At 38.8% G+C, this 57,671-nt stretch carries 57 protein-coding genes and 1 pseudogene (1 of these 58 running past the window's edge); 9 read left to right on the forward strand and 49 right to left on the reverse strand.

The window, feature by feature from the left end:
- Positions 1-183 precede the first annotated feature (183 nt).
- From ftsH to ACOEN1_RS08385, 5 genes are all read right to left on the reverse strand, one after another.
- The gene (gene ftsH, locus ACOEN1_RS08365) at positions 184-2,007 is read right to left on the reverse strand and encodes an ATP-dependent zinc metalloprotease FtsH (protein WP_422486416.1); all 1,824 of its coding nucleotides are present in this window, start codon (positions 2,005-2,007) and stop codon (positions 184-186) included.
- Positions 2,008-2,068: 61 nt separating this feature from the next.
- Complete coding sequence (locus tag ACOEN1_RS08370) at positions 2,069-2,590, reverse strand: ECF transporter S component (protein ID WP_422486418.1); 522 nt, start codon at positions 2,588-2,590, stop codon at positions 2,069-2,071.
- A 58-nt stretch (positions 2,591-2,648) separates the two neighbouring features.
- A complete protein-coding gene (locus tag ACOEN1_RS08375; protein WP_422486420.1) occupies positions 2,649-3,473 on the reverse strand; it encodes a P-loop NTPase in 825 nt (274 codons plus the stop codon).
- Between the two features lie 56 nt (positions 3,474-3,529).
- On the reverse strand, positions 3,530-3,895 hold the full coding sequence (locus ACOEN1_RS08380; RefSeq protein WP_422486422.1) for a DUF134 domain-containing protein: 366 nt from the start codon (positions 3,893-3,895) through the stop codon (positions 3,530-3,532).
- An 85-nt stretch (positions 3,896-3,980) separates the two neighbouring features.
- Positions 3,981-4,634, reverse strand: a complete 654-nt coding sequence (locus ACOEN1_RS08385) for a Crp/Fnr family transcriptional regulator (RefSeq protein ID WP_422486424.1) — start codon at positions 4,632-4,634, stop codon at positions 3,981-3,983.
- 176 nt (positions 4,635-4,810) lie between these two features.
- Between ACOEN1_RS08385 and ACOEN1_RS08390 the strand changes: the two genes are divergently transcribed.
- Entirely contained in the window at positions 4,811-5,338 is a 528-nt protein-coding gene (locus ACOEN1_RS08390; protein ID WP_422486492.1) for a 4Fe-4S binding protein, read from the forward strand.
- 32 nt (positions 5,339-5,370) lie between these two features.
- On the opposite strand, the pseudogene ACOEN1_RS08395 reads toward ACOEN1_RS08390, so the two are convergent.
- The 9 genes and pseudogenes from ACOEN1_RS08395 to ACOEN1_RS08435 form a co-directional block, all read right to left on the reverse strand.
- Positions 5,371-5,556 (reverse strand): annotated as a pseudogene (locus ACOEN1_RS08395) (glutaredoxin family protein); the annotation flags it as partial.
- A 203-nt stretch (positions 5,557-5,759) separates the two neighbouring features.
- On the reverse strand, positions 5,760-6,212 hold the full coding sequence (locus ACOEN1_RS08400; RefSeq protein ID WP_422486426.1) for an Hsp20/alpha crystallin family protein: 453 nt from the start codon (positions 6,210-6,212) through the stop codon (positions 5,760-5,762).
- Positions 6,213-6,334: 122 nt separating this feature from the next.
- Entirely contained in the window at positions 6,335-6,919 is a 585-nt protein-coding gene (locus tag ACOEN1_RS08405; RefSeq protein ID WP_422486428.1) for a class I SAM-dependent methyltransferase, read from the reverse strand.
- Between the two features lie 12 nt (positions 6,920-6,931).
- Positions 6,932-8,185, reverse strand: a complete 1,254-nt coding sequence (gene uvsE / locus ACOEN1_RS08410; protein WP_422486430.1) for a UV DNA damage repair endonuclease UvsE — start codon at positions 8,183-8,185, stop codon at positions 6,932-6,934.
- 38 nt (positions 8,186-8,223) lie between these two features.
- Complete coding sequence (locus ACOEN1_RS08415; RefSeq protein WP_422486432.1) at positions 8,224-10,314, reverse strand: stalk domain-containing protein; 2,091 nt, start codon at positions 10,312-10,314, stop codon at positions 8,224-8,226.
- A gap of 34 nt (positions 10,315-10,348) precedes the next feature.
- On the reverse strand, positions 10,349-11,533 hold the full coding sequence (locus tag ACOEN1_RS08420) for a DUF438 domain-containing protein (protein WP_422486434.1): 1,185 nt from the start codon (positions 11,531-11,533) through the stop codon (positions 10,349-10,351).
- A 73-nt stretch (positions 11,534-11,606) separates the two neighbouring features.
- A complete protein-coding gene (locus ACOEN1_RS08425) occupies positions 11,607-12,158 on the reverse strand; it encodes a GNAT family N-acetyltransferase (RefSeq protein ID WP_422486436.1) in 552 nt (183 codons plus the stop codon).
- Positions 12,159-12,250: 92 nt separating this feature from the next.
- On the reverse strand, positions 12,251-13,060 hold the full coding sequence (zupT, locus tag ACOEN1_RS08430; RefSeq protein ID WP_422486438.1) for a zinc transporter ZupT: 810 nt from the start codon (positions 13,058-13,060) through the stop codon (positions 12,251-12,253).
- A gap of 107 nt (positions 13,061-13,167) precedes the next feature.
- The gene (locus ACOEN1_RS08435) at positions 13,168-14,934 is read right to left on the reverse strand and encodes a diguanylate cyclase (protein WP_422486440.1); all 1,767 of its coding nucleotides are present in this window, start codon (positions 14,932-14,934) and stop codon (positions 13,168-13,170) included.
- Between the two features lie 194 nt (positions 14,935-15,128).
- On the opposite strand from ACOEN1_RS08435, the gene ACOEN1_RS08440 reads away from it, so the two are divergent.
- Positions 15,129-16,034 carry a peptidylprolyl isomerase gene (locus tag ACOEN1_RS08440; protein ID WP_422486442.1) on the forward strand — a complete coding sequence of 302 codons (906 nt, stop codon included), beginning with the start codon at positions 15,129-15,131 and terminating at the stop codon, positions 16,032-16,034.
- Positions 16,035-16,071: 37 nt separating this feature from the next.
- Here ACOEN1_RS08440 and ACOEN1_RS08445 read toward each other — a convergent pair whose 3' ends face one another.
- Positions 16,072-16,626 (reverse strand): GNAT family N-acetyltransferase, encoded by a 555-nt coding sequence (locus tag ACOEN1_RS08445; protein ID WP_422486444.1) that lies wholly within the window; start codon positions 16,624-16,626, stop codon positions 16,072-16,074.
- 165 nt (positions 16,627-16,791) lie between these two features.
- Between ACOEN1_RS08445 and ACOEN1_RS08450 the strand changes: the two genes are divergently transcribed.
- From ACOEN1_RS08450 to pdo, 3 genes are all read left to right on the forward strand, one after another.
- Positions 16,792-18,300: a helix-turn-helix domain-containing protein gene (locus tag ACOEN1_RS08450; protein WP_422486446.1), complete on the forward strand. Its 1,509-nt coding sequence runs from the start codon at positions 16,792-16,794 to the stop codon at positions 18,298-18,300.
- A gap of 188 nt (positions 18,301-18,488) precedes the next feature.
- Positions 18,489-19,475 carry an NAD(P)/FAD-dependent oxidoreductase gene (locus ACOEN1_RS08455; RefSeq protein WP_422486493.1) on the forward strand — a complete coding sequence of 329 codons (987 nt, stop codon included), beginning with the start codon at positions 18,489-18,491 and terminating at the stop codon, positions 19,473-19,475.
- A gap of 15 nt (positions 19,476-19,490) precedes the next feature.
- On the forward strand, positions 19,491-20,141 hold the full coding sequence (gene pdo / locus ACOEN1_RS08460; RefSeq protein ID WP_422486448.1) for a protein disulfide oxidoreductase: 651 nt from the start codon (positions 19,491-19,493) through the stop codon (positions 20,139-20,141).
- 65 nt (positions 20,142-20,206) lie between these two features.
- Here pdo and ACOEN1_RS08465 read toward each other — a convergent pair whose 3' ends face one another.
- The 9 genes from ACOEN1_RS08465 to ACOEN1_RS08505 form a co-directional block, all read right to left on the reverse strand.
- Positions 20,207-21,616: a sodium-dependent transporter gene (locus ACOEN1_RS08465; protein ID WP_422486450.1), complete on the reverse strand. Its 1,410-nt coding sequence runs from the start codon at positions 21,614-21,616 to the stop codon at positions 20,207-20,209.
- A 177-nt stretch (positions 21,617-21,793) separates the two neighbouring features.
- Positions 21,794-22,567, reverse strand: coding sequence for a GNAT family N-acetyltransferase (locus tag ACOEN1_RS08470; RefSeq protein ID WP_422486452.1), 774 nt, complete (start codon positions 22,565-22,567; stop codon positions 21,794-21,796).
- Positions 22,568-22,581: 14 nt separating this feature from the next.
- Positions 22,582-23,544 carry a DUF697 domain-containing protein gene (locus ACOEN1_RS08475; protein WP_422486454.1) on the reverse strand — a complete coding sequence of 321 codons (963 nt, stop codon included), beginning with the start codon at positions 23,542-23,544 and terminating at the stop codon, positions 22,582-22,584.
- A gap of 13 nt (positions 23,545-23,557) precedes the next feature.
- Positions 23,558-24,415, reverse strand: a complete 858-nt coding sequence (locus ACOEN1_RS08480; protein ID WP_422486455.1) for an NYN domain-containing protein — start codon at positions 24,413-24,415, stop codon at positions 23,558-23,560.
- Positions 24,415-26,004: an NAD(P)/FAD-dependent oxidoreductase gene (locus tag ACOEN1_RS08485; RefSeq protein WP_422486456.1), complete on the reverse strand. Its 1,590-nt coding sequence runs from the start codon at positions 26,002-26,004 to the stop codon at positions 24,415-24,417. The genes ACOEN1_RS08480 and ACOEN1_RS08485 overlap by 1 nt, the downstream gene beginning before the upstream one ends.
- Before the next feature lie 124 nt (positions 26,005-26,128).
- On the reverse strand, positions 26,129-27,436 hold the full coding sequence (locus ACOEN1_RS08490) for a hemolysin family protein (protein WP_422486457.1): 1,308 nt from the start codon (positions 27,434-27,436) through the stop codon (positions 26,129-26,131).
- A gap of 149 nt (positions 27,437-27,585) precedes the next feature.
- A complete protein-coding gene (locus ACOEN1_RS08495; RefSeq protein WP_422486458.1) occupies positions 27,586-28,059 on the reverse strand; it encodes a ferritin family protein in 474 nt (157 codons plus the stop codon).
- An 88-nt stretch (positions 28,060-28,147) separates the two neighbouring features.
- Complete coding sequence (locus ACOEN1_RS08500) at positions 28,148-29,440, reverse strand: DUF2254 domain-containing protein (protein ID WP_422486459.1); 1,293 nt, start codon at positions 29,438-29,440, stop codon at positions 28,148-28,150.
- Between the two features lie 22 nt (positions 29,441-29,462).
- Positions 29,463-30,164, reverse strand: coding sequence for an FAD-dependent oxidoreductase (locus tag ACOEN1_RS08505; RefSeq protein ID WP_422486460.1), 702 nt, complete (start codon positions 30,162-30,164; stop codon positions 29,463-29,465).
- A 224-nt stretch (positions 30,165-30,388) separates the two neighbouring features.
- On the opposite strand from ACOEN1_RS08505, the gene ACOEN1_RS08510 reads away from it, so the two are divergent.
- Positions 30,389-31,621 (forward strand): MerR family transcriptional regulator, encoded by a 1,233-nt coding sequence (locus tag ACOEN1_RS08510; protein WP_422486461.1) that lies wholly within the window; start codon positions 30,389-30,391, stop codon positions 31,619-31,621.
- A 120-nt stretch (positions 31,622-31,741) separates the two neighbouring features.
- Positions 31,742-32,992 carry an MFS transporter gene (locus ACOEN1_RS08515; RefSeq protein ID WP_422486462.1) on the forward strand — a complete coding sequence of 417 codons (1,251 nt, stop codon included), beginning with the start codon at positions 31,742-31,744 and terminating at the stop codon, positions 32,990-32,992.
- Between the two features lie 24 nt (positions 32,993-33,016).
- Here ACOEN1_RS08515 and ACOEN1_RS08520 read toward each other — a convergent pair whose 3' ends face one another.
- Complete coding sequence (locus tag ACOEN1_RS08520; RefSeq protein ID WP_422486463.1) at positions 33,017-34,333, reverse strand: pyridoxal phosphate-dependent aminotransferase; 1,317 nt, start codon at positions 34,331-34,333, stop codon at positions 33,017-33,019.
- A gap of 229 nt (positions 34,334-34,562) precedes the next feature.
- Between ACOEN1_RS08520 and ACOEN1_RS08525 the strand changes: the two genes are divergently transcribed.
- Entirely contained in the window at positions 34,563-35,180 is a 618-nt protein-coding gene (locus tag ACOEN1_RS08525) for a metallophosphoesterase (protein WP_422486464.1), read from the forward strand.
- Positions 35,181-35,201: 21 nt separating this feature from the next.
- Positions 35,202-36,209: a hypothetical protein gene (locus ACOEN1_RS08530; RefSeq protein ID WP_422486465.1), complete on the forward strand. Its 1,008-nt coding sequence runs from the start codon at positions 35,202-35,204 to the stop codon at positions 36,207-36,209.
- A gap of 33 nt (positions 36,210-36,242) precedes the next feature.
- Here ACOEN1_RS08530 and ACOEN1_RS08535 read toward each other — a convergent pair whose 3' ends face one another.
- The 24 genes from ACOEN1_RS08535 to ACOEN1_RS08650 form a co-directional block, all read right to left on the reverse strand.
- Positions 36,243-36,440 carry a hypothetical protein gene (locus ACOEN1_RS08535; protein WP_422486466.1) on the reverse strand — a complete coding sequence of 66 codons (198 nt, stop codon included), beginning with the start codon at positions 36,438-36,440 and terminating at the stop codon, positions 36,243-36,245.
- Positions 36,441-36,490: 50 nt separating this feature from the next.
- Positions 36,491-37,495: an ABC transporter permease gene (locus ACOEN1_RS08540; RefSeq protein ID WP_422486467.1), complete on the reverse strand. Its 1,005-nt coding sequence runs from the start codon at positions 37,493-37,495 to the stop codon at positions 36,491-36,493.
- 13 nt (positions 37,496-37,508) lie between these two features.
- Positions 37,509-38,624, reverse strand: a complete 1,116-nt coding sequence (locus ACOEN1_RS08545; protein WP_422486468.1) for an ABC transporter permease — start codon at positions 38,622-38,624, stop codon at positions 37,509-37,511.
- Positions 38,625-39,479 (reverse strand): ATP-binding cassette domain-containing protein, encoded by an 855-nt coding sequence (locus ACOEN1_RS08550; protein WP_422486469.1) that lies wholly within the window; start codon positions 39,477-39,479, stop codon positions 38,625-38,627. It abuts the gene before it with no gap.
- 31 nt (positions 39,480-39,510) lie between these two features.
- On the reverse strand, positions 39,511-40,713 hold the full coding sequence (locus tag ACOEN1_RS08555) for an efflux RND transporter periplasmic adaptor subunit (protein WP_422486470.1): 1,203 nt from the start codon (positions 40,711-40,713) through the stop codon (positions 39,511-39,513).
- 52 nt (positions 40,714-40,765) lie between these two features.
- Positions 40,766-41,383, reverse strand: a complete 618-nt coding sequence (locus ACOEN1_RS08560; protein WP_422486471.1) for a TetR/AcrR family transcriptional regulator — start codon at positions 41,381-41,383, stop codon at positions 40,766-40,768.
- 177 nt (positions 41,384-41,560) lie between these two features.
- Complete coding sequence (locus tag ACOEN1_RS08565) at positions 41,561-42,130, reverse strand: chromate transporter (RefSeq protein ID WP_422486472.1); 570 nt, start codon at positions 42,128-42,130, stop codon at positions 41,561-41,563.
- Positions 42,127-42,672 (reverse strand): chromate transporter, encoded by a 546-nt coding sequence (locus ACOEN1_RS08570; protein WP_422486473.1) that lies wholly within the window; start codon positions 42,670-42,672, stop codon positions 42,127-42,129. Before ACOEN1_RS08570 ends, ACOEN1_RS08565 begins: the two co-directional genes overlap by 4 nt.
- A 199-nt stretch (positions 42,673-42,871) precedes the next feature.
- Entirely contained in the window at positions 42,872-43,345 is a 474-nt protein-coding gene (locus tag ACOEN1_RS08575; RefSeq protein WP_422486474.1) for an ASCH domain-containing protein, read from the reverse strand.
- Positions 43,346-43,463: 118 nt separating this feature from the next.
- On the reverse strand, positions 43,464-44,276 hold the full coding sequence (locus ACOEN1_RS08580) for a MetQ/NlpA family ABC transporter substrate-binding protein (protein WP_422486475.1): 813 nt from the start codon (positions 44,274-44,276) through the stop codon (positions 43,464-43,466).
- A 14-nt stretch (positions 44,277-44,290) separates the two neighbouring features.
- On the reverse strand, positions 44,291-44,965 hold the full coding sequence (locus ACOEN1_RS08585; RefSeq protein ID WP_422486476.1) for a methionine ABC transporter permease: 675 nt from the start codon (positions 44,963-44,965) through the stop codon (positions 44,291-44,293).
- A complete protein-coding gene (locus tag ACOEN1_RS08590) occupies positions 44,958-45,758 on the reverse strand; it encodes an ATP-binding cassette domain-containing protein (protein WP_422486477.1) in 801 nt (266 codons plus the stop codon). Before ACOEN1_RS08590 ends, ACOEN1_RS08585 begins: the two co-directional genes overlap by 8 nt.
- Positions 45,759-45,964: 206 nt before the next feature.
- Positions 45,965-46,177: a helix-turn-helix transcriptional regulator gene (locus ACOEN1_RS08595; protein ID WP_422486478.1), complete on the reverse strand. Its 213-nt coding sequence runs from the start codon at positions 46,175-46,177 to the stop codon at positions 45,965-45,967.
- Complete coding sequence (locus tag ACOEN1_RS08600; RefSeq protein ID WP_422486479.1) at positions 46,178-46,513, reverse strand: DUF3796 domain-containing protein; 336 nt, start codon at positions 46,511-46,513, stop codon at positions 46,178-46,180.
- A 490-nt stretch (positions 46,514-47,003) separates the two neighbouring features.
- Positions 47,004-47,315 carry a hypothetical protein gene (locus ACOEN1_RS08605; protein WP_422486480.1) on the reverse strand — a complete coding sequence of 104 codons (312 nt, stop codon included), beginning with the start codon at positions 47,313-47,315 and terminating at the stop codon, positions 47,004-47,006.
- A 68-nt stretch (positions 47,316-47,383) separates the two neighbouring features.
- Positions 47,384-48,430 (reverse strand): SAM-dependent methyltransferase, encoded by a 1,047-nt coding sequence (locus tag ACOEN1_RS08610; protein ID WP_422486481.1) that lies wholly within the window; start codon positions 48,428-48,430, stop codon positions 47,384-47,386.
- A gap of 85 nt (positions 48,431-48,515) precedes the next feature.
- The gene (locus ACOEN1_RS08615) at positions 48,516-49,232 is read right to left on the reverse strand and encodes a glycerol-3-phosphate acyltransferase (protein ID WP_422486482.1); all 717 of its coding nucleotides are present in this window, start codon (positions 49,230-49,232) and stop codon (positions 48,516-48,518) included.
- Complete coding sequence (locus tag ACOEN1_RS08620) at positions 49,232-50,107, reverse strand: PEP-utilizing enzyme (RefSeq protein ID WP_422486483.1); 876 nt, start codon at positions 50,105-50,107, stop codon at positions 49,232-49,234. Before ACOEN1_RS08620 ends, ACOEN1_RS08615 begins: the two co-directional genes overlap by 1 nt.
- 43 nt (positions 50,108-50,150) lie before the next feature.
- Positions 50,151-51,581 carry a PEP/pyruvate-binding domain-containing protein gene (locus ACOEN1_RS08625; protein ID WP_422486484.1) on the reverse strand — a complete coding sequence of 477 codons (1,431 nt, stop codon included), beginning with the start codon at positions 51,579-51,581 and terminating at the stop codon, positions 50,151-50,153.
- A 186-nt stretch (positions 51,582-51,767) separates the two neighbouring features.
- On the reverse strand, positions 51,768-54,467 hold the full coding sequence (locus ACOEN1_RS08630; protein WP_422486485.1) for a cation-translocating P-type ATPase: 2,700 nt from the start codon (positions 54,465-54,467) through the stop codon (positions 51,768-51,770).
- Between the two features lie 18 nt (positions 54,468-54,485).
- Positions 54,486-55,565: an AI-2E family transporter gene (locus ACOEN1_RS08635; RefSeq protein ID WP_422486486.1), complete on the reverse strand. Its 1,080-nt coding sequence runs from the start codon at positions 55,563-55,565 to the stop codon at positions 54,486-54,488.
- A gap of 290 nt (positions 55,566-55,855) precedes the next feature.
- Positions 55,856-56,569 carry an alpha/beta fold hydrolase gene (locus ACOEN1_RS08640; RefSeq protein ID WP_422486487.1) on the reverse strand — a complete coding sequence of 238 codons (714 nt, stop codon included), beginning with the start codon at positions 56,567-56,569 and terminating at the stop codon, positions 55,856-55,858.
- Between the two features lie 14 nt (positions 56,570-56,583).
- The gene (locus ACOEN1_RS08645; protein ID WP_422486488.1) at positions 56,584-57,027 is read right to left on the reverse strand and encodes a hypothetical protein; all 444 of its coding nucleotides are present in this window, start codon (positions 57,025-57,027) and stop codon (positions 56,584-56,586) included.
- A 22-nt stretch (positions 57,028-57,049) separates the two neighbouring features.
- Positions 57,050-57,671: the final stretch of a sigma-54 interaction domain-containing protein gene (locus tag ACOEN1_RS08650; RefSeq protein WP_422486489.1), read on the reverse strand. Its footprint extends 1,055 nt past the window's final position; the window shows 622 of its 1,677 coding nt (coding positions 1,056-1,677); its start codon lies beyond the right edge, outside the window — the gene reads right to left on this strand; the stop codon is at positions 57,050-57,052.

Raw genomic sequence — 57,671 nt, forward strand, 5'->3', positions numbered from 1 at the left:
AGAGCATAAAAGCTTACCGGAAAAGTCTTGGAATTGTCTAAAAAGAGTCCAAAAAAACATCCGCACCCCCATTTTGGATATTTCTATCACTGGGCACTTATGACAACCACTTAAGAAATTCGCTGGGCACTTATTACAGATGACAAAATTAAAGCCAGCAGATAATTATCTGCTGGCATCCTCTTATTCCTCTTCAACTTTGTTCAATATATCCATAAACTGCTCTCCTGAAATTGTTTCCATCTCTAGCAGATAATTGGAAAGCTCCCTTAGCTTATCCATATTTTCCTCAAGAATCTTCTTGGCCTTATCATGTGCATCCTTGATTATCTTAAGCACCTCGGCATCAATCCTTGAAGAGGTTTCTCCTGAGCATGCCAGGGATGAATCTCCACCAAGATACATGTTGGTCTGTGTCTCCAAAGCCATCATGTCAAAATCTTCGCTCATTCCATAGCGAGTAACCATTGCCCGTGCAATCTTTGTAACCTGCTCAATGTCATTGGAAGCGCCAGTTGTTACTGAGCCAAATACAAGCTCCTCTGCCGCCCTTCCTCCTGTGATTGTAACAATCTTGTTGAAGAGCTCCTCCTTGCTCATAAGAACGCTATCCTGCTCTGCTATCTGCATGGTATAGCCCAAAGCACCTGATGTCCTTGGAATTATCGTTATCTTGTGAACCGGATCTGAGTCTGTCTGCTTTGCTGCAACAAGAGCATGACCGATTTCGTGGTAGGCAATAATCCTTTTTTCCTTAGTGGAAATAACGGAATTCTTTCTCTGGTATCCGGCAATTACAATCTCAACGGATTCCTCAAGGTCTGGCTGGGTAACCCGCTCCCTTCCCTGTCTTACAGCTCTTAGTGCAGCTTCATTTACCATATTTGCAAGGTCTGCTCCAGATGCTCCGGCAGTTGCCCTGGCAATTGCGTTGTAGTCCAGGTCAGGGTCAACCTTGACTTCCTTGGCGTGAACCTTCAGAATGGCCTCTCTGCCGTTTAGGTCGGGCAGTTCTACCGGAACCCTCCTGTCAAACCTTCCAGGCCTTAAAAGCGCCTTGTCGAGGGCCTCAGGTCTGTTTGTCGCTGCAAGGATAACCACTCCCTCCTTGCCGTCAAAACCATCCATCTCGCTTAGAAGCTGATTAAGGGTCTGCTCCCTTTCATCGTTGCCTCCAATGCCTCCACCATCACGTTTCTTGCCGATGGTGTCGATCTCGTCTATAAATACTATGCAGGGCGCCTTTTCCTGTGCCTGCTTGAAAAGATCCCTTACCTTTGCTGCTCCCATTCCTACAAACATCTGAACGAATTCAGAACCTGAAATCGAGAAGAAGGGTACCTTGGCCTCTCCTGCCACTGCTCTTGCAAGAAGGGTCTTACCTGTTCCCGGAGGGCCTACAAGCAGTGCTCCCTTTGGAAGGTTTGCACCGATCTCCTTGTACTTGCCTGGATTGTGAAGATAGTCAACTATCTCCTCCAGGGCTTCCTTTGCCTCATCCTGTCCAGCAACATCCTCGAAGGTCTTGCCGGTTTGTGACTCAACATATATCTTTGCATTGCTCTTTCCAAAGGAAAGAACATCGTTTCCCCCACCCATCCTCTTCTGCATTGATCGGGCAAAAAGCTGACCAATTGCAACAAATATGGCTATTGTTATAATCCAGGAAAAGATTGTGCTGAACAGAGAAGGTGTCGTGTCAGATATCTCCCTTGAGAACTTTACATCCGAATTTGTCAGCTTTTGAACAAGTTCAGGATCATCCATGGTTCCTGTAACGAATACCGTATCAGTTCCCTTCTCCTGTATAAATATGTCGTTGTCCTTGATTTCCACAACATCTATTTCTCCGTTTTCAAGCATCTGAAGGAATGTTCCGTAATCAATCTGCTCTATGTCGGACTCCATCATCCTTGGAAATACAAACATATTGAGTATTATTATTATGATCATGGCGATTACATAATAATAAAGTATTGGTTTTTTTGGTCTTTTGAAATTATTCACTTTATCACCGTTCCTATTCTAATGACTGCTGTCTGCAGCCATAAATGCTCATAGCAATGAGCTATGTTCTATTAGCCTGTAAACCTGTTGATCCCCTTATGGCCTTTACCAAAGGAGGAATTATTACAAGCTGTATCAGTATTCCAGGTACTCCTGTCACAATGGCACCTTTAATAAATGTCCACGGAGAGATATCTACCCCAAAGAATGTAGCTAAAACAAATACCACTATGGCTGCTGCAACCCTTCCATCTATCATCCCTGCTATCAATGGGAAAAATATCTTGCCCGGGTATTCCCTGGCGATAAATCCTGATGTCAAACCATAGACTCCCAGCTCAAAAATCATAATTGGAAGCATTGGAAACATTGGAGGCATGCCGGTCAAAACACTGCTTAGTATCGGAGTTATCATTCCTGTAAAAAGTCCTGCCAATGGTCCAAGGGTCAAGCCTGCCATCAAAACAGGTATATGCATTGGAAGGAAAACCGGTCCTCCCATGTTGAAACTATGAAACGCAATGGGAAGAACTATTCCCAGAGCTATAAACATTCCTGTCATAACTATTTTTCTCGTGTTCATCATTTCCTCCTGTATTAAAAATTAAAGGAGACCAGGCTGTCCCGATCTCCTTTTCACATTACTTGAATGTATCAATCAGCTCATCCAGAATGCTTACGTCATATTGCTCAATGGATCCGCTATCAACCAGAGTAGAAATGCTTGGGTCAATAGGTACTCTTGCAAAATGTTCAATACCTTGATCAGCAGCAACCTGCTCTACCTTGCTTTCTCCAAATACGTTTATCCTTTTGCCGCAATCCGGGCAATTTAAGTATGACATGTTCTCAACGATTCCAAGTATTGGTATATTCATCATCTTTGCCATGTTTGAAGCCTTGGCAACAATCATTGATACAAGCTCCTGTGGAGATGTTACAACGATTAGACCATCCACTGGAAGCGACTGGAATACAGTCAATGGTACATCACCTGTTCCAGGTGGCATATCAACAAACATATAGTCAATTTCTCCCCACTCAACATCTGACCAGAACTGCTTTACAACACCTGAAACAATTGGACCTCTCCAAATTACCGGATCCGTCACATTTTCAAGAATCAGGTTGACAGACATTATGCTTATGCCGGTGTCACTAATTTTAGGCATCAGCGACTTTCCGTCGGAAACAGCTTTTCCATGAATGCCGAATGCCTTGGGAATTGATGGTCCCGTTATATCTGCATCCATTATTGCTGTCTTGAAGCCCTTCCTGTTCATGTTGACTGCCATCATCGATGTAACCAGTGATTTTCCTACTCCACCCTTGCCACTTACAATTCCAATTACTTTCTTGACAGAACTCTTTTCGTTTAAAGCCACTGCAAACTCATTTTTTGGCTCTGTTCTGTCATTACAGTCTACACTGCATGTACTGCAGCTGTCATTACAAGTTTCACTCATTAACAATACGCCTTCTTTCTTATTTTTTGATATTTAAAAATTTAATATCCTGCTGATTATATTCTGTTCCTGTGTTGTCTTTGACGACGTCTTCTTCCACAATGGAAGTATTCGTGATCACAATCTCCGTCGCACAGTTTGTATGACCCACCCTCAATCTTAAGGGTAAGACCGTCCACTACTGCATCCGCTAGCTTCTTTCTTGCAGATATATAAATTCTTTGTACAGTTGTCCTGGCTACATCCATTCTCTCTGCACATTCTTCCTGCATTAACCCTTCTTTATCAATAAGTCTGATTGTCTCGTACTCCTCTACAGTCATCAGAATTTGACTACCATCGAATGGTCTTCTATTCAGGGGACCGAAAAGATTAGTCTCTGGGAGACAACATACTCGTCTTGTTTTTGTTGGCCTTGCCAATCAAATCACCTCCATACCCTAGTATTATACCACGAATTATTCTGGGTTGCCAGAAAATTTGAAGATAGATTTATTCGGCTTATTTCTAACGCTTGAGCAGTGTTATTGAGTCCCTGTCATACTTGAGAATTCCATCCTCTTTCATTTTTTGCAGTTCCCTGCTTAAGGATGTTCTCTGTACTCCGAGTCTTTCAGCAATCTCTTTCTTTGTTGCAGTTAATACTATTCTGTCATTGCTTTGCTTTCTTCTTTCAAGCTCCAGGAAATCAAGAATTTTCTCTCTCAATGGCTTCATGGAAATATGAGTTATCCAGTTGGCAAGAGAAAGTGCCTTATCAGAGACTATTCTAAGAAGTGATTCAGTAAATTTTGGATTATCCCTGGAGAGCTCCAGTAGAATATCCTTTGTAATCTCGAGAATTTCTGTATCCTCAACTGCTATAACTGAAAAAGGATAGCTATTGTTACTTGAAAACAAGAGATTTATACCAACAATATCATCCTTTGTAAATCTTGCAAGAGTTACCATGTTTCCTTCCTGATCCATGCTGTGTATGTCAATTGCACCCTCAATTACAATATCCATGGAATTACAGTTCTCTCCTTGAAGATAAATCATTTGATTTCTATTGAACTTTCTTAATTTCATGTTTTCCACCAATGATATTTTATTTAGTCTTTCAGGTTCGATTTGGTTGAAAGGTTCAATTGATGAAATCATGTTTATAATATAATTCATTTTATCCTCCATTTGTGTTTCATAGGTAACTCCCATTTTTTTATTTCACAAGTATACTAAAAGTAGCACAAATTTGAAAGGAGCTACATATGAAAAAAAGTTTTAGAAAAACTGTACAATTTATTTTCCTGGCGATTTTTATCTTTCTCGTCGTCACCAACAAGCCGCAACTATGGATGGGATTACTTCTCCTGGGGGTTGCAGCCTCCTTTTTCCTAGGTCGTTTATACTGTGGGTGGATCTGTTCAATCAATACCCTTATGGAAATGATAACTGCATTAAAGAAAAAGTACAATATCAAGAATAGGAAAATACCCGAGGTGCTTAAAAAGCCAATTATCCGTTGGGGACTACTTGTCCTATTCTTTGTGATGTTCCTTCTAGTAATAATAACAGGTGAACCGCTTCCGATTCTACCGGTATTGTTCCTTGTTGGAGTAGTTCTTACTTTCTTTTTCCACGAAGAGCTCTGGCACAGATTCCTCTGTCCATATGGAAGTATCCTGAGCAAAAGCTCCAAGAATTCAAAGCATGGTATGAAGGTGGATTCTGATCTCTGTATTAATTGCGGCAAATGTGTTAAGGTATGTCCTGCTTTAGCAATTGAAAAAGACAGCATATCTCATTTTATAAACAAAAATGATTGTCTTGTCTGCATGAAATGTTCTGATATATGTACTCCAAATGCAATCACCTATGAGTAGACACTGAAAAGCTCCCAAAAGGGAGCTTCTGTTTAAAGTCCTAAAATCTTGTCTATTCCTGACTTATCAAAACCTACAATTATCTGTCCATTGATATCAAGAACTGGTACGCCTCTTTGTCCTGATTTCTGGACCATCTCTACTGCCTTTTCATGGTCCTTTGAAACATCATAGTCAGTGTAAGCAACATTCTTTGAGTTTAGGTAATCCTTTACCTTAGTACACCATGGTCAAGATGGGGTTGAATAAATTAGTACGCTCATCGTATTACCTCCTTATTATTTTCGATTACTATACCTATACCATAAATAGCTAGTTTTAATCATATAACCGATAATCAAATGTCAAATCTATCTTATATGGAAAATAACCCTATTAATAAAGGCAGGAATCACGAGGATTCCTGCCTTATGATAGCTGCTTATTCAATTTCAATCTTGTTGGTTTCCTTTTCAGGTTTTTGAAGCTTCGGTACTCTTACTGTCAGTACCCCATCATCCAGCTTAGCCTTTATGTTTTCAGAGTCTGCATCAGCCAGATATACGCTTCTACTCATTGAACTATACCTTCTTTCCTTGTGGATATAGTTCTTTTTCTCTTCATCCACTCTCTCTTCCCTCTGGATTCCAATTATAAGTTGGCCATCATGAATCTCCAGAGATATCTCTTCTTTCTTTACTCCTGGTAACTCGGCTTCTATCAGGTACTCCTTTTCCTTATCCTGCACATCAACTTTAAATGTGTCTCTTGATAGACTTCTTTGTGGCAAGAAAAATTCGTCACTAAAAAAGTCATCAAGCATGCCATAAAAGTCACCAAAGCCTTTTCCAACTGGTTTGTTACTACTTCTGTTGAAAGGTACCAATCCTGCCATGTTTAACAACTCCTTTTCTAAATATTTTTTAATAACTAGCACTCTCTAGCTTTGAGTGCTAACTTTTTACAACTATATTTTAGGATATCTTTCGACTTTTGTCAATAGCTTTTTAGATATTTTTAAAGATCAACTAGATACCAGGCTGCTCTTTCGTCAACATCCCTTTTGACAACATTACCGAATTCTTCCATAAGTTCATCCTGAACAACTTGGATGAAATTAAAGTAATCTCCTCCCTCAAGCCATTCCACAAAATCATTTGCCCATCTTCTCTCTTGGTTGTAATCGTATATGATCATCTTCCTGCCAGTAACCCTTGCCATTTCCCTGTACATTTTCATTCTGTCTTCCTTTTTCATGCCGTGGGCTACATATGATGAAATTGAAACATCAAAAGTGTTGTCTTCAAAAGGCAAGCCATGGAGAACATCTGCCATTACACAATCTGCATCAATATCTGCGTTTTTCTTCTTTGCAATCCTGATCATCTTTTCAACTGGTTCAATACCTGTTACTGATAATCCATTCTCAGCCAATACCCTGCAAAGGGCTCCTGTTCCAAATCCGATATCAACAACTGAGGAGTATTCGCTAAAATCAAAAAAATCCTTGTTTTCCTTTAAAATTTTACGATAGTACCTTACCTGATGATCATAAAAGAGGCCATAAATCGGTGCAATTTTGTGAAATACTCCCTTGCTCATGGTTCTCACTCCTTAAATGTGAAAATAGTAAGACTTTGAAAGATAGGCTTCCCCGTACCTTTCAGTCAGTCTCCAGAGACTGTTTTTAAGAGCCTGAAGTGACAACTTGCCCTCCTTGAATCTTTCAAGCTCCTTGCGAAAACGCAAGATCTCTTTTTCTGTTGCAATATCCTTGAAATAACCCCATACATGCTCGATTCCGTTTATCACAGTTCCCTGGGATGGTTCGGCATTGTACATGGCACTATCCAGAAGACTGTAGAATTCCCTGACCGGGTATGAGTTCTTGTCCTTTAGTAACGTCCTGATTTCCTGATAGCATTCCGGTGACCTTTCAAGAACATTGTACTTGTACCTGCTCCATTCCTTTTCAAGGTTTTCAATCTTCCCAGTATCCAGTATTGCATTGACACCTTTTTTTGCTGAAAGATTTTTATCCTTTACCTCAAGCATTATGTCAAGATCATGGTGAATATTCTTATCAATATAATCCATCAAAGCACTGATATCAATGGTTTCTGAATGTGCACCTGGGTTTCTTTCCGGGTTTTGCTGGGAATAATGAATCTTCTGTAGACCGTCCCTTTCCTTCCAGGTCTTTCCTGCTTCCTCAATCCACTTTGAGTCGTCCTCTCCTCCTCCGTTTACAAGGTGATGAAGATTGTCAAACACCACAGGTATCCCCATATGGACTCCAATATCCAGAACCTCTTCAATCCTGTATGACCTGTCGTCATTTTCAATGATCAAGCGATTTTTTATGCTATCCGGAAGCTTAAGATAATTTTCCTTGAATCTATCCATGGCAGACTTTTTATCTCCATAGACTCCACCTATATGAATGATTATCTTTGCAGAATTATCAGCTCCAAGGCTATCCAGTACAAGATTATGGTATACAAGATCATCCACTGCACGGCTTACAACATCTTCATCAGGTGAGTTCAGGACGGTATATTGGCCTGGGTGCATTGAAACCCTGATTTCATTGTCTTTTATTATTCTACCCAGGTTTTCCCATTGGGGCCTTAAGTCATCCCACCATTTTGTCTTGTTGACAGGGCTGGACCCAAAGGGGATAAGGTCTGAGGACAGCCTGAACATCTTCAGGCCATCCTCAACATTGTATCTCAGTATATTTTCCAGAGTCTGCAGGTTGTGGGTTGTTATTTCAATCAACCTGTCTGGTGTTGCATTTTTCTGTATGGTTCCCTTGAAATCCGTATAGGGGATCGCTTTTGTTAGACATGCATATCCTATTTTCATTATCTTTTCCTTTGTTTTGACTTATTATCTCTTCTGTATTAGAAGCTAACCTTGTCGTATTCCATAAGGTTGTTCTGCTTGATTATATTCATCAGCTTGATTGGGTATTGTGGGTCAGTTGCATAACCTGCCCGTCTGATGGCCCATGCACCCATTGTAGAGTTGTACATAACATCTCTGAAGATTCCGTAGCGATCCTTCTCTAAAAGAACCTTGTGGTCATTCCAGCTCTCCTTTACATCCATATATGCTCTGAACTCTGCATCTATTCTGTAGGTCACTCCATTGTATACTTCCCATGTATTGGAGATAACTGATCCGTTGCTGGCACTACCCTTTATTCCAAACAAGTTATTGGATGGTTTTCCAGTGTACTTGTCCCTTGGAACAGATTGTCCCCATCCTGTTTCAAGAATTGCCTGAGCTGTTTGAATTGCTGCTGACATTCCTGTCTTCCTATATGATTCGATTGCCATTCTGGAAGCAAATAACTGGAACTGATCCTTGGGAACTATGCTTACTGGTCCAAAGGTCTCCTTTGTATAAACCTCAAAATCAACGGTTTCACTGGTTATTGTATTTCCCTTGTAGCTTCCACGTGCAAGTATTCTCCAGTCAGCTGTATCCTGAGGCTGTGGCGTATAGATTCCCTTGCCTGTATCAGGATCGGCCGCTATCGTCCTGCTTGCTCCGGTCGCCCTGTTTGTAAGAACAAACTGAACATTGGATAATTCTACATTGCTTCTGTAGGTAAGATCGGTGTTGCCTGTTACAACCTGCTTTGGTCCAATACCCTGAAGCTGAAGCTTTGGTGTTCCGTCAACATTTACTCTTACAGGTTCGCTGGTTACGGTTGTACCTTGCGAATCCACAACCCTTACCATCAGCTCCTTGGAGCCTGATACCTCAGGTCCTGGGAACCATGTATATGTCCCGTATGGTATTGTCTTCAATACAGTCTCAATGCCTGTAGCCGGGTCTCTCATTACAAACTGGGTTTCCCTTACATCAAAGTTCCTGTTTGCCATCAGGGTTACAGGATTTCTTATGGTGGCGCCTTCAGTAACACCTGAGAGTGTCATTCTTCTTGGAACCTGAACATTTACTGTATATTGTTTTCCTGGATATTCATTCAGACTGTGATCCAGGGCAATGATCTGGATGGTATTTAGCCCACTGTCATATGACATTGGATTCCAGGTAAAAGTACCATATGGGTCCCTGTTCTCCTCAACCTTTACCTTGCCTGTGGTCAGGTTTGTGATTACATATTTAACCGAATATGGTGCGAAATTTGTCTTTGGGGTCAGTTCCCGTGCGGATGAAACTACCATATTATTAACAAGACCGTTGATATCAGCCTCTGGAATAACCCTTACGGAAACTGGAATGCTGTCTCCAGCAAGAAATTTCCCGTTGGAGTCGTAAATACCTGCAACAAGAAGCTTGTCTCCTGTATTATCCACCTCAGGGATATACTCAACTGATCTACCAGCTGCATCTGCCATTCCAACGATAAAACCTGTATGGTCCTTTTTGTCCAGAAGCAAGAGTCTCAGCTGGTTTCCCTGCTTTAGCAAAGCTGAATCACCAGTCACTGTAATATTGCTACTTCCAGTAATGTAGCTTCCTGGAGCGTGTGAGGTTATGTCCAGATTGTAGAATGGTTCAACTGTAGCTGACTTGTCTGAATTTACAGTAACAGTCCTGCTTGAGTTATCCCACTGGACTTCAATACCAAGTCCGTTGCTTATAAGTCTTAAAGGTACAAAGGTTCTGCTGTCTATAATCCTCGGTGCAACATCACTGACAACAGCTTCCTGTCCATTTCCTATTTCAACTGCTCTGCTTCCGATTACCATTCTAAGGGACTTGTCTCCCTTCCAAGCCTTGACAGTCCTGGTGGAATTGTCCCAACTTACCTCTCCACCGATTTCTTCTGTTACAAATCGTATTGGAACTAGTGTCCTTCCATTCTCAATTACCGGTTCAGTCAAATGGGTTATGTCCTTTCCATCCACAACCAGCTTGATATCATCCGTAGCAGCTGCTTCAGTATCACAACCTGAAGATACCGTCAATATTGTTGCCATTAATCCTATTGCAAAGTATTTTCCTAAATTCTTCATTGAACACCTCTCCTGTTTTGTCTAGTTATTCGTATCAGTTCCACTCCAGCAGTCTTCTTTCTCCTTGGAGGGCCTGAATTTCTGTTATGTCCTGACTTACTTCAAGAACTCCCTTATAATCACCATTGTCATTTCTCATTGCAAAATACTGTATAAGAATCATCCTGTCCTTTATTCTTATCCAGAATGTTGCAGTATCCCTTTCCCCTTTTCTGAAAGCTTCAACAATCTCTTCAACTATGTGTACACTGTCTGGTGGATGGCATTTGTTTACATCTCGGCCAATTATTGCAGGGGATCTTGGAAATATCCTGTCCTTTGGTCTTGTAAAAAATCTTACCTTGTTGTTCTCATCCACAAAGGTCATATCCACCGGCAGAGAATCAAATATCAGCTCCATTTGAATGAAATCAAGCTCACCTGTTTCAGTCCTGAACTTGCCATCTATTCTTGTATCTTCATTTATTTCATTTGCTTCCAGGAATTCTTCATCCCATGTCTTCTCAATAAATGGAAAGCTGTACTCGTAGCTTTGTCTGTGCATTTCATGCCATTCCTGCTCGCTGAGCACTTCGCAGGCTGCAGGGAAAAGTATTATTTCCTCCTTCTTTATGATACCCAATATTCCAAAGAATAGTTCAGCCACCGCTACATTCACCTGGTGATCATCACTATTCGAGTCTCTCAGCTTATCCAATGCATTCTGGACCTGATTCTTAACCATGTCATGCAGCGCCCACATAATTGCAAGCCCCTCGAATCTTGGCATTTTTTTCTCCATATAAGGAAAAAGAATGTTCTCCTTCTTGGTGTAATGCGGATAGAATTCCTTTAGCTCCTCAATAAGCGGTATCAGTTTTTCTCTTCTAATCTGTGATCTTGGTTCCCTGACAATGGTCTTCATATAGTCTGTTTTCTTCCTGAGAGCTTCATTTTCCATCTGGAGGTCAGTGAGGAAATTGTCATTTTCAGGTCGTTTCCATCTATGATTTGCCAAGCTTTCATGAAATACATTTATTGTTTTATCCAGGAACTGGAGTATTTCCTTTTCAGTCATTCCATCCTGCAGCAGTCCATGGAATACTCTAAATGCATCCTGCGGTTTTATTGATGATATCTCATCCTTGTACTCAAAATACAGCTTCCTGCCGTCTTCTTTGTTGTTTAGTCGCTGTATGTACTCTTTTAGTTTCTCAATTTTTATATTATCCCCATTCATCCTATCGCCCCCTTGTTAGTGATGCTTCAATTATACATTAGAACTGAGATAGAGGCAAAAAAACAGGAGTAATTCAACTCCTGTTCTCCGCATGTCTATTCAAATATTCATCTTTTGTAATTGAGTAGCAAAGCTCATCATAGACCTTGCCATCATAGGTTACCGTTGCACACTTGAGTGTGCCTTCATAACTAAAGCCACATTTGATGATTACGGCCTTGGACCTTTCATTATGGGGGTAATGATAAGCTGATATTATGTCCACCTTCAAAACATCAAATGCATACCTGACCAATCTCTTTGATGCCTCAGTTGCGTATCCCTGACCCCAATATTTTGCATTTATAACATAGCCCATCATTCTCGCTGATTTATTTTCCCTTTTTTTGTCCCTGTGTAGCCCGATTGAGCCAATCACCTTTGAATTTTCCTTCAGCTCAATTGCCCATATATCATTGCTCTTTGAAAACTTGTGCAATATAAAAAGAGACTCGTCCTTGGAACGGTGGTAATCCCATCCTGCATCCGGTCCAACGGCAGGATCTCTTGCATACTCGTAAAAGTCATTGAGGTCACTTAGTTTAAACCTTCTTATTATCAACCTATCTGTTTCTAGTAACGGCATTATTTCACCTCTTATACAATATTGCTTTCTTTTAAATATTGTACCATATATTTGAACTTCTCGTGATATCATTTGCACTCTTAATCAGTCCCTTAAAGGAGAATCAGACTGGTCGCCATTAATGCCATTCCTGAAATAAGTCCCCATATTGCAATATGGTGTTCTCCATACTTATGGGCTGTCGGCAGCAATTCATCCAAGGATATGTAGACCATGATACCTGCAACACTGGCGAAGATAATCCCAAACATTCTTTCGTCAAATATTCGCATCAATAAGAAGTATCCAGCAATCGCTCCCAAAGGCTCGGATAGACCTGAGAGAAATGAATACTTGAATGCCTTCTTCTTGCTGCCGGTTGCATAATAAATCGGTACTGAAACCGCAATACCCTCCGGGATGTTGTGTATTGCAATAGCTATTGCAATTGAAATACCAAGGGCTGGATCCTGCAGGGCACTTATAAAGGTAGCTAGTCCTTCAGGAAAGTTATGAATTGCGATTGCAAGTGCCGAGAAAAGTCCCATTCTCATCAGTTCACCATTCTCTTCATCCCCAACTTCCATTTCGTCCACATCTCTTATTTCGTGGGGATTTTCACCCTTGGGTACAAATTTATCTATAAGTCCGATTAGTGCTATTCCAGCAAAGAATGCCAATGTAGTTACCAGAAGTCCACCCTGGTCCCCATAGATCACTGACAGTGATTCCCTTGCCTTGGGAAATATCTCCACAAAGGATACATATATCATTACACCTGCAGAAAACCCCAGGGCTGCCGAGAGAAATTTCTTGTTTGTCTGTTTTGTATAGAAAGCCAATGCACTACCTATTCCTGTTGACAATCCGGCAAATACTGTTAGTCCAAAGGCAAATAAAACTGTTTCAAAGCTTGCATCCATAAATGTCTCCTTCCATTATGTTATTTTTCTGTAATATTTAATATATTAGCACAAATCCAGCAAATATGAAAATCCAATATTCAAAAACCAGTTGCAATGAAATGTAACTAAGCAGAAAAGTCACTTATAATTTTAATAAAGATCTCTGCCAGTTCAGGATCAAACTGTGTACCGGCATTCCTTCTGATTTCTTCAAGCGCTTCCTCTATTGAAAGTTTCTCCTTGTATGGCCTTTCTGTTATCATGGCATCATATGAATCCATAATGCTAACTATCCTCGAAAGAGTAGGTATTTCATCATATTTCAGCCCATCTGGGTAACCTGAACCATCCCACCGCTCGTGATGTGAGAGGATATAGTCTGCTATTGCTGAAAGCTCAATTGATGCCATTGCTATCCTGTATCCCATCTCAGGGTGTTTTCTTATTAATTCCCATTCATCCTTTGATAGAGGCTCCTCTTTATTTAAAAGCTCTGTGTCAATTGCAATTTTTCCAATATCATGGATTGACACAAGTGTTTTCAATTTTTCAGTCATATCCTCGTTGAATCCTATTCTATTGGCCATTTCCTTGGCTACCTTCTCCATGTTGGTCAAATTCTCTTCATTTTCTTCTCCCCGTCTTAGTAGAGAATTTCTTATTGATTTGATTATTGTGCTATGGGTGCTCTTATGATCAAACAGCTTGTTTCTGTACATGTGATCTTCTGCAAGCTTTATGATTTCATCCAAATCCTCTTTCATGGTTTCCCTTGTTGCATAACCCAATGAAATACTGATTTTTACGGGCGAATCACTGTTAAGCTCATTAAGTATGTCACCTTCCTCCATAATCCTCTTAACGATTTTCTTCACTATTTCGAATGTTGTATTTGGAAGCATTATAACGAATTCATCCCCACCTGTTCTGGCCAAAACGTCCGTACTTCTTATTGACTCCTTCAGAAGCTCTGCTGTCTTTATTATAAGCTCATCGCCATAATCATGACCGAAGGCATCGTTTATAAGCTTCAAGCCATTGATATCTCCAACTATGACCGATAGTGGTAGGGATTCTTCCGAATCCATATCCTTTATTGTGTTGTTGTAAAATCTTCTGTTGTATACTCCCGTCATGTCATCATAATAAGTAAGATAATTAATTTTTTCTTCCCTTTCCTTTTGTTGTGTTATATCAACGATGATCCCCTCAAGCATTAGGAGTTTTCCTTCTTGGTCGAAAACTGGCTGACCCTGTTCATAAACCCACTTCTTTTCTCCAGCAGCGGTCAATATTTCATATTCTGTTCTTACCATACCCTTGTTCCTTACAGCCAATTCCCACAAATTCCTTAGACTCTCCCTGTATTCTTCAACTATAATTTCATTAAAAGATATTTCATTGTTTTCAAGAAGACTGACTACATCATAGCCTGTAAGGTCCTTGCAGCCTTCTGATACATATTCCATGGTCCAGTCTTTATCAAATCGACATCTGTAAATCATTCCCGGCAAAGTCTCCATCAATTTCAACCTGGTTCTTTCAGTTTTTCTATAGTGCTCCAGATAGCCTGCCCTTTCAGTAAATGTAACAGCCAATAAATCATCTTCCAGTTTCATACCTTTAATATTATAATAATATGAGTTGCTGAAGATTACACCTTCAACTTCTCCCTCTTCCAAAATACTTTGCACTATGTCATTTAACTGCTCAATCAAAAATTCATTAAAGGCATCACTAATCTTCTTCCCCTTGATATCATCATTAATAAAAAGATAATCAATGAGAAGCTTATTGTAATCCTGCACAATCATATCCTGCAGGTTCTCCTTCCTAAGAATCAAATATGCAATCGGAGCATTGTTTAATAATTTATGATATATGCTGTTCATAGCGCACCTCTTTTTCCCAATTCCCTTATTTTTACTATATACCCCTTTAAAGAATCAATTATTGCATTAATATGTAATGAGTGTAGCTTGACCAGTGTTTTCACATTATTTTCACCTGAGTGTAACAATTTTGCAATGAATTGAATAATAATTTGTGGTATACTTACATAGATATGAAAGGGAGGAGACCTACAATGAATTTATTATCAACGAAAAAACACAGCAGAAAAATTATATTATTACTGCTAGTATTGGTTATCGGTGTGTTTGCTGGTGCCTGTGAAAAGGCTCAGGAGCCTGGAGAGGTTGAAGTTGTTGCCAAGATCAATGATGAAGAGATTACCAAAGATGAGTTTTACAACTACTTAATTCAGCAAAATGGGCAAGAGGTGCTGGAAGCTCTGATTTTGGAGAAAATGGTAATGATGGAAGTGGAAAGCAATGATGTGGAAATTTCCGATGAGGCTATCCAGGAAGAAATGGATGTAATGATTGAGTCCTATGGCGGAGAAGATGCATTCCAGGAAGCACTTGTATATTATGGATTCACTGAGGAGTCAGTGAAGAAGAATATCCGATTGAACCTTGGGATTGAAGCATTGATGGAACCATACATTGAGTTGACTGATGAGGAAGTTTTGGAATACTTCATTCAAAACAAGTCAGAGTTCGACACTTCTGAACAAGTAAATGCAAGTCATATACTTGTCGACACGGAAGAGGAAGCAAATGATATAATCACAAAACTAAATGATGGCGAAGATTTTGCAGATCTTGCTGCTGAATACTCCAAGGATGTATCAAATGCATCACAGGGTGGCTCACTTGGTTTCTTTGGAAGGGGTCAGATGGTTGGACCATTTGAAGAAGCTGCATTCAGTATGGAGCCTGGTGATATAAGCGAACCCGTCCAAACTGACTTTGGTTTCCATATTATCAAGGTTGAGGATAAGACAACAACTGAAGAAGCAAAACTTGAAGATGTTTCTGAAGAAATCGAAGATATCCTAAAGGACCAAAAAATGAGTTCAGCTTACTCTGTCTGGTACGAGGATATTCAAGAGAAGTATGAAGTTGAAAACTATATTCTAAATGACTAAGTAAAAAACTGGATGCTCAAGTGAGCATCCAGTTTTTTTATCTACTTTTTTTGTTTCTTTCAAGGAATCCTGCAAGGTCAAGTTCCATGTTGAATCGGTCTTCTCCTTTTCCGTACTCATCCTTTGAATATAGAATTGACTTAAATCCAATTTTATCCCTGTATAGTCTGATCGCCGGTTCATTGTCTACATCCACAGTAAGACTCATCTTGTCAAATCCCTGTTCCAGAAGATCTTCTGCGATAATCTTTAAGAACTCAAATCCAAGTCCCATGCTCTGGTAGTCTTCTGAGATTGCGTAATCAAAAAGGTAAGCCTTGTAGAAGTCTTCCCAGTCTCTCATAAGTATCGCCAAGCCTACAACCTGATGCTTTCCTTCTTCCGTCATTATATAGACGTTCCCATGCCTAATCTGTGGTACAAGTCCCCATTGATCCATTCCCAGATCGCCGAAAATATCCAGTCCAAATTCAACCATATTTCGTAGGAGCTTAAGGTTAAAGTCCTGAACCAGATAAACCTTGAGATTATCAATTCCTTCAATATTCTTTACAACCTTGTGTGGTAATCCTTTTACTTCTTGTAATTGCATAGTTCATCTCCTTTTCCTTTTATGTATTTATCTATACCCTAAAACTTTGAAATCCAACGACTTTTTTGACTTCTTCCACTACTAGGCATATGTTCACCTATCACTATATTGCACAAAAGTCACTGAAAGTATATAATTATTAAAGAAACCGGAAGGAGCGTGAAAATGAAATTCAAAGATAAAATTACCAAAATGATGCAGATACTAAAAATTACAAATTCCCAGCTAGCAGAAAGATTGGATGTTGATATGTCCCTTGTTAGCCGTTGGAGAACCGGCAATAGACTGCCTTCTGAAAGAGGTACCCATATGGAACAGATTGCTGATTTCCTGATTGAATGTGCACAGGAAAGAGATCTTTTAGATGAATTTACAGAAATCTTGGGATTATCTGCAGATAGTCATAGAAGTGATCATGCATACCTTAGGTCACACTTGATTCAATGGTTAAAGGATGACAATTTCAAAGATAATTCTCCAGCTATCAGAGACTTTATAAACAAGGTTGAGTTTTTTACCCAGAATTCCGGATTTGATTCGCGCACCCAGGAGAAACATAATATTCCCGACTATGAAATTAAGGATGTATATGTAGGTACTGAGGGAAAACGTGAAGCTATGAAGAGATTTCTTCATCAACTATCTCAATCTGAAGAACTTCTGGATGTCTATTTCTACAGCGATGAGTCTCTTGAATGGATAACAGATGATATAGACTTTTATTTTATGATCATGGAAATGCTATCCGATGCGCTGACAAAAGGTCATAGATTGAAAATCATTCAACCCTATCATCAAGACTTCAAAAGTATGATGGGATCTATTGAAAGATGGCTTCCTGTTTACCTGTCAGGTCAGATTCAGACATACTACTATCCTCATGAGATGAAAAGTATTTTTGGAAATACCATCAATGTAGCCGGGGATATTGCAGCTCTTAAATCAGATTCAATTAGAACAAACTCTCACAACAGCATAAATTTTTACATAACTGATAAAAATGTTGTGGCTTCAATCAGAAAAAATCTTATAACTTTTATCGACAAGTGTGATTCATTAATGCATGTATTCGGTTTTCATGATGTAAAACAACTGACAAGCTATCTTCTGAAGCAAGGAGACAATCCAGGAGATTTAATAGCACTGCACCAAACCCTTAGTACGATGACCATGCCAATGGGTTTCCTTTATGATCTTTTCGACTCGAAGGAATTGCACCAGGCACATCTAAAAAGAACGAGTCTGTTGAAAAGCAACCTTGAGACCTACAAGTATATCGAAATATTTTCCCTTCCATCGCTGGAAGATCTGGATAAAGGTAATTTGCAGATTGAATTATCAAATCACATTTCACCGGAGCCAATATATTATGATAGGAATACATTCAGGATCCACCTAGAGAATGTTATAGATTGGCTTGAAACTTATCCAAATTACAGTGTGATAGTTCTTGATAAACTATTCTTGAATGATGTAAAAATAACAGTCAAGAAAGACAAGACAGCAATATTGTATAAAGTCACACCTTATCCAATTGCTCTTGCTTTCGACAACAAGGACATTATTGATGCATTCTATTCATATATAGTTGCTGTTATCAATGATTCAGATGAAAAGACCTTGGACAGAAATTTTGCTATGGAAAGACTAAAGGATTACTTAAAAAATCTCTAGGGATTACAGAGCCTGCATATCATCTGTGTATATTAAATATATCCATGGAATGTATGCAGGCTTTTAGCATTTGACATAGTATACCCCCCTGGTGTATAATTGCATTTGTAGGCAAGAAAACTACTTGATCCTTGAAATATATAGGAAGCCTGATAAGATATACTAACAAACGGAGGTGCATTTTGAATATGGATGTTAATTTAAACCTAAGCAACAACTCGAGCAAAGAAAAATTAACACTGGATCAGGAAATGATTTATGATCTGATTGTGGTCGGCGGTGGTCCTGCAGGTCTTAATACAGCCCTTTATGCAAAAAGAAAAGGACTTAATGTCGGAATTATTGCCAGGGACATCGGCGGGCAGGTAATGGACACATCATCAGTTGAAAACTACCTTGGATTCGTTTCCCTGTCAGGTGAAGAACTGATGAAAAACTTTATAAACCATGTCAATGAGTTAAAGGTTCCGATTCTGGAATATGAAGAAGTGGAAGCAATCGGACTTAAAAACGACTCAAGACTTAGAGAAATAGTTTTAAAAAATGGATTAGTCTTCAATACTTACTCAGTTGTTATTGCAACAGGAAGCAAGCCCAGAAGACTTGGAGTTCCTGGGGAAAAGGAATATTCAGGAAAAGGAGTATGCTATTGTGCAATTTGTGATGGCCCTTTATTTGCAGGCGAGGAAGTTATTGTCTCCGGTGGAGGCAACTCAGCAGTAGAAGCAGCGATAGACTTGGCGAAAATCGTGAAGAAAGTGACCATAATTCACAGATCACAATTCAGAGCCGACCAAATTCTGATTGATCAGCTTTCAAAGCTTGACAACGTGGAAGTAAGGCTTCAGACTCAGATTCTTGAAATACAAGGTGAAAAGTTTATGACCGGTGTCAAAGTACTTGACAAGAAATCAAGCTCAGAAGAGATAATTGAAAGCGCGGGATTATTCGTTGAGATAGGCTATCTTCCAAACAGTGAGATTTTTTCTGATTTGCTGGAGCTTAATGAAAGAAATGAGATTATTGTGGATAGATATGGCAAGACAAGTGTTGAGGGAATTTATGCAGCTGGAGATGTTACAGATATACCATACAAGCAGATAATAATGTCTGCAGGCGATGGAGCAAAATGTGCCTTGGCTGTGAACGACTATTTGAATACGATTAACAAGTAAATTTGGGAGGTAATTATGAAATTTTTAAATGAAGAAGTAGCAAAGCAGCTTGAAGAAATATTCAAGGGAATGAAAGATGATGTTACGGTGGCTCTATTCACCAAAGAAGATGACTGTGAAACCTGTGAAGATACAAATGACTTTATTTCAGAGCTCCTTTCTGTATCATCAAAGCTACACCTGGAGAATCACGACATCGATAAGGACTCAGATAAGGCGAATGAATTTGGCGTACTAATGGCACCAAGCATCGTATTGCTGGATAAGGACAAAAATTACAAAAGAATCAAGTTCAACGGAGTTCCATCAGGACATGAGATAAATTCATTTATCAGCAGTGTTATGGAAGTTTCGGGAAATTCTGAAAGACTATCTGATAAAATCCAAGCAAGGATTGAAAAAATCAACAAACCTGTAAATATAAAAGTATTTGTAACCCTTGCATGTCCTCATTGTGCAGGAGCAGTTCAAAAGGCACACAAACTTGCATTGGAGAACACAAATATTCAGGCTGATATGATTGAAGCACAGACATTCTTTGATATGTCTGAAGAATACAATGTATCAAGTGTCCCAAAAATTGTAATAAACGACGAATTTGAATTTGTAGGAAATCAACCTCTGGAAGTATTCCTGGATGAGATTGAAAAGACTCAAGTAGCTTAATCAAAATTTATTAAAAAAAAGCTCATGCTTCCCAAACGGGAAGCATGAGCTTGATTTTTTTCTTATTATAGTTTCTTTGAGAATATTGCAAGTACTACAATAACTGCAAGACCGAATAGCATAAGTCCAGTCTGCTCTATTGACATAATACCCATTACAGCAACAATTGCTATTGCTACTGGTATTACATACTTGACAAGATTGTACCAAACATTGAAAAGACCAAACTTAACTGTTCCACCGTTTGTAATCTCATCTTCAAGATCCTTCTTATCCATAAACCAACCAACGAATACCGCAAGCAACAAACCACCTATTGCAAGGAATATCTTGTCAGTAAGAATATCAAAGAAGTCGAATATTCCAACTCCGAACAAAGTGAATCCAGACATAAGTCCCAATGAAAGTGATGAAAGAATTCCTGTTACAACCATGATTCCTCCGGCTGTGTAAACTGATTTCTTTCTTTCCCATCCTCTTTGGTCTATTAGGTATGCTGTTACAACTTCAAGAAGTGATACTGATGAAGTCAAGGCTGCAACTGCAAGTGCAAGGAAGAATATTACTGAGAATAGAGCTCCTATTCCACCCATTGCTGCAAATATCTGTGGTACAACTACGAATACAAGTCCTGCTCCTACAGCTGGCTCCATGCCAAATGCAAACAATGCTGGGAAGATTGCAATACCTGCTAGCAAAGCTACACTTGTGTCCATAACTGTTACTATCAATGCATTGCTTGGAAGATTCTCTGACTTGCCAAGGTAACTACCGTAGGTGATCATACAGCCCATACCAAGTGAAAGTGAGAAGAAAGCCTGACCAAGTGCTGCAAGGTAAGTTGCTCCTGTAACCTTACTGAAATCTGGCTTGAAGAGGAAGTCAAGACCCGCTCCTGCACCAGGAAGTGTTACACTTCTTGCTGCAATTAGAATCAATAGTACGAACAGTGTAGGCATTAGTACCTTACCAGCCTTCTCTATTCCACCAGCGATTCCTTTTGCTACGATAGCAATGTTCATAGCCAGGAATACAAGCATCCATATTAGTGGCTCTATAGGATTTGTGATAAACGCTCCGAAAGCATCTCCTATTGCTGCTGGATCTGAAAGAAGACCTGTAACTGACTTAAGTATATAAGCCAACGCCCATCCACCAACTACTGGGTAGAAGCCCATTATAAAGAATGCACTTAGCACTCCAAGAACTCCTGCAAATGTCCAGTTTCTATTAATGGATTGGTAAGCTCCAACTGCTGATAGCTCAGTTCTACGTCCAACGGCGAACTCTGAAATCATGATACTGATTCCGATTATTAACGCGAATGCCAAATAAATTAGAATGAATGCACTACCACCGTTTTCTCCAGCCATGTACGGAAATCTCCAGATGTTACCTAGACCTACCGCTGAACCGGCCGCTGCCATCAAGAATCCAATTCGGGATCCCCAATTTTCTCTTTGTTTGTTTTCCATCAAATATTCCCTCCTTTAGTACGTTAATGATGCGCGTATTTCACATCTTAATAATTATAATAATACAAAAGGAGTAATTTGTCTAGTTTGAATTTACAGATAATTAAGAAATATTAGTTAATTCTTTAACAATGTGCATTGCAAAACCTCCATTATTTGATAATGGAGGTAGATTATTTAATGTTTCAAGTATTCCATTATGGTCTCAAACTCTTTAAATCCAAGCCTTTTGTATAGGTTTCCAGCATCAGGTGATTCGTATTCAAGATACAGAGTCTTTCCTTCTGCCTGTAACTGTTCAATTGAATAACTCAATATTTTTGTTCCATATCCATGATTCTGTTGATTAAGTCTTGTAGCTACGCCTACTATAAGGGCACTATCCTCCTGTTCGAAATCAGTTTGAACTACAGATACAAGTCTGTTTTCTTCAAAAAGCCCAAACGCTCTCCCTCTACCTGTTTTCAATTTGTTTTCCATCACTTCTTCTGATGCAAAGGACTTGAATACTTCAAGATAGATTTCTACAACCTGGCTCAGATCATCTATCTCCAGTCTTCGTAATCCAGAGGTGTCTGTCTTTACTGTTTGAATGGGATAAACAAGCTCACACAGATATGTAAGGGGGCTTCTCTCCCTGAAAATGTTTTTCTGCTCAAGCATTTTTGTAGATGTGAGAGGCCCTATCAGCTTATTAAATTGAAGTTTTTGTATAAAATCCGCCATTTCATCTATATCATAGTCCCCTTCAGAGAAAAATTTTACGGTACCTGATAATCTATGAAAAAGATAGCTTGAAATAGTCCCTTTCCCGTTTCTTTGGACATAAATATCCTTATAGACAGGTTTTCTTGTTAACAATCCCAGAAGATTGAAGTAGTTTTCAGGAGTGTGCTTCATTAGCTCAGGTATTAAAGACTGCCATTTTTCCTTCTCCAGTTTTTCAATCATTTAATCACTCCTGCCTAGAATTTAAAGGTGCTTTTCATTGTATTCCTGGCTGCTCTTGTTGCACCTTTGCTAAAAGCCTTCAATATTATCACTGTGTTATCCTTCATAACTGAACCAAGCATTGATAATGCCTCAATTGTTGCACTTCTTCTAAGACTTTTCCTGTCTGGCTTTGTTAGTGTGCTAAGATATCTTTGTGTTATGCATCCAACTCTCAAGGTCAAGAGTGCGTTTACTGACCCCTCAGTAATTGAATTAACGACAATAGTTGTCACGGTAACAGCTCCAGGTACCAGTGTTGCCATTCCTCCACCCAGTATCGAAGCTACCAGGGGTTCAATCTGTTCATCAAGCAGATCCAGGTCTTCTACTCCTCTTGCCATAAGAACAGTTGCAGCCACATTTCCATACAAGACAAGCATTCTATTGAGTGATGGTCTTGTTTCGTACAATGTTGCCAGTTCCCATACCATTTTGGTAAGTGCACCCAGTACAAAGAAACCATCAAGTACTCCATTTTGGGAAATAGCTGTAGTCAGGAATACACCAGTGGATTTCTCCTTTATGGATGTTCTTGCTTTTTCATCCAGTATTCCATAAGCCCTGAGAATTTCTTCCTTTAAATCCTTCTCGCCGTCAAATTCAAAATTCTCTTGCTTAAGGTACTTGTTCCTGGTCAAACTCTTTCTGGTCCGCTGCAGGTATTCCTTAAACTCTTCAGACTCCTCATCCTCCGGTAGTTCCATCCCCTTGTTATACCTTAAAAATCCCAACAAGGGCATCAGAAGCAAGGAAGCAAAAAGTACGATTAACAATACCAGTGTTATATTTCCAAGCATGGGGTTGATTGAACTCATAAAATTAACTATTTGAACAGTCTGATTAAAGATTATTACCAGTAATAATATGAGAAGTCCGACTCCGATCTTGACCCCTATTTTTGCTATCCCCTTTAAAAAATCCTGATTGTTTTCCATGGCTTATCTCCTACTATGTTTTCTTTCTTTTTTTATAGCTTCTCTTGCTTTTTTCCTGGGTGATTTCGGGCTTTTCTTCCTCATTATCACTTTTTAATGCCACCCACATTGCTGTTCCGCCTTCCTTGTCCTTTTCAATTTGTAGAAAATCCATCTTCTTCAGGAATTTTGATAGCTTTGTATCTCCATAATTTCTTACATCAAAATCTGGATATCTCTTTGCCAGTCTATTCCCGATTTCACCCATATTCATTCTCTGATCCGTTGCATCAGCTTCATTGAGCATCTTCTTTATAGCCAATTTTATTACATTTATATCAGTCATACCCTTCTCAGTTTCATCGAAGGCGCTACTCTGCTCTTTCTTTTTTTGCTGACCATTGACTTTCTTTGCACCAATTTCTCCATAATCCTGCATTCCCATTGTCTGCTTTTCAGATTCAGCCAACACATCCAGATACTTGAACAGATTACAAGATGCAATAAATGGTTTGGGGGTTTTTCTCTCTCCCATACCAATTACCATCATTCCAGATTCCCTTAGTCTTGATGAAAGCTTTGTAAAATCACTGTCGCTGGATACAATGCAATATCCATCAACATAACCAGAATATAAAATATCCATGGCATCTATTATCATTGCCGCATCTGTTGCATTTTTGCCCACAGTATAACTGTATTGCTGAACAGGTGTCACTGAATTCTCCAGAAGCACTTCCTTCCATGCAACTGTATTTGGCTTGGTCCAATCCCCATATATTCTCTTGTAGGTTGCCACACCATAGTTGGCCGTCTCATCAAGAATATACTTGATGTACTTTGACGACACATTATCGGCATCAATTAATACTGCAAATCTTTTTTCTTCCATTATCCAATCTCCTCTTCTTCCTCAATTGATTCAGCTATTCTGATCCCATCTACTGCTGCGGAAATTATCCCTCCCGCATAGCCAGCTCCTTCTCCCGTTGGATAGATTCCACTTATATTTGATTGATGCTCTTCTCCCCGAACTATCCTGATTGGAGATGAGCTTCTGGTTTCAACTCCTGTCATCAAAGCATCCGGATCAGCGAAGCCTTTAAGTTTCTTGTCAAAATCCAGAATCGCTTTTCTTAAGGTACTTGTTACATATTCAGGCAAACAAAGTCTTAAGTCCGTCATTTTTACGCCCGGTCTATAACTGGGTGATACACTTCCGAAATCGGAGGATGGTCTCCCCTCCAAAAAATCACCTACTCTTTGTGCCGGTGCAAGATATCCTCCTCCACCTTCCTGGTAAGCCTTCTTTTCCCACTCTCTCTGGAAATATACCCCTGCCAATGGGTGGTCACTGTTGAAGTCTTCTGGTCCAACATTTACCAAAAGCGCTGCATTGGCATTTTGTCTGTTCCTTGCATGCTCACTCATTCCATTGGTGACAAGCATCCCCTCTTCTGATGCTGCTGCAACTACTGTCCCCCCCGGACACATACAGAAGGTATATGCTGAACGGCCTCCATCAAAATGGCCTGCCAGCTTGTAATCAGCGGCTCCCAGTCTGGGATGCCCATGGCTCTGACCATATTGTGCCAGGTCTACCAATTTCTGAGGATGCTCGATCCTTACGCCTATGGAAAAGCTCTTTTGTTGAATATTTAATCCTTTGTCATACAGCAATTCAAATGTATCCCTTGCACTATGACCCAGGGCCAGTACCACTTTGTCTGTGACTATACTGTCCTGGTTGTTTACAATTACAGCCACAATTTTTCCGTCCCTAATCTCCAAACCTGTCATTTTTGACTGGAATCTTACCTCTCCTCCCAGAGAAATAATCTTCTTCCTTAAATTTATAACAACTCTTCTAAGTATGTCTGTTCCTATGTGTGGCTTGTTTACATACAAGATATCCTCAGGGGCACCCGCCTCGACGAAATACTCCAAAACCTTTCTTGATCTGGGATCATTTGTCATGGTTGTAAGCTTTCCATCCGAAAATGTTCCTGCTCCACCTTCTCCAAACTGAACATTGGATTCTGTGTTTAGAACTCCCGTATTCCAGAACTCCCTAACATCCTTAACCCTTTCTTCAACCTTCTTGCCTCTCTCTAGAAGGATTGGACTATAGCCCATCTCGGCTAGAACCATTCCTGCAAACAGTCCCGAAGGTCCCGTACCTACAATAACTGGTCTGGCTCCATTAATATTTTCTTTTCTCAGGTATTGCCTATCCTCGGCAGTTGCTTGAGATACGCCTTTCTTACCGTGACGCTTCAGAATCTCCCTTTCATTTACTGCATTGAAATCTATTGAGTACACAAAGGTAATATTGTTTTTTCTCCTGGCATCCACTGATTTTTTCCAAATTTTCCAGGATACTATATCCGTTTCCCTGATCTTAAGTTTTTTTGCTATTTCTGAAGCTATGGTAGACTCATCCTGATCAAGACTCAGCCTTATCCCAGCAATTCTCAACATACAATCCTATCCTCTCATGTCAGTGTTGTTCTCTTTTGTTCTATTTTACAGCAATAATCAGCTTAAGTCCATCAAAAGCCCCTTGCCCAATGACTCAATCTTCTTTTGATTGAGACTTTTTGAATCATATCTTTTGTATTATGACTGTTCTAATCCTCTTCTCCTCTATCAGCTGGATCCTAAATATGGCTCCACTAACTACAACCTCAGGAGTTTCGCCATCATCTGGAATATATCCCAGCTGATCGATAAGAAATCCTCCCAAAGTATCGTAATCCTCGTCTTTTTCATCCAGTTCCAGCCCTATTCTACTGTTGAATTCCTTGATTGAAACCGATCCCCTTGCCATAAACAAGTTTTCCTCAATTACTCTAACATCAGGATCGTCCTGATCATATTCATCGTCAATATCGCCCACTATTTCCTCAATAAGGTCCTCCATTGTAACAAGACCAGAAAATCCCCCGTATTCATCAATAAGAATAGCTATATGCTTTCTGGTTGTTTTTAACTCCATAAACAAATCATTTATGTTCTTTCGTTCAGAAACAAAATATGCTGGCCTTAAAATCTCCCTTACATCTACATTGCTGAATCCTTTGTTGTAGGCTTCCAATAAATAATCCTTAAGGTAGAGGATTCCGATTATATTGTCTATATCTTCCTCAAAAACAGGTACCCTCGAGTGCTTGAGCCTTAAAAACTCATCTATATATTCTTCAGGTGGATCATCGACATCAATTGCAAACACTTCAGTCCTTGCAGTCATTATTTCTTCTGCCAGTTTGTCATCGAAGGTTATTACACTACGAATCATTTCACGTTCCACCGGATTGATAAACCCCTGCTCGTGACCAACTTCAACCATGGACCCAATCTCTTCAAGCGTTACCTTCTCCTCAACGCCCTCCTTACTTATACCTATGATTCTCAAAACTGTATTTGTAGACACGGACAAAAATGAAACAAATGGTCGCATTAGCTTTGCAACCAAGCTGATCGGCTTAACGGCAAACATGGCAAACCTTTCTGCGGATCTTAAAGCAATCCTCTTAGGTACCAGCTCTCCAAAAACCAGCATTATATATGACAAGACAAGGGTTATAGATATAAATGCTATATTCTGGCCAAAAGGAACGCTGAGTCTGTCAAGAGTATCTCCCAGCCTTGCTGATATGCTCACAGCAGCCGATGCAGATGAAAAGAAACCTGCTAGTGTTATACCAACCTGTATGGTGGAGAGAAATCTAGACGGTTCCTTGAGAATATCCACAAGCATCCTGGCTTTTTTGTCACCGGCATCTGCCTTTCTTGATAGTTTTATTCTGTCAACAGATACCATTGCCATCTCAGATGCAGCAAAAAAGGCGTTCACCATTGTAAGTACTAGAATCAATATTAATTTTCCGACTATACTTGCATCATTTTCCAATTACATCAATCTCCCCTCTGCTTCTAAGGATTTGATACCCTCGAAATGCATAAAATAAGCAATGGAGTAATTTACAACAAAAAACGTGTCAGAAATTCTCCAACACGTTTTTTGCATTTAGCAATTAAATAACATATTTAGATTGTTCTCTACAGTCCCAAAGATCTAAGAGTACCAAAGTTCATTCTTTCTCTTACCTGCTGTAGATGAAGCTTCTCTTCCCTAAGTATTACTTTCATTTCCTTCTGAGCAATATCGGGATACATCTCCATCATCTGATGAACGAACAAAATACCGTCTTTCTCCATTCTTTCCGCCATCTCCAATGAATCCGAGAATTTCTTTTCCTTGTCGAACTCGTGTTTTTGATTGATATTTTCATCAATCAGTGACTTGGTGTACTCTATCTCCTCCTCTGAGAATTCTCTGTTCATATCTCCACCGTGTTTTTCAAGCAACTTGGAATACATCTTATTATGCTTGTCCTCTTCCAATGACAATCTTTCAAAAAGTGCTTTTGACTTCTCATCAGGTGCGATTTTTGCCATTTCAGCATAATATTTTGAAACTTCTTCCTCCATCTTTACAAAAGTTGATAATATTTGCTTACCATCAAAATTCATTCAATTCACTCCTTTCACTTGTTAACTCCTTAAATTAATAATACTCCGTAAATGCTAATTTTACAAGTCTATATAATCATTTTAAATATTACTCTGTTACAATATCAATAATTTCATTCTTCTCTTTCTCCAAAATGTTTAGATCATAGCCCTTGCCATGTGTTTTTTCAAGTTCATTCCAAATATATTGGAGATAGTCGTCTATAGCTGCCTTGTTTTTTGATGATGCCTTCTCAGCAGTAAATCGCATTGACTTTAACAAAGCCTTCATAACAGAAACATCCTCTTTACCGTAATGGATGATCTGGTGGTATGATGAATTAAGCTGCCTTGAAAAATCAAATACCTCAAAAGCTACCTTTGGATACTCTTTATCATCCCTATACATAAGATAACCACCTTCAAGACGAGCAATTTTACCCATCAAAACCCCCATTATCCTAAGGCAATGGCTTGCTGTATTGGGATCATTAATCCCGGTAGATATTGCTCTTAAGGCTATTTCGACTATCTTCTGTATTGTAAAATTAAAATCCTGCATTTCTGATTTTTGTTTTCCAATTGTTAAACAGTCAAGAAGTTTATCTATGGACTCTTCATCAATTTTAACCTCCTCCTCAAAGAAAATTGAAAATAACACTGATTCATTAGTTACAAACTGGCCGTTAAGCTTTTCAAGTAACAATATTCCTTTTATGTCTTGTACTGTTCTGTATATCTCATTATGATCAATAAGCTGAATATAACCCTCCTCTTTACTTTTTATTCTTATAATCATATCTTCTCTTCCCCAAGTTGATTCATCAACCAGCTTGCCCTTTTCAAGAAGAGCTTTATATTCGTCTATTTTTTTCTCTGCATCCCGTTGAAGTCTGTTGATTAGATTATTAGTCTGAATATATGATCCAACATGTTGAATATACATAGTGAACTGAATCAAGCATACAATTGCATATACAATACCTATAGTTGCAGAAACAACAAGTTGTTCCCCAATAGCATTTCTCATAAACAACATAGTTACAATTGAATATATAAATCCTCCCATAAAGACTCCAGTTGTTTTCATGGTGTCATCATCAGACAGAAAATTTTCAACCGTTCTCGGTCCAAATTGTGCTGAGTATGTTGTAAGTACAATCATTGTTGTGGAGAATGTAAAGGTAGTCATGGTTATAAGTGAAGCTGCTATTACTCCTAATATATCTTTAGAGAGTCCTGTGCTGGTCATAAATAATACAGGTACAAATTTATAAAAAGCTATGAACCTTCCAGAATCAGACATACCTATTACTACAGCTCCTATAAATGACAATGAGCTTATTATAGCCGGATATATCCATACGCTTTTCCTGAATTTAAGTATTATTCTCTGCAACATGTTATCCTCCCAAAATTATGTCTTATTCATAACCAATAAAGTTATCTGTTTTAATATTTTCCTTCTCTACTCCTAGACTCAACAGCTTCCCGGTTATAGCCTTATTCATTCCTGGAGTACCTGATATCAAGTAGTCTGAATTGTTTCCCATATCATTGGCAAATGATTCAATCTCCTCCATAAACTCATTTCTGTCTGAAATAAGCTTTAAATGGAGTCCGTCGTACTTTTTATTCAGCCATTTCAAAGTATCTTCGTAAGCAAATGCTCCTCTGTCATCCGAATAAAGAACCCTTAGATCAACAGGGTTTATACAATTGAAGTCCATGTCCTGAAGAAGTGCTCTTATTGGAGTTATTCCAATTCCCCCTGCCAATAAACATATCGGCTTGTTAAAGTCCTTAATCCTGAAACGCCCCTGTGGATCCTCCGCAGTCATCTTGTCTCCGGGCTTCAGCTCCAGAAGCTTCCGCTTGCAGTCAGTTGATTCATCTGTAATTCTTGTTGAAAACATTACAAAATCTTCTTCCACGATGGATGCAAAGCTAAATATTCTGTAATTCTTGTCCCCCTCTACTTTGCACTCCAAGTTCCTAAAAATACCGTGTTGACCTGGTTTCCAATTGAGATCTGCTGGTTTCTCAAAGATAAAGGAATATATTTCTTCTGTTTCCATGATCATTTTTCTAAACACCATCTCATAACTCTTATTAAGCTCTGACATTGAAAACACCTCCATTGTACAACTAATCAATAGTCCGTCTCCTTTGACCCCTCAATGTGTTTATACCCTTATTTTTTATATTATTTATTGTTTATCACATAAAAATGAAATTTTTCCCATAAATTCATGATAATCGAAATACTTTCATTTTTTTGAATAAAGTATGTATTAGCATTGAAATATTGATATAATCAAATCAATAGTAGATGTCAGGAGTGATTTATGTGAAAATAGGTGAATTTGCAATTGAAAACAAAACCACTATTGATACCATCAGACATTATATGGATCTTTCATTATTAACGCCTGATAAGAAAGGCTCCTTCTATGAATTCGACAAGAATTGTCAAGATGATTACAACTCAATAATTGCTCTTAAGCAAATTGGATTTTCCCTTGCAGAAATTCAGACCCTGATAATCTTTGAAAGAATTGGGAGACATACTGGATACAGTAGAAGAGAAACCTATAGAGCATTTTTTGAGAACAAAATGAAATGGATAGATGCTGAATTGGAAAGACTCCAGGATATGAAGAGCAAGCTTCAGGCAACTGTCGACTCAATGCCTGATAAGTCTATTCGCAAGCAGGATAAGGCCGGAGTACCATTGAGCGTGCTGCCTCTTCTTTACTGCAGCAAATGCCAGAGCTCATATGTTCTATCAGAAGGTCACATTGAAAATGGAGAGATTATTACAGGGGAGCTTAAATGTTCCTGTTCAGAAACTCTACAGATCAAGGATGGAATACTATTTGGAAAGGATTTTCTTGACCCCGATTCTTGTGCTGATTTTGATGATTCCTTTGTTGAGGATTATGTTCAGACTACACACATAGATTATCTTAAGAATCTTCATTTGTCGCTTCAATGGGCAAGAAACAACTACCATTTCCCCAAATCGGAAAATGGAATAATCCTTGAACTGGGCTCCGGAAGAGGATTCTTCCTAAGAAACATGCTCGACCTGTTTCCCAAGCAGTCAATCTACATTGCTGTAGATTACAATCCCAACGCTCACAGATGGTTGAAAAAATCTTTGGCTGATGTGGTTGGTGATAAAAGAATACTCTACCTTTGTTGTGACTTCAGAAGAATACCTCTTAGACCTAAAACCGTTGATACTCTCGTAGATGCGACGGGAAGCTCCAACTTTGCTTTTGACAATAGTGATTTCCTGCTTGATTCCTTGATTCCACTTCTCAAGGAAGATGCAATACTCCATGGACAATATCTGGTATTCAAAAATTTTGCTCTTAATACAATGATTCCAGATTCTAGTAGAAAATGGTTTATTAAGGATGAACTTAAATCTCATATTCAAGGTCTAGGATTTAAACAGCTTAGCGAGCATGAAACATCTCCTATTTCTGAAGGAGGACCAAAGGAAAGTTTCTTTGTTAAAGGCGAGAAGATTTATAACTATCTTTACATCGGTAGACTGAAAATGAAACCATAAAGCATGGGGTTAACACCATGCTTTACTATTTTTTTTGCAGAATTTATTATAAATTCCCTATTGTGGTCGGGTTTACACCATATATTATACTTTCCATATAGCTAGGAAAGGAGAATTTATATGAGTGAGCTGGCAACAAAATATATTGAAAAAGGGGAACTTAAAAATATTGTACTTTTCTCTACAGGAAAATCAGTTTCGATGTTTGCATCCTCAATCTACAGCTTTGCAATAGGGCTTTATGTTCTTAATCTGACTGGTTCGGCACTTAATTATGCAACCACAATTATGCTTCATATTCTTCCAATGATTATTATGAGCCCAATAGCTGGAGTTCTTGCAGATAAGATCTCCAAAAGAAATCTAATTGTTGGTATGGACCTTGCCAATGGGGTCTTGTTCCTTGGACTTTATAGAATCAGCTTATCTGGAGGTTTGAATCTAACTACAATATACCTGACAACAATACTTCTTAGCATTTTTTCCAGCATATTCAACATCGCATTTGAAGCAGCAAAGCCAAATCTGGTAAAACCAGGAAAGCGTCTTAAGCTGAACTCAATCGGCAAACTGATTGATTCCTCAACATCCATTCTAGGTCCTGCCCTTGGTGGTGTGATGTTTGCTGTTATTGATATTCAATTATTCATACTGATAAACTGTGTTTCATTTTTCGCATCAGCTGTTTCAGAAATTTTTATCAACTATGAGTTTCATTCTGACCAGGCAAAGGATAGCAATCCGCCATTTGTTCCTCATATGGCTAGAGGTGCAAAGTACATGCTTCATTCCAAGGTTTTAAAAGAGGTCTTTATGCTGTTTGTAATACTGAATTTTCTTCTTGGGTTTTCAGTGAATGTACCTATGCCATATATCATAAACGAGCTGTTGAAGCTTCCACCTGAGCTATTTGGACTTATCAACGCCATGTTTCCAATTGGTCTGATAATCGGTACACTTACAATTGAAAAAGTTCTGGTGCGAAACTCATACTCAAGAATATTGATCTTTGCAACCTGCTTGCTGTCATTGCTGGCTTCAATTGTTGGCTTTCCTCTACTGGTTGAAAGCTCTGGAATACTGATGTATGGACTATATTTTTCAGCATTAAGCATATTGATGGGTATTGCCATATCATATGTTGATATTCCAATAATAACGATAATGCAGGATGAGATCCCTTCGAATCTAAGAGGTGTTGTATTTGGTCTTACCATGAGTCTGGTTAAGATTGTCCTGCCAATTTCCCTGCTGGTGTCAGGATATCTTGTAAATCATGTGCCAGTTATCCTTATATCAGTTATGGGAGGAGCATTGGCTATAATATATCCTTTACACCTTCTAGTCAAAAAAAACAGTCTACCTGATTGATCAGGTAGACTAAAATTACATTTTTTATCTTTGGGCTTCGAATTTTCTTAGAAGTTCCACAAACAACCCTGGAACCTTTGCCATGTTCTCTGGTGATTCAACAAAGGAGATCCTGAACTGAGTTGTTCCTGGATTCTCTGATGAATCCTTAACATCATAGAAACCTTTCATTGGAGCAACAAGCAGTGTAGTCTCCACTCCGTCAAGTTCAACTAATCCTTCCCCTGCACAATACAGGACGAAGTCAATTGAATCAAATCCTGGTTTTACAACGTTTCTTACATCTATTACTGAATAGATTGATGCATCCGGACTTGATACGATAAGACCAGGTTCCTTCTCAAGAAGACCATTTCTTACCTTGACAATCATATCCTTGTAGTAGTCTCTTTGCTCCTTGCACCATCCAAGGATGTCTTCCTTGCTTTCGTGTGCAAGTGCTCCGAAGATATACTGACCGATTACATTTGCACATAGATTTGCAGTGTATTCAGCGATTGATTTCTTGCTGAACTCAGCATTGTCTGAAATAACTGCACCGATTCTCAAACCACATGCATTCCAAACCTTTGAAGCAGTCTCAATGCTTATTCTTCTGCCTACGATTCCTGGTACCTCTTCTTCTGTCAATGCCCATACACTTATCAGATCCTTGTCTTCTCTATAATAAAGTTCTCTGTAAGCTTCGTCACCGATTAACCACATGTTATGCTTTACACATAATTTGGCAAGATCTACCAGTGTTTCATGATCATAAAGCTGTCCTGTCGGGTTGTCATATGGGATTACCAATAATCCGCCTGGGTTATTCTCAACTATCATTTCTTCGATATCTGACATTTCCGGTAGATTAAACTTGCCATCTTCTCCCATGTGACGCTTGATTGTAACTGTCTTTCTACCAACTCTTTGAGCAAATGACAAATAATTGGTGTATGCTGGGTCAATCATCATAAGTGGTCTTTCATTTTCTCCAGCTGGTCCGCAAACTCCAAGTATTACAAGCTCCATTCCAGATGATCCACCATCTGTTACCTGAACATTCAGCTTGCTGGTATCAAATCCTTCACTCTTAAGTATGTTTTTAAAGGCATCCTGAGCCTCCGGAGTTCCTGCTGTTCCTGAATATCTTATAACACCTTTTGAAAATGGACTTTCCGGAGCATCCAGGTTAAATAACCTCTTCATCATTGCTGGATTGGTTGGTAAAGATACATTTCCGATTCCAACATTGATTACTGCTTCGGGTTTCTTTTCTCTCTCGTCGTACTTCATTTGAGCTAATCTAACATCTGAAGGCTTCCTTGATTCAAAATGTGCTGACATAATTGGTTTACTCATTGCATAACTCCCTTTCATTTGTATTGTATTTTTCTTGACAATATTATTATGTAATTGTTAAATATTCTCCACTATTTTCATCATATCACATTAACATTTGCTCGTAAATACACTAAAGTATTCGATATATTCTGAATATTTTTTAATGGATATCATAAACAATATTGTTTTCAAGCAAAATATGGTATTAATCTTATGTTTTAATGTATAATTATATAGAGGTGTTTTTATGGCTAGTGTTCGAAGAATAATAAATTCCATACTGGGTAGAGTTCATATTGAAGTTGAACTCACAGATTCAGATAGATTGAGGCTATTGCATATTTCAGACACTCCCAGCACTCTGTATCCGGAGATCAAAAGAATAATCAAGGTTCTTAAACCTGATTACATTGTCCATACCGGAGATATTGCTGACGATATAAAGTTGCATATGCATCCCAGTTACCTGAACAGATACAAACATGAGGCTAGGAAGATGTTAAGGATTCTAAACTCGTCTTCTGCCAAGGAACTGTACCTTTCGTTGGGAAACCATGACAATCTTGAATTTGTTAAAAAGCATGCAGGAAGAATTCATGTCATTGAGGATAAGAAGCTACTCCAGATTGATGACAAGGCATTTGCTATTAGTCATTATTCTGATCACTTGTCAGATATTGAAGCAGATATTTATCTTTTTGGTCATGATCTTTCAATCGAAAGCCAATCCATTGGTGATAAAGTTTATCTTAACGGTATTTCAGCTATTCATCTGATTGATGTGGGAACTCTGGATATAGTGAAATTAAAATACCCAGCTGGTACGGACAACGAAAGACTAAAGAGGCGAAAAACGAATCTATAATTCCAAGAAGGGGATGGTTGTATGGTATCACTGGTAAGAAGTGGCCCCAGGTCATTACTGATAACTACATCTAGAAAAAGTGAACTTATTGATTTCCTTGAAGATGAATTTGGAGCGATTGTTGTTGAAATGGAAACAGTGATGAAAGAGAGTGATGAAAATCATACTATTGTCTTCCTTATTCGCTATGATAATGAGGAAAAGACCAAGTATACAAAAACCGATGCCTTGGTGGTATTTGTGGATCCACTTGTACTTGCCTGCAGGCTCCGTTCTTCGATTCGCAGCGGATTGGTTGAGACCCTAAGGTCGGGTCCTCAGGCATTGATTATGCGATCTGCAGGTAATCTTCAGGAGGTAGCAAACAAAGTAAAGGACGATTTAGGCGGTGAGCTTGCTTCTTACGATGATTGCAGCGATAATGGATTTGAAGACAGGACAATAATCGGTATAACCGACAAGCCTCTCTACAAGTCAATGACCGCTGATGACCTGCATCCTAAGTTTATTCGACTTGATGAGGATTATTTTAAAATTAAACAGGTGCTTAGGAGACACTCGATCAAGTACTTGAACCTTGGTGTTGGTTCCAAAGGATGGTCTAGTCTGGAGATTCGAATTTATGACAGTTTTGGTGCCTATGAGCTACATTATAAAAGATTGCTGACTGTTCTTGATTCTCTTCAGTTAGGTCTTTTAACAGGTGAATCCTGGTCCAAGGATCAACCGAGAGCCCTTTTGTTTATTGATGTCTACAGCATCCGTCTACTTACATTCTATTCTCCAGCTGAAATCAAGAAGATTCTATTTGGAATGGAATATCTGGAGGACGGTAGAAGAATAATTGACTATGATTTGTACCAGGATGGCAAAAAAATTCAATGGGCTTCCCTATTCCCAAAAGAAAAGAACCTGGATAAGAAAGCCAAGGCTGCAGAGGCCAGGACTGATTTGTATTCAAAGTTAAGTGAAAACACAAGGAAAGAATTGTTGGAAATTGAAAAGGAAATACTTAAGACAAGATATTAAAAGCTCTCCGTTTGGAGAGCTTTTTTGTGCTTCTTATCTTGTTATGAGCCAGATCCCAAGTACCAGGAATATAAGTGCCCAAATATAGAAAAATATTTCTGTACCCCTATCTCCCAGTACCTTCTTGAAAAGCTCAATCTTTTTCATGTTCCAAATCTTTTCAGGCTTTACAACAGCTATCACTACAACTGCTGCAGCATAAACAACTGCCAAAATACCCCATACTATCATAAGAACACCTCCCTTTATAATTAACCAGTTTACTATTTATGCAGAACCGGTTATTCCAGGCCTTTTCTAATTCTTGGTGCCAATAATATGAATACTACAACACTAATACCAAGGACAATCCCCGAATATCTGATTATGTCGAGCAAGGATCCGCTATTTGACAGCACCAGATTATTCCCCTTGTATGCCCAGTAGAATGGCACCCAATAGAAGAGAGGTTGCCATTTGTCAGCAAGAAGCTCAACCCCTGCAATACTACCAAAAAGAGGTAGAAACAGTAATTTCATATTACCTGCTGCTGTCATTACATCGTCGTTATTGACTCCCTCAATGAAGCCTACAAGCACGCTTATCAGACAAGTGGTTGCAACCATAAGAAATGCGTGGAAGTAGTTTATGTCCCTGAATCCAGTAATAAAGAGGAGTAAAAATGCACCTACAATCGGTATAAATACTCCTATCAGGCTTTTTCCAGCAATAAACCCAAGTCTGGATACAGGCGATAGGTTAATTGCACTTATTGTGTTATCGGTTTTTTCCTCCACAATATTTAGGGCAATTATCATTCCACCAAGTATGGATGTAAATATTATGGCAACATTTACCATGAGCTTCTTTAAAGGTGGTATATCCCTTCCATAATCCACTATCTCAGCTGTGGTGTCCTCAATCCCGATATCGTAATGGTCAAAGGCAGTTAGGTTTTTTACATAATCTACAATATAGTCAGGTTCGTTCCCCTGTCTCAGGATGAAGTACTCATCACCCTGGTCTGGAAGGACCCCGATTATATTGTCTCTTTTTATAACCCTTTTCTCAATGTCTTCAACAGTTTCAAGCACCTCTACCTTTGCAAATTGGCTGAAGTATTCCTCCTGCTGTGGATTCTCTCCCTCGAGAAGCACAATCTCAACTGTGGTGTCATTGATTCCTGGGGAGAATACATTGATCATTACAGCAAAAATAACCGGTACAACGATTATATATAGTGTTATAAAGTTCCTTACGCTGGTTTTCAAGTCCCTTTGAAATATTAAAAGTATTTTCCTGATCATTTATAACACTCCTTCACAGAGTCAGGGTCTTCTTGAATCTGTAATTCGCTAGGATAAAAATATCTATTCCCAAAACCGCAAAACCCAGGGAAGCGACCATAACATATGACATGTTCCCGTTTACTGATATTATTTCCTTGAAGCTCTGAAGCATCACGTAGCTTGGAATTATCTTGACCCAATCGGGATCCCAGCTTGGTGTAAAGTAGGATATGTTTGGCATTATCAGTATTACTATTACAATGTAAAGGGCTCCAAATGCCTGCACAATATCCTTGTAGTAGCTTGTTAGAAAAAGTCCCAGTGAAGCTGCGAAGAATCCTGAGGTGACCAGAAACAGTAGCATGACCGGATAATTTGGCTGCAGACCCATTATTGGTACGGTGACAATCAAGGTTGTTGCAATGGATGTAATGATTATAACGCCAATCTTGCTTAGCAGGTAATGCCATACTGAAGATGCTGTAACGGCATATGCCTTTATTATTCCCTCATCCTTGTCCAGGAAAATATATGCTGCAATTATGAAAAGACTCATCAGGCTTCCGTTAAAGGTAAGGAAGACTGGTATGACGTTCTCCCTGTCGCTTAGAGGTTCAGCATCCTGATAGATTGACCTTACAATAATATCGTCGGTGTAATTCTCAATTACATCATGCCCTGCCTTGCTGTTCTGGAAAACCAAAAGTAGATTCTTAAGCTTCTGGGTTTCATAACCCTGCAGGTAGTAGGTTTGAACAACTTGATTATTCTCGTTCACCCGTACATGCACAGCAGGTACCCTTTCTGAATTTGAGAATGCATTCAATGCTTCCATGCTGTTGAGAAGATATATTTCTGATTCCTCTGTTTCATACATTTCTGCTACATATATTGTGTCGTTTGCCTCAACCTCAACCAGCTGAGACATCTCATCCAAATCCTCTTCAAGCAGGTTGTCTTTTAGCCTTTCCCTGACAACATTTGGTAGGTCCAGGTAAATGTACTCCTTACCCTTGCTGTCGAAATTCTCAGGTACAACAAAGAGGAGTACCAGAAGAAGGACAATGGCCATGCCAAGCTCAATATAGAAATACCAGCTTTTTGATGACAGCTTCAACTCCTTAATAAAACTATACCATAGCTTCATTTAGACCAGACCCCTTCCCGTTACCTTGATGAATATCTCCTCAAGGGTTGCTTCCTTGGTATGCATGGTCTGAATATCATTGCTCCTTATGACTTCTATCAGCTTGTTCTTTTCCTCTTCAACCACAGTGGAATAGCTTTCCTTAAGCAGTTCGCCATCCTTGTAGTACTCAACCTCCACCAACTTTTCACCGTACTTAAGCTTAAGTTGCTTGGGTGAATCTATAAGTCTTATTTTCCCGTCCACAATAAATGCAACCCTGTCGCACAGCTCATCTGCAATATACATGTTGTGGGTTGTGAGAAATACAGTAACTCCCTTCTCATTCTGCTCCTTTATGATATCTTTTATGTTTGATGCTATGGCAGGGTCAAGTCCAGTGGTAGGCTCGTCCAGAAACCATATCTCAGGATTGTTTATCATTGATCTGGCAAATGTCAGCCTGTGCTTCATACCCTTTGAATACTCCCCGGCTTTTATTTTTTCCTTACCATCAAGCCCCACCATTCTGATCAGGTCCATTGGGTCCCTTGTCTCCACATCAAAAAGCTTACCGTAGAACTCAAGGTTCTCCAACCCTGACATCTTGTTGTAAACATTCGATTGTTCAAAGGACATACCTATCTTGTTGAACATCTTATTCTTTATTTGCTTGACATCGTATCCAGCCACCTCGACCTCTCCGTCTTGTAGCTGAAGCAGACCCACAAGTATATTCTGGGTTGTGGATTTACCTGCTCCAGAAGGTCCAAGGAAACCAAATATTTCTCCCTTTTCCACCTGAAAGCTAATATCTTTGACTGCATATTTTTCATCATTGCTGTATGAGTGGAAAAGGTTCTTGACCTTAATCATCCTATCCCTTCTTTCATTAGGACCAAGTCCTCTAATCTTCCCTGTAATTAAGAATTACACTTTCCCCTTCAGCCAATCCTTCCATTATCTCAATGCTATTCCCATCCTCAATCCCTGTTACGATTTCCCTTTCAACCGATTCTCCGTCCTGCAGAATCTCGACATAACTATTGCCATTCCTTGAATATACCGCTTCTTTAGGAATCAGTAGGGCTTCTTCAGATTCATCAACAATTATCCTTGTCTCCAACTCTACTCCATAGGGCAAGTCTTCAGTATTACCCGGAAGTTCAATCTCCACTGTCTGTCTATTTTCTTCAACTCCCAACTCTGACATGGTAATGAATGCCTTTGGATATACTCTACCAACCTTTAGATTATCAATGTCTATTCCAAGGTTCTGATCGATTATCAAAGCCCTCATATCTGGCTTGATCAGGAGAGCATCTTCAACCATGAAATCAATTAGCACGACCTTTGCTGACGGATCCTGTATCTCCAGAATCATTGAACCTGCCATGGGAACATCTCCAATAAAGGTATTCAGTTCTGTGACTATACCATCAATGTCTGAATAAATCATGGAATTTTCCCTGCTTTTCTCAAGGGATTCAAGTGTCAGAAGCAGAACATCTATTTCTGCTTCGTATCTCTTTCTCGTACTTCCTGAAACTCCTTTAATCAATTGATTATAGTTGTTCTGTGCAACCGCCAGACTGCTTTGAAGCTGTGCCAAATTATTCTGAGCCTGCTCCAGCTCCACCAGGGATACTGCTCCGTTATTGTAAAGCTCCTCAATCCTGTCCTTATTTTTTGTCGCAAGCTCAATATTTCCATTAATTCTTGCTATTTCAATTTTGGCGCTGTTTATTCTTTCAATATCTGTCCCCGACGCTGCATCAGAATATGTAGCCTCAAGGGCTTCTATTTGCTTCCTTACCTTTTGAATCTCAATATCCAAATTGTCTTCGTAGCTAATCAACAGCTGTCCACTATTTACGTGATCCCCCAGCTGGACATTCAAAGATTCTACTTTATTGGCACTGCTACCGTAGAATTTTCTAATGTTTTTGGAGCTTACTCTTCCAGTCTCCTGGACAAATTTCCCCACTTCTCCCTTTTCTACCTGGGCTGTGTTGTACCTTGTTCCAATGTTACCTGTTGTCAAGAAATAAAATATTCCCGCTGCCACGGCTGTAAATACAACCAATGCGACTACCAGTTTCATTTTCATGGCTCTCTTGTATGAAATAGTCCTAGACTAAAATCATACTCTCCTTCCTTTTTTATTTTTTGCTGCCTATTCCGTTCTTCATAAACTCAACATAGTTATCAATATTATAAATCATCTTTTCCAGAGTCAGGTCTTCATCCTGCTGAAAAACATCTGTATAGTGATTGAAAAGATAACTAACTATATTTATGACAAATTCCTTTGGTAAATCCTTTCTTAAGTCTCCATTTTCTATGGCCTTTTCTATCATTTTTCTAAGAATACTATCAGAATCTGTTCCCAGCACTTCAAATGCCTTATTGTAGATCTCATTGTTCTTTTCCTTCGAGAACATAATGCCTAATCGATGATATTTGGGATAAAGTTTTCCAAATTCAGCTCCCAATCTTGCCTTAAACATAAAGATTGAAAATATATCTGTCCCAATATCAGACTGGTCTATCTCATTTGATCTTTTTTCAATATATTCCCACTTTGCAGCCGCTGAATGCTTCAACAGATACAAATATAGGGCTTCCTTATTTTTTAAGTGATAGTAGAAAGTGCCTTTGCTTATGCCGGTATTCTTAATTATATTATTAAGAGAAGCTTCATCATAGGAGTTTTCAGAAAACTCATCCAAAGCGGCTTCTATAAGTTGATCTCTTCTTTCAAAACTTTTGGACTCCATGATTTGACTCCTTTCACTCTTTATAGACCTGCTGGTCTTGACCATGTGGTCTATCTAAATAATACTACTTTAATCCGCTACTGTCAAATACAGTTATGGCACAATTAAGATTAAGATTTTCAGTCCTATAAACACAAAGGATGAAGCTCTCCTTAAAGGAATGCTTCATCCTTAATTCTAATTTGCAAATCCAAATGCTATTCCAATAACTGCTGACAATGCTATGTAAGCTACCGGATGCTTCTTGAATCTTCTAATAAGATAAAAAATGATTCCGAAATACAGCACTTTCCTCCAATCAAACAAATCACCAATTACATTGGTGGTCTCGTATAGTTCAGTATTGAGTACCGCTATTCTCACTATTTCAACCCCTGCTGCTGCAATAAGTCCTGTTACTGCAGGCCTAAGTCCATAGAATACATTCTCAACAACTGAACTCTTTCTGAATTTTTCCAGATATCCTGATACGATTGAAACAATTATGATGGACGGAACAAGAAGTCCCAGAGTAGCCAGTACCCCTCCTAATATTCCTGCTACGTTATATCCAACATAGGTAGCCATATTTATGCCTATTGGACCAGGAGTTGACTCTGATATTGCAACCATGTCTGCAATAAATGATATTGAATACCAGCCTGTTGATTCTGATAGGTCCTGAAGAAATGGAATGGTAGCCATTCCTCCTCCGATTGTGAAGAATCCTATCTTTAAAAACTCATAGAATAATTTCGCATAAATCATCTAATAGCACCTCCTGCCACCTTTCTGGAAACAATACCAAAAATAGCGGAAGCAACTATAAGAACTATGGGTGACAAACCTGTTGCCATCATCCCCATGAATACCATTGCAAATACTGCAATTCCTGTCTTGTCCACAACTCCCTTTTTCCAGAGTCCGATTACAGAGTTTAGTATAAGTGCTGAAACGCACACTGCGATTCCTGCAAATGCATTTCTGACTATTGGATTGTCCTGAAAATTGCTTAAAAATGCCGCAATAAAAGTAATTATAAAAAGGCAGGGACCAACAATTCCAAGAGCTCCGGCAATGCCCCCTGGAATTCCTTTTCTTTCCTTGCCGATAAAAATTGCCACATTAACTGCTATTATTCCTGGTAGTCCCTGACTTACAGCATAATAGTCTATTATCCTTTCTTCGGTCATCCACTTCTTGTTGTCAACTATTTCTCTTTGCAAGATAGGCAGCATTGCGTAGCCGCCGCCAAATGTTACTCCACTCATCTTGAAGAAGGCTATAAATATCTCCCATAATTCTCTCATGTCCATCATCCTTTGTCAGTTAGTAAATTTGTTATCGCTGTAAACCAATGGCTCTTTTTTATTGTACAATATTTCCAGTCCAGTTGCATTGAATTTACTGATTTTATATCTATCCGTCAATTTATTTATGCTTTAGTTTATTGCATCAGTATAAAGCCCAGAATTCAACTCAATGAATTCTGGGCTTTCACTTTAATCATTATGGATAAACAACTTCAAATTCTTCAAATACAACCAATAAATCCTCGCTAAAATCAACTCCCAGGCTATCCGTGTCCCTTCCGAAAAAAGCGATGTGAGCTCGTCTCCAGTATTCCAATGATTTGTCTCCTTCGCCTTCAATCCTGGCATGCTCTTCAGTAATATCCTTGAAAGGAAGTATTGAGACCTTCTTATCCCTTGTTATACATTTCGCTCTTCCATCCCAATCTGTCAAAATGTTTAAACCACCTTCAGAAGGAACTTTTTCATCCTCAATCTCATACAACATATGCAGAGAAGCAGTCGCTCTCTTTGTTCCTTCCAAAACCAGCTCTATAAGTTCATTGGCATCCTTCTCATTATCACAGAAATGCCAAGACTCATATGTCAGTTTTGTTTCCTCGGGTTTTTCCCCAATTGACTCAAGGTAATCTTCCCACATATCAACTACTGATTTGTCTACATTCATCATGACCAACCTCCATATTTATTCTAGATTGTTATTATATATGAGGATCAAAGCAAAACAAAAATATTCGTCCCGAATGCTGTTCTGGGACAAAAAGGACCTTCCCTGGCGTCCTTTGTATTTAAAAGGCAGGATTGCTTGCCCAACTGTATTCGTCGATTAAGAACTGTCTTACTTCATCGCTGGTTATATGATTGATTAGAGCTTGTATTTTTTCACTGTCCTTGTTATCTTCCCTAGCTACAAGCGAAATTGCATATCCTTCTGTTACACTGTCCTCTTTCTCAACATATAATCGTTGTTCATCCCCAACCAGTTCCAGACTTCTTGCATAGGTTGGATACATTGTTGCAAGTCCTGATTCTGTGTATCTTTGTGCCAAACTTGTTAGTGGTACCTTATCATCTAGTTTTAGGCCTTTAGGATTGGTCTCAATGTCATCAATGGTAAGACCAGTCGTCTTATTATCCTTGAATGTCAGCAATTCAGCCTGTCCCAATAAATATAAGGCTCTACTTAAGTTTGTTGCATCATCTGGCAATGTTATGGTTGATCCCTCTGGTATATCTTCAACTGACTCATAGTCCCTTGAATACAATGCGAATATTGCATGATAAATCGGTTGAACAGTTACCAGATCTGAATTATTGGATTCATTAAACGACTGCAGGAAATAATCGTGTTGAATCATGTTTGCATCCAGTTCTTCGTTGTCCAGAAGATTATTCGGTGCCTGATAATCAGCAAATTCATGAATCTTGAGATCATATCCTTCTTCCTCTAAATCATCTTCTATCAGCAGCAAGATATCCTTCATGGGATAAAAAGCAACTCCCACATTAATTTCATTGTCCTCGGGGGAATCGTTTGAACTACATCCAATTACTGAAACACTCAATACAAATATTGTTAATATCAGTATTACCTTTTTCATATTCTCAATCTCCTTTATCTTTTGTCATACTTCTTAGCTATCAGATTTCCGGTTGTTTGCATAATATGAACGATTAAAATCATCACGAAGATGATAATCCACATTAAACTGTAATTGAAGTTGTAGTAACCTTCACTTATTGCAAGATAACCTAGTCCTCCACCACCTATTATACCCATTACTGTTGAATATGCCAGCAAGCTAATTGAAGTTGATGTAAAGCTCAATACCAGCCCTGATTGTGCCTCCTTCAGTAAAAAGTGTGTGAAGTATTGTTTTGTATTAGCACCCAGGGCATACGATGTTTCATAGATACTCTTATTCACATCCAGCATATCCTGTTCTGTGAATCGTGCAAATGTTGCAATTCCTATTAAGCTCAAAGGAATTTTTGATGCATCCACACCAAAACCAGTTCCTAGAATCATACGATTAAATGGTATTATCACTATTATGAATAGTATAAATGGGATTGATCGAATTATGTTTAGTACTCCTGATGTAGCAAAGTAGATAGCCTTATTCTTATAAATCCCATCTGATCGCGTTATAAACAGTACAAATCCCAATAAAACTCCTACAAAAAGTGTCAAAATCATTGCTGTCAGCATCATGTCAATTGTTTCATATAGGGATTTTAAAATTTCAGGCTTGAACATCTTGTATGTTTCAATGTATTTATCAATCATTTAACAGTGCCTCCTTGTAGGAAACAGGCTTTATATTTTTTGTTTTTAAAGACACGACATCGAAAATTCTGCCATTATCTATTATGGCCACCCTGTTGCACAAAGATTTGATCACTGATATATCATGTGATACCAGGACAATTGTAGTTTCAAATTTTTCGTTGATCTCATTTAACAGCTTCAATACCTCATAGCTCATCTTGTCATCAAGGGCAGAAGTAGGTTCATCACAGAATATAAGTTTTGGATTCGTCATCAATGTACGTGCAATGGCAACCCTTTGCTTTTGTCCTCCAGATAGGTTTCTCGTGTATGATTTTTCAAACTCAGCAAGACCGACGAAATCGAGTATTTCCCTTGCCCGTTCAATATTATGTTTTTTATCGCCTTTTCTTAATTTTGTTGGTAGGAGTACATTTTCAATTACATTTAGATTACCTAAAAGGTTGAAGCCTTGAAAAATCATTGATGTGTCCTTTACCAACTCATGTCTAGTTTCCCTGTTGAGAATTTTATCCATCAGGTATATATTACCCTCATCAGGTTCAATAAACCCATTCATAAGTCGTAAAATGGTTGACTTGCCACTACCCGTCTCTCCAACCAGCCCAAATATCTCTTTCTTTTCTATTTTAAGGTTGATATCATGTAGAACTCTTGATTCTTTGCCGTTTATATCGAAATTTTTCGATACATTTTCAAATCTAATCATATACTCACCTACCTGTATTGGTTTTAATAAAAGCAATGGGGACGGTTCCTTTTGCTTTAGTTTCTCTTTATCAAAAATCAAAAGGAACCGTCCCTACTGCTTTTGTCCAGTTTCTATTGTTGCCCCTCAGTAGGATATGGTAATACCCTGTCGGACTCTCTTGCCTTGCCATTCTTGGCATGTTATCACCCCGTACTTGTAATACCCTATTGTAGTGTTGTTAATCAAAATGAACCGTCCCTGCTGATTCTAATTCTAAGATTCTTGCTGGTGATATCTCATAGTTCCTAACTTACCTCTTCAAAGATAAAAACTTCTTCAATGGTGCTCTTTAGAGCCCTTGAGATCTTATAGGCAAGTATCAGTGAAAGATTATACTTGTTCTTCTCAATATGACCTATAGTCTCTCGACGAACATCAACCATGTTAGCCAACTGTTCCTGGGTTAAGTCATATCTTGCTCTTAGCTCTTTCATGCGTGACCTGATTACAATCTTCATTTAAAGGTCACCTCTTCTTTCATAGACATAGAAGGATATAATAAAAGTCATGAGTTGGACAAAAAAGATGCCTCCAATAAACAGGGCAGCTGTTTCTAGTGTTCGCAGAATGGATATAGCCGCAATGGCAATTATTATGCCAACAAAGGACACTACAAAAGCGTTCAGTCCAGCCTTAGCAATATTTATTTTGAACATCTCGTCATTTCGGATCTGCCCCCAGGCAAAAAAGGCAAAGGCACCAAAGAACCCAAAGAATCCATAATTACCTGTAGGTATCCCTAATAAACCTATAAACCCCAAAAATCCTAAAAACCTTAAATTGTTTTTTTTCATTATAAATACCTCCCTAAATGTGTTTTTTGCATAACTTATTGTTATTTTTAACTATCTTTATGTTATAAATATATAACATTTATGCTCAGAAAGCAATACTAATATAGATTTTTTTCAAAAAAATAACCTCCCTTTTGCAAGGAGGTGTGTGTTTAATTAATCCTATGATATTTTATCAAGTCACGGTTAAAATAATCTGCACTTTATAACATTAAAAAATGTCCCGTTTCTAAATAATAGTATAAATGGTCTTCTTGGATTCGTTCATAACCATATTTTCGCATACTCTGCTAAACTTTTGCTTTATCCTTAACCAATGAAAGGATACAATAATGTAAATCTGGGCATCTAAACTTTTTGGCTTTTTTGAATAATCGGTTTCAAGTAGGCTTTTCATATACTGATGATAGGAGTTTTATAAGTGCTTAGTGCTGTTTCCAGCAGTTCCTTCAACAGTCTTTCATCCCGAGTCATTTTTTTGTAATGTTCTTTAACTACCCTTGGGAAATCCTTCTCCAGCATTTTTAGGAAAAGATTTAAGCAATGTCATTCCAATCTGTTTAGTAGGTACATCTATTAGGATTAACCTGTCTATAGGATGTTTATTGTAGTTAGCTACCTCTATTGCTATTAGGTTACCTAAGCTGTGGCCTAATAGCAATATTTGACATTTCTTTTCTCTTATTTCTTGGGATATGATTTTTGATGTTTGTTTAATGCTGATGTCATTGGGTGTTTTTGTAAAATCATCTGGGACGGTTTTTTTGATTGTAATAGGTTTACAAATCATCTGGACAATCATCTGGTCTTTGGCTAAAATTTCATCCGCCTACTGTTTTAAGCTTCTATTCAAAAATAAATAAGGCCCTCCTATTGCTTTTTGAATAGATAATGACTAATGTACCACTCATTACCATCATTATATGCAAAAAACTCAGCAGAGGCCATGAAGAATATCCTCCAATAAGACCACCACTTGGTTGCGTTCTCTTTACCCTCGACCCTTTCCATCAAGGGCATAATCCTGTCTTTTCCTTCATCCATCCGTTGAAGCCAAGCCTCCAGTGTTTTCTGGTAATGAATCCCTGAAACTGCCCATTGCATTTCAAGGTAGAAACCTTTTGCAAAATAATGGAGAAGATCCTGGCTGGGCATGGTACCTCCTGAGAAGAAATACTTTGTCATCCAGTCATTGTCATTTCGTACTTCATAGGCATACGGAGTTGTCCTATGGGAAAAAATATGTACAAAAAGCTTCCCTCCTGGAAGTAACCAGTCTGATATTTTCTCCATGAGCTTCTCGTAATTTCTCATGTGCTCAAACATTTCAACAGAAACCACCCTATGAAATCGAAGCTCTGTGGTAAAGGTGTTGATATCCTCCGTTATTACAGTTAGATTTTTAAGGTTTCTTTCCCTCGCTTCATTGTCGATGTATGACTTTTGTGTTGAAGAGTTTGAGACAGCAACAATTTCTGAATTGGGATATCTCTCAGCCATAAATAGGGACAAGGATCCCCAGCCACAGCCCAGATCCAAGATTGATTGACCATCCTTTATCTCTGCCCTTTCACAGGTCAGTCTCAGCATGGCTTCTTCGGAGTCATCCAAATGATTCTTGAGCCTTTGGGTTGGGATGGAGTCTTCCCAGTACCCACAGCTGTATTTCATATTTTTCCCAAGTATCTCTTGAAAAAATTCTGTTGGCTGTTCATAATGCTGCTGGTTTGCATCATCTGTATTTATTGCGATGGTTTGATTTTTCAGGTCTTTAATGTACTCCATAAGGTATTTCTGGTGCTCTTCAATATCATAGGATGTAATTTGCCTTAACCTTGCACCAGTGATGCGTCGAGCACCCCATCTTATTATTGAGTCCGGCAGCAAATTCTTCTCCAACAATGGTTCAAATCTCATCAATAACCTCCCATAATTAATTTATCCTCTAACCACCTAATGTGGATTATACCCAACTCACATACATGTCAAAATGCCTCAAAGATTAAGCTCTAAAGTCCTTATCCTCGAAGGATTCCACTGGATTCCCAGTAGCTGCTGACTTTTTCATCATTGAAAGCACATGCCTGGAGTCTATTACATGACCCTTCCGCTTTAGCTCCCTCAGCTGACTTATCTCAGGCAGCTCCGCCAACAAATACAAAATTGATATGATAATGGCGAAAACAACCTCAGGACTTTGAATGCCCCTCAGGACTGCAAACCATGGTATAGTCAGGAAAATACCACCTATAAAGGCAAGCATGGGTGCAAAACTTCCGATTATCATACCTCCCAAATGAGTTATTATCAAACCCAAGGGACTTATGGCCAGAAGCATACCCATTATGCTGGAATTACCACCACCCCCGGAAAATCGGTGCCATACCGGCCACAGATGCCCAATCAAAACAGCAATGGCAACCACCAGGTGATAGGAAGCTTCAGGAAACATTAAAAGCAAGGATAAAGTCGGCAGAAAGCCTTTCAGTGCATCCAGTAAACTGACCACCATTCCCCACCTGGGACCAAAGGCAATCATCACATTTGTAGCTCCTACAGCATGTGATACAAGCTCAGCCTGCCCATCTGTAGTTGGTGTGCGAATTAAATCTGGAGTCTGTCCAGGTTTCAGCTTGGCAAAAACCAATCGTGCAAAGGATATTGAACCAATCAAATAACCTCCTGCAGCTGTAATCAAATAAGGCCAAAGATTTTCCATTACTCATCACTCTCCCATGTGGACAAGGTTATATCTCCATTATATCCATTGACTGTAATCCTAATTCCATCCTCAAGCTGACAGGCACCTGAAACAGATACTACTGCAGGTATACGGTATTCCCGGGCAACTATGGAGGTATGGGATAATATCCCGCCAGATTCCGACACCACAGCGCCAGCTTTTGCAAATAAGGGAGTCCAGCCCACATCAGCAAAGGGAATAATCAGAACGTCGCCCTCCTGAATTTTCTCAAAATCCTCTATGCCAAGGATTACACGAGCCGGACCTGAATAAGTACCCAGAGATGTTGGAATCCCATGTAATTCGCCATGTACACCCTTCACAACTGGCGGTTGTTCACTACCCAGGATGATTTCAGGTACAACCACTTTACGATAGTATTCAATTTCCTGTCGACGTGATGAAACCAAAGCCTGTTGTGGCTCTGGCTGTTGGGCATCTACCAATTCCACCAGTTCAGACCAGTATAGGAAATAAACATCTTCCTTGTCATCCAGCACCCCTTGCTTAACCAGTTGTTCCCCCAGCTTGGCAAAGCAAGTCCTAAATTGTCCGTACCCATAGGTGTAGAGAGAGCTGATTTTTTCACGATCCACGACAAAACGGCTCGTTCTCCTGAATAGAATACCGGTCAAAATTCGTTTACCCAAAGGAAGCTCCAGATCCTGAAAAAGCTGAGGTTGATGGTTATCATTGTCTATCCTCTGTTGAACAATCATTCGGCGAATTAAGTCAGGGGATTCGCGCCAGGGAATGCTTGAACAATCATTCCCGCTATCACTTAAATGTCCAAAATCCTTTAGGAATTTATCAATATCCTTTTTCAGCAGCTCTTCTTTCTCAGGTTGCAATAAAGCCTTTTCAGCATCGATTTCAAGACCTTCAAAGTATGTCTTATGTAAGGCTTGTAAAGTATGTCTTATGTAAGGCTTGTAAAGTATGCTGGGGGTTGTAAAGAGCGGCCGCTTCTCTAGCTCCCCTAAGTTCCATTAACCGCACATCACAACCATGTTTTCCCAATATGCGTGAGAACAGCCGGTGGTGCATCATAGCCAGCATGGGTACCATTATATTATAGTAGGCCACCTCTCTTGTCTCATCAGAAATCTGTAAAGCAAGCTGCAAACACTCCTTGGAATCAAGCTCATATTCCATACTTATGGCCAGCTTATCATACGCTGGTTTCTTGACCTTCACCAGTCGGTCTAGTCGGTTATTTATTCCAACAAGACTCATGGAAAATGATATGAGTCCCGGCAACCGGTGAATAATTCCGATTCCGGGTTGCATCTTGGGTTTTTCTGGACCATCCTGTTCCAAGCCGTACAATAGCTCCAGAGCCTCAGCTGGCATACCCAGACGCTCAAATGCCTTGCCAAAAATACTCATATTGAAATATGCTCGATAATAATAATGACCGGTAAAGCTGTCAGGATTCCAGGAACGCTCTCCCGTTAACCTAGTAAGAATATCTGCCCAAACCGGGTTGATCAAACTGGTATTTACCGACCAGACAAGTGGCTTAATGATCCCTGGAAGCATTTCACGGGAGATTCGGTTGGAATACACAGGAATATTAAGCCTGGTTATTGGCCGAACTTGTAGGAAATATAACTCTTCACCATCCCATGCCCATTCCAAATCAGCTGGCCTCCCATATAGTTTGGAAATATATGAGGAAAGGCTTACTATTTCTCGTGCCAACAATTCGCTCAACAAACCATTTTCTGGCTTTTGAGACCAATTACCCCATTTGCTTACCCAACGCTCAGGATTCTGATGAGACTCAGCCTGAGATTCTCCCGTGCCAGGACCAGCCTCGATGATGGTTTCTGAAAACCCAGATATTGGATTCTTGGTGAAAACCACACCGGAAAGCAATGGTTGCACCATCTCCTGAATGATAACAGCCATTTTGGGGTTTAGCTCACTGGACATATTATGCTTCCAATATGCTTCAAACTCAGGTGATTCCAGTGAAGACCACACATCGATGATGCAATTAGTAACATTATCTATTCCCTGAACCTGAAGATAACTATTGAAGAGACCTGCACATGAAAACTCCTGAGAATCTTCCACAGAGGCAGATGACCGAACAGCATAACGCCTGTTAGGATCAATTATAGCATCCAGTTCATTACGTATGGAAGTCTGGATTGTATGACTGTCTAGGAGATTGTCCTCATAAGCCGTCCAAGGGATTATCCAGCTATTTGGAACATTAATGCCTTGTCTCAACAAAAAATTAATACTTTCCGCCTTGCTTCCAACATATGGGTTCAACCTTCTTTTTGAGAGTGAATGGACATATTTTTTGGCCAAGCTAATCCCACCTTTCTGGCTTTAGCATCTTGCTATTGGCTATCCATACAAACCTTCGCTGGAATAGATATAATCTATTGTCCATACTCCATTTATACCAAAAAAATCTATTTACAACCCTTAATAATCTTTTGTTCGTTAAAAAAATCAAAAGTAAAAAATCAAAAGGAACCGTCCCTACTGCTTTTACTTCCTTCTATTTTTTATGATCGCGATCACTTGTAGTACTATATTAGGAATTGCTGCCCCCAGTAAAACGTAAACCCACATGCCAAGAGTCAGTGATCTGGTTTGAAGTATGCTCTGTATAATTGGAGTATATATCGCAATCAGTTGAAGTGAAAACGTTAAGGCCAATGCTCCAATTAAATAGGGATTCTTAATGAAAGTCTTGTCATAACCCAATCCGTTTTTCCTTCTGACATTAAATACCTGCAGTAAATGAACCATGGCCAAGGTCATAAATCCTATTGTTCTTGCAACATCTATTTCAAATCCTTTATTCAATGCCAGTAGATATGAAATGGTTGGACCTATTGCAATTACAAGACCTTGAAAACCAATTATAAACTTATATCTGTTTGTAATAATTGATTCCTTGGGATCCCGTGGCTGCTTTTCCATAACCCCTTCTTCTGGTAATTCCCACGCCATAGCCAATGCAGGAAATACACCAGTTACAACATTGAGCCATAGTATTTGAAGTGCAACCAAGGGTACTGGCACTCCAAAAATAATAGACAAAAAGATAAACAGTATTTCACTCAGATTACAGGATAGTAAATAATGAATAAACTTCTGAATATTGTCAAAGATTACACGCCCTTGTCTTACAGCTTCCACGATTGTGCCAAAGCGATCATCCAATAAAATCATATCTGAGGCTTCCTTGGCAACAGCAGTTCCTCGTATTCCCATGGATACCCCTATATCAGCCTTTTTCAATGCCGGTGCATCATTTACGCCATCACCTGTCATTGCAACAACCTGATTCATATTTTTTAATGCGCCTACTATATTCAGCTTATCCTCTGGTGTGACTCGGGCATAAACAGAATTTTGTTTTAGGTTTTCTTCGAGGGACTCCATGGATATATCCTCTAAATCCGAATCTTTTAGCATCTTGTCTTCATTGACCTCAATACCAATACTTTTAGCGATACCTATGGCAGTTTCATGCTGGTCACCTGTTAACATGACAGTTCTTATACCAGCTTTGGATGCAATCTCGATGGATTCTTGAATATCTTCTCTTGGAGGGTCTATCATTCCAACAAAACCAAGAAATATCATTCCCTTTTTAATCTCATCCTCGAGATTTTCATACTTGTCAGATACTTCCTCTTTATAAGCCAGCCCCAATATTCGAAAACTCTCTTTTGCGAGTCTTTCATTTACACTCCTTAATCCTTCCATTTTGTCCTCTGTCAGCCTAATGACATTGTTATCTTCATATAGCTTATCACACATTTCAAGTACTACTTCTGGCGCACCTTTTAAAAATATTCCCCTTCCATTTTCGGGAGTCTCATTGAGTGCAGCCATAAATTTACGCTCGGAGTCAAATGGAATCAGATCAATCCTGGGATATTTTTTTTCCAACTCCTCCTTATGTAAACCTGCTTTTCTTGCACCTACAATCAATGCACCTTCTGTAGGATCTCCAACGATTTCCCATTTACCATCTTCTTTCTCATTAAGCACAGCATCTGAACTAAGTACCCCTGTTTTTAGAAGCAATGATAATCCTTGATCTTTTGTAGGATCCAGCGCATCATTTTCTTCAGTAAAATCTCCCTCAGGCTTATAGCCAGTGCCCGAAATATCAATTACCCTGTCATCCATAATTATTTTCTGTAAAGTCATTTCATTTTCTGTCAATGTACCAGTTTTATCAACACAGAATACTGTGGCAGACCCCAAGGTTTCAACAGCTGGCAAGTTTCTCATTAGTGCTTTTTTCTTTACCATACGATTCATTCCTATAGCTAATGTAATCGTAGCTGCTACAGGAAGACCTTCAGGGACAGCTGCTATTGCAAGTGCTATAGAAGTTTTGAGCATTTGTTCAAGAGGTTCTCCTGATAGATATCCAATAATTGCAACTATTCCTGTTATAATCAAGGTCAAGACAATTAAATATCTTCCTGTCTGTTCTAGCCTCTCTTCCAAAGGAGTAACTTCATCCTCTGTTTCTTTTAGCATTTTTGAAATTTTTCCGATTTCAGCATCATTTCCTGTTGCAGTTACGATAAATTTCCCTTTGCCTTTAAGTGCTGAAGAACCCATAAAAACCATATTCCTACGGTCGCTTATGTGTACTTCCTCCTTACTGTCCGGGAGTTCTGTGTTCTTTTTAACGGGGTCAGATTCGCCTGTAAGCATTGACTCATCAATATCCAGTTCTTCAGCTTCAACAATACGACCATCTGCAGAAATTTGATCTCCTTCTTCTATTGTTACAAGGTCTCCAGGAACCAACTCTGTAGTTGATACATTGAAAATCTCTCCACCTCTTATTACTTTAGCTTCTTCGTGAACTCTCTTCTGCAATGCCTCAATTGATTTTCCTGCCCTGTACTCCATAATCAATCCAAGAATCGCGGTAATCATTATCACAATCAATACTGCAAAACCTTCAACCATTTCACCTATAAAAAAAGAGGCGACAGCTGCAGCAGTCAATAAAAGCATTACAATGCTTTTGAACTGTCGGAAAAACACTTCCCACATGGATATTCCTGCTTCTTCTTCCAACCGATTCTTGCCATATTCTTCTAATCGATCTTCTGCATTCGCAACTTCTAATCCATCATTCTTATCAGTTGAATAAGCATCTTCAATTTCTTCTATTGTACTTAGATAAACCGGTTTTTTTCTTTCCATTAAATTCTCCTCATTACATTATTTCCCATCAACAAGATTATCTTTCTCCTTAGCCTCTTTGAAAATATGTTTAAATATAATCCGAACTGTAGCGTAGAGAGGTATGACAAAAAAAGCTCCCAAAAATCCATACAAGGATATCGCAATTACTACTAGAAAAATAATAAGCATCGGATGTATTTCCAATCGATTTCCCATTATTTTAGGTCTGACTACATTTCCTTCCAGCTGCTGGGTAACAGCAAGTACAAGAATTACCTTAAAAACCATAAACAGGCTGACTGTCCAACCTATAAATATAGCTGGTATTATTCCTATCAATGGCCCTAAAAAAGGGATGATTGAGAAGACCATTGAAAATATTGAAAGAAACAATGCATTGGGTAGTCCGATAATCAGGTAGCCAATATAGGTCAGTACACCCAAGACACCAGCAACCATAAGCTGTCCTGCAAAATAGTTTTGCAGTACTACGTCAATTTCTCGCATAAGACCAACAATTCTTGTCTTATGCCTCTTCGGAACTGCTTCCATAATATTTTTATAGAACAGCTTATCATCTCTCAATAAGAAAAACAAGACAATTGGTATTAGGATAATTACAGCAGAGACGTCAGCAATGTTTGTTATCCATCCAGCAATGTTCTCTCTAAAGGTTTCCAAAACCATCTGGGATAAATCCAATAATCTACTCTCAATATCTTCCAATGAAATATTCCAAAATTTATCCTGCTCAAAAATAGTTTCCAATTTTTGAGGGGCTTCCTTGATATATTCTGATAATGTCGCATAAAAGCTGCCAAATTCACCGCTGATAGCATTTCCTGCAAATAATGAGAAGGCTGCAATCACAGCTATAACCATAAGAAGCACACCGAATACTGCAATGGTTTTATTGAGTTTCTTTTCCACCAAGTAACCCACTAATGGCCTTAGCAGATAATAGAAAAAGCTTGCCAAGAGTATTGGCAGTGCTGTAATCATCAAAATCGTACCTAGAATATCAATAATAAAGCTCAGCTGCCCAACCAAGAATAAAATCGATACTACCAACAGAATCCAGACAGTATATTTAAAATACACATTATCATAGTTCATAACATCACCATTTTACCTTTCCGAAGTTTAATAATTCAACATGTCATTGCCTACTAAATTGTATTTATAGTTTCATCTCTTAACCTCATTATTTATGTTATACCCATAAAATATTTTTTTCCTTAAGATAACTTAAATGAGCTATTGCATGATACAAGTTTCCTGTCCCCGTGTCTTCTTGATAGTAGACAAAACGTCTCTTTTGTTCTCATGCCAGACACAACGTGAAAAGTTCCCCCAATGCTGATTGAGGGAACTTTTAATCTGTACCATTTCTTATTTATAATTCTTTATATCCTAATACATTCTATAAGACCTTTGCTATACACCTCTGGGGCTGTAAACAAGCCTTCGTGATCACAGTCTATTTCTACGATAGAATAATCTCCTAAGGACTTAAACATTCCGATAAATGCACCTGGAGGTACAGATACATCCTTTGTACAATATAATAGTACTTTCGGTATATCTAAAGCTTTAAAACCTTTGGCATCAATAGGTGTTTCCATAATTACTAACGGCTGAGTAACCAGCATATCCATTAGTTCATTAAAGCTTTCTTCACTAGCTTCGGTAGCAAGCATTCCCCTGACAAAGTTGGGATCAATAGGAATAGCACCAGTGCCGCTTTTTATAGCTTCCTCCCTCATAACTGCCTTGATTTCTTCTGGGACAAAATCAAATTGGGATTTCCCATCAGGTAAAATCCAAGCATTATTGAAAATAACTTTCTCAACCTTCTCCTTAGCCTTTGGGATAGCCATTTGCATAACATGTCCAGCACTTGAATGGGCCACGACGATTACTTTTTTCTCTTGCTGATTTAATGTTTTTGCTACATGCTCTACATAGTCCTGGTAGGTTACATCCTTGCTGTCATTTTCTCCATTTCCTGGCAGTGTTAGTGCTTGAACCTCGTACCCCTCTTTTTCAAGGAGCTGTGAAACCTGATCCCAGCACTTCCCATTATGCCAAGCTCCATGAACTAATACAATTTTACTCATTTACATACCTCCTCTTAAATAAATTGATCATTAACTAACAGATATCCTTCCCTTATGAGATTACATATTACTGCTGCACTTTTTTCTTTTTTAAGAAAGTGTTTTTCTGCCAATGCTGCTGTTGTCTTGGCTAAAGTGTGAATAAATTCTTTTTTATTAGCCTCTGAAACCCATAAGGTAATAATCATAATATCAGTGTTTCTTCCTATAAACACATCAGTATCCTCATGATAGTCCACAATAACGTTTATTCTTTCAATTGGAATACCCATTATCTTAGATAGCTGATAGGAAAAATTTTTGAGATTTACTTGATGCTCTACCTTACCTGTTTGAATATGAATACAAGGCATAAAATCCCCTCCGACAACTATACTATTGCAAGTTTCTTGCCAATATATTATTTGTAATCTACTAGCATTATCAAGGATTTCAGCTATCTCTATGGAAAAAAGCAAAAAGAGGAGATGTAAAATTTATTTACATCTCCTCTTTTTGTAAAGTTTGTTTACTATCTGTTCCCCTTGATTTTCCGATTTTTTTATATAATGTAGGACGTGATATCCCCAGCCTTGCTGCAGTGCTGGACATATTATAGCCTTCCTCCCTAAGCACCCTATCTATAATAACCTCTTCTGCTATTTTCAGTAAGTTTTTCTCCTTTGGAAGTGATTCACTGAAAACTTCATTAAAATCTTTCTTTAGCTTTGCTATTGTATAGCATTCTTTTATACTGGAGGATAGAACTGATTCATCTATTATACCACCTTCTGAAAGTACCAATGATCGCTCGATAACATTTATCAGTTCTCTAACATTTCCTGGCCAGTGATATGCTTGTAGGTGCTCGTAAAAATCTTCTTCTATACTCCTTACTTTGATATTGTATTTATCAGAAACTGCTTTTATATAATAATCTATTATTGGTTTAATATCTTGCTTTCTATCTCTTAGAGGTAGAATCTTTAATTGAATAACGTTAATTCTATAATACAAATCCTCTCTAAAAAAACCTTTTTCTATTTCTTCCTCCAGGTCCTTTTTTGATGCTGAAATCAGCCTTATATCTATAGGAATCGGCTTGAATCCTCCAATTCTTGTG

Source organism: Gudongella sp. DL1XJH-153 (genome assembly GCF_049310905.1).
Taxonomy (GTDB): domain Bacteria; phylum Bacillota; class Clostridia; order Tissierellales; family Tissierellaceae; genus Gudongella.

Bases quoted from the DNA above. Each gene is read 5' to 3' on its own strand.
- ACOEN1_RS08370 (WP_422486418.1), bottom strand. From the start codon at position 2,590: ATGAACACGAGAAAAATAGTTATGACAGGAATGTTTATAGCTCTGGGA.
- ACOEN1_RS08375 (WP_422486420.1), bottom strand. From the start codon at position 3,473: ATGAGTGAAACTTGTAATGACAGCTGCAGTACATGCAGTGTAGACTGT.
- ACOEN1_RS08385 (WP_422486424.1), bottom strand. From the start codon at position 4,634: ATGAATTATATTATAAACATGATTTCATCAATTGAACCTTTCAACCAA.
- ACOEN1_RS08390 (WP_422486492.1), top strand. From the start codon at position 4,811: ATGGGATTACTTCTCCTGGGGGTTGCAGCCTCCTTTTTCCTAGGTCGT.
- ACOEN1_RS08400 (WP_422486426.1), bottom strand. From the start codon at position 6,212: ATGGCAGGATTGGTACCTTTCAACAGAAGTAGTAACAAACCAGTTGGA.
- ACOEN1_RS08405 (WP_422486428.1), bottom strand. From the start codon at position 6,919: ATGAGCAAGGGAGTATTTCACAAAATTGCACCGATTTATGGCCTCTTT.
- uvsE (WP_422486430.1), bottom strand. From the start codon at position 8,185: ATGAAAATAGGATATGCATGTCTAACAAAAGCGATCCCCTATACGGAT.
- ACOEN1_RS08415 (WP_422486432.1), bottom strand. From the start codon at position 10,314: ATGAAGAATTTAGGAAAATACTTTGCAATAGGATTAATGGCAACAATA.
- ACOEN1_RS08420 (WP_422486434.1), bottom strand. From the start codon at position 11,533: ATGAATGGGGATAATATAAAAATTGAGAAACTAAAAGAGTACATACAG.
- ACOEN1_RS08425 (WP_422486436.1), bottom strand. From the start codon at position 12,158: ATGCCGTTACTAGAAACAGATAGGTTGATAATAAGAAGGTTTAAACTA.
- zupT (WP_422486438.1), bottom strand. From the start codon at position 13,060: ATGGATGCAAGCTTTGAAACAGTTTTATTTGCCTTTGGACTAACAGTA.
- ACOEN1_RS08435 (WP_422486440.1), bottom strand. From the start codon at position 14,934: ATGAACAGCATATATCATAAATTATTAAACAATGCTCCGATTGCATAT.
- ACOEN1_RS08440 (WP_422486442.1), top strand. From the start codon at position 15,129: ATGAATTTATTATCAACGAAAAAACACAGCAGAAAAATTATATTATTA.
- ACOEN1_RS08445 (WP_422486444.1), bottom strand. From the start codon at position 16,626: ATGCAATTACAAGAAGTAAAAGGATTACCACACAAGGTTGTAAAGAAT.
- ACOEN1_RS08450 (WP_422486446.1), top strand. From the start codon at position 16,792: ATGAAATTCAAAGATAAAATTACCAAAATGATGCAGATACTAAAAATT.
- ACOEN1_RS08455 (WP_422486493.1), top strand. From the start codon at position 18,489: ATGGATGTTAATTTAAACCTAAGCAACAACTCGAGCAAAGAAAAATTA.
- pdo (WP_422486448.1), top strand. From the start codon at position 19,491: ATGAAATTTTTAAATGAAGAAGTAGCAAAGCAGCTTGAAGAAATATTC.
- ACOEN1_RS08465 (WP_422486450.1), bottom strand. From the start codon at position 21,616: ATGGAAAACAAACAAAGAGAAAATTGGGGATCCCGAATTGGATTCTTG.
- ACOEN1_RS08470 (WP_422486452.1), bottom strand. From the start codon at position 22,567: ATGATTGAAAAACTGGAGAAGGAAAAATGGCAGTCTTTAATACCTGAG.
- ACOEN1_RS08475 (WP_422486454.1), bottom strand. From the start codon at position 23,544: ATGGAAAACAATCAGGATTTTTTAAAGGGGATAGCAAAAATAGGGGTC.
- ACOEN1_RS08480 (WP_422486455.1), bottom strand. From the start codon at position 24,415: ATGGAAGAAAAAAGATTTGCAGTATTAATTGATGCCGATAATGTGTCG.
- ACOEN1_RS08485 (WP_422486456.1), bottom strand. From the start codon at position 26,004: ATGTTGAGAATTGCTGGGATAAGGCTGAGTCTTGATCAGGATGAGTCT.
- ACOEN1_RS08495 (WP_422486458.1), bottom strand. From the start codon at position 28,059: ATGAATTTTGATGGTAAGCAAATATTATCAACTTTTGTAAAGATGGAG.
- ACOEN1_RS08500 (WP_422486459.1), bottom strand. From the start codon at position 29,440: ATGTTGCAGAGAATAATACTTAAATTCAGGAAAAGCGTATGGATATAT.
- ACOEN1_RS08505 (WP_422486460.1), bottom strand. From the start codon at position 30,164: ATGTCAGAGCTTAATAAGAGTTATGAGATGGTGTTTAGAAAAATGATC.
- ACOEN1_RS08515 (WP_422486462.1), top strand. From the start codon at position 31,742: ATGAGTGAGCTGGCAACAAAATATATTGAAAAAGGGGAACTTAAAAAT.
- ACOEN1_RS08520 (WP_422486463.1), bottom strand. From the start codon at position 34,333: ATGAGTAAACCAATTATGTCAGCACATTTTGAATCAAGGAAGCCTTCA.
- ACOEN1_RS08525 (WP_422486464.1), top strand. From the start codon at position 34,563: ATGGCTAGTGTTCGAAGAATAATAAATTCCATACTGGGTAGAGTTCAT.
- ACOEN1_RS08530 (WP_422486465.1), top strand. From the start codon at position 35,202: ATGGTATCACTGGTAAGAAGTGGCCCCAGGTCATTACTGATAACTACA.
- ACOEN1_RS08535 (WP_422486466.1), bottom strand. From the start codon at position 36,440: ATGATAGTATGGGGTATTTTGGCAGTTGTTTATGCTGCAGCAGTTGTA.
- ACOEN1_RS08540 (WP_422486467.1), bottom strand. From the start codon at position 37,495: ATGATCAGGAAAATACTTTTAATATTTCAAAGGGACTTGAAAACCAGC.
- ACOEN1_RS08545 (WP_422486468.1), bottom strand. From the start codon at position 38,624: ATGAAGCTATGGTATAGTTTTATTAAGGAGTTGAAGCTGTCATCAAAA.
- ACOEN1_RS08550 (WP_422486469.1), bottom strand. From the start codon at position 39,479: ATGATTAAGGTCAAGAACCTTTTCCACTCATACAGCAATGATGAAAAA.
- ACOEN1_RS08555 (WP_422486470.1), bottom strand. From the start codon at position 40,713: ATGAAAATGAAACTGGTAGTCGCATTGGTTGTATTTACAGCCGTGGCA.
- ACOEN1_RS08560 (WP_422486471.1), bottom strand. From the start codon at position 41,383: ATGGAGTCCAAAAGTTTTGAAAGAAGAGATCAACTTATAGAAGCCGCT.
- ACOEN1_RS08565 (WP_422486472.1), bottom strand. From the start codon at position 42,130: ATGATTTATGCGAAATTATTCTATGAGTTTTTAAAGATAGGATTCTTC.
- ACOEN1_RS08570 (WP_422486473.1), bottom strand. From the start codon at position 42,672: ATGAGAGAATTATGGGAGATATTTATAGCCTTCTTCAAGATGAGTGGA.
- ACOEN1_RS08575 (WP_422486474.1), bottom strand. From the start codon at position 43,345: ATGATGAATGTAGACAAATCAGTAGTTGATATGTGGGAAGATTACCTT.
- ACOEN1_RS08580 (WP_422486475.1), bottom strand. From the start codon at position 44,276: ATGAAAAAGGTAATACTGATATTAACAATATTTGTATTGAGTGTTTCA.
- ACOEN1_RS08585 (WP_422486476.1), bottom strand. From the start codon at position 44,965: ATGATTGATAAATACATTGAAACATACAAGATGTTCAAGCCTGAAATT.
- ACOEN1_RS08595 (WP_422486478.1), bottom strand. From the start codon at position 46,177: ATGAAGATTGTAATCAGGTCACGCATGAAAGAGCTAAGAGCAAGATAT.
- ACOEN1_RS08600 (WP_422486479.1), bottom strand. From the start codon at position 46,513: ATGAAAAAAAACAATTTAAGGTTTTTAGGATTTTTGGGGTTTATAGGT.
- ACOEN1_RS08605 (WP_422486480.1), bottom strand. From the start codon at position 47,315: ATGATTGTCCAGATGATTTGTAAACCTATTACAATCAAAAAAACCGTC.
- ACOEN1_RS08610 (WP_422486481.1), bottom strand. From the start codon at position 48,430: ATGAGATTTGAACCATTGTTGGAGAAGAATTTGCTGCCGGACTCAATA.
- ACOEN1_RS08615 (WP_422486482.1), bottom strand. From the start codon at position 49,232: ATGGAAAATCTTTGGCCTTATTTGATTACAGCTGCAGGAGGTTATTTG.
- ACOEN1_RS08630 (WP_422486485.1), bottom strand. From the start codon at position 54,467: ATGGAAAGAAAAAAACCGGTTTATCTAAGTACAATAGAAGAAATTGAA.
- ACOEN1_RS08635 (WP_422486486.1), bottom strand. From the start codon at position 55,565: ATGAACTATGATAATGTGTATTTTAAATATACTGTCTGGATTCTGTTG.
- ACOEN1_RS08640 (WP_422486487.1), bottom strand. From the start codon at position 56,569: ATGAGTAAAATTGTATTAGTTCATGGAGCTTGGCATAATGGGAAGTGC.